At 74.8% G+C, this 56,892-nt stretch carries 55 protein-coding genes (1 of these 55 cut by a window edge); 36 read left to right on the top strand and 19 right to left on the bottom strand.

Features of this window, described 5'->3' with window-relative positions; translation table 11 throughout:
* Nucleotides 1–112: 112 nt before the first annotated feature.
* The 8 genes from OG774_RS05005 (at nt 113) to prcA (ending at nt 9,361) form a co-directional block, all read left to right on the top strand.
* Nucleotides 113–1,105 carry a tRNA (adenine-N1)-methyltransferase gene (locus tag OG774_RS05005; protein WP_328307265.1) on the top strand — a complete coding sequence of 331 codons (993 nt, stop codon included), beginning with the start codon at nt 113–115 and terminating at the stop codon, nt 1,103–1,105.
* 183 nt (nt 1,106–1,288) lie between these two features.
* Nucleotides 1,289–3,091 (top strand): proteasome ATPase, encoded by a 1,803-nt coding sequence (arc, locus tag OG774_RS05000; RefSeq protein ID WP_328307264.1) that lies wholly within the window; start codon nt 1,289–1,291, stop codon nt 3,089–3,091.
* 41 nt (nt 3,092–3,132) lie between these two features.
* On the top strand, nt 3,133–4,404 hold the full coding sequence (locus OG774_RS04995; RefSeq protein WP_328307262.1) for an esterase/lipase family protein: 1,272 nt from the start codon (nt 3,133–3,135) through the stop codon (nt 4,402–4,404).
* Complete coding sequence (locus OG774_RS04990; RefSeq protein WP_328307261.1) at nt 4,401–5,711, top strand: multidrug effflux MFS transporter; 1,311 nt, start codon at nt 4,401–4,403, stop codon at nt 5,709–5,711. The genes OG774_RS04995 and OG774_RS04990 overlap by 4 nt, the downstream gene beginning before the upstream one ends.
* Nucleotides 5,712–5,721: 10 nt before the next feature.
* Nucleotides 5,722–7,239: a depupylase/deamidase Dop gene (gene dop / locus OG774_RS04985; RefSeq protein WP_328307260.1), complete on the top strand. Its 1,518-nt coding sequence runs from the start codon at nt 5,722–5,724 to the stop codon at nt 7,237–7,239.
* Between the two features lie 73 nt (nt 7,240–7,312).
* Complete coding sequence (locus OG774_RS04980) at nt 7,313–7,507, top strand: ubiquitin-like protein Pup (RefSeq protein ID WP_274194800.1); 195 nt, start codon at nt 7,313–7,315, stop codon at nt 7,505–7,507.
* Between the two features lie 146 nt (nt 7,508–7,653).
* The gene (prcB, locus tag OG774_RS04975; protein WP_328307256.1) at nt 7,654–8,490 is read left to right on the top strand and encodes a proteasome subunit beta; all 837 of its coding nucleotides are present in this window, start codon (nt 7,654–7,656) and stop codon (nt 8,488–8,490) included.
* A gap of 73 nt (nt 8,491–8,563) precedes the next feature.
* Nucleotides 8,564–9,361, top strand: coding sequence for a proteasome subunit alpha (prcA, locus tag OG774_RS04970; protein WP_328307254.1), 798 nt, complete (start codon nt 8,564–8,566; stop codon nt 9,359–9,361).
* Nucleotides 9,362–9,366: 5 nt separating this feature from the next.
* Here the strand turns inward: prcA and OG774_RS04965 are convergent, their stop codons facing one another.
* Both OG774_RS04965 and OG774_RS04960 read right to left on the bottom strand, forming a co-directional pair.
* Complete coding sequence (locus OG774_RS04965) at nt 9,367–10,857, bottom strand: bifunctional phosphatase PAP2/diacylglycerol kinase family protein (protein ID WP_328307252.1); 1,491 nt, start codon at nt 10,855–10,857, stop codon at nt 9,367–9,369.
* Nucleotides 10,858–10,895: 38 nt separating this feature from the next.
* Entirely contained in the window at nt 10,896–12,443 is a 1,548-nt protein-coding gene (locus OG774_RS04960; RefSeq protein ID WP_442873994.1) for a bifunctional phosphatase PAP2/diacylglycerol kinase family protein, read from the bottom strand.
* Between the two features lie 136 nt (nt 12,444–12,579).
* Between OG774_RS04960 and pafA the strand changes: the two genes are divergently transcribed.
* From pafA to OG774_RS04910, 10 genes are all read left to right on the top strand, one after another.
* Nucleotides 12,580–13,938: a Pup--protein ligase gene (gene pafA / locus OG774_RS04955; protein WP_274194795.1), complete on the top strand. Its 1,359-nt coding sequence runs from the start codon at nt 12,580–12,582 to the stop codon at nt 13,936–13,938.
* 104 nt (nt 13,939–14,042) lie between these two features.
* Nucleotides 14,043–15,815: a serine/threonine-protein kinase gene (locus OG774_RS04950; RefSeq protein WP_328307246.1), complete on the top strand. Its 1,773-nt coding sequence runs from the start codon at nt 14,043–14,045 to the stop codon at nt 15,813–15,815.
* A 60-nt stretch (nt 15,816–15,875) separates the two neighbouring features.
* The gene (locus tag OG774_RS04945; RefSeq protein ID WP_328307244.1) at nt 15,876–16,871 is read left to right on the top strand and encodes a helix-turn-helix transcriptional regulator; all 996 of its coding nucleotides are present in this window, start codon (nt 15,876–15,878) and stop codon (nt 16,869–16,871) included.
* Nucleotides 16,868–17,851, top strand: a complete 984-nt coding sequence (locus OG774_RS04940) for a helix-turn-helix transcriptional regulator (RefSeq protein WP_328307242.1) — start codon at nt 16,868–16,870, stop codon at nt 17,849–17,851. The genes OG774_RS04945 and OG774_RS04940 overlap by 4 nt, the downstream gene beginning before the upstream one ends.
* Before the next feature lie 120 nt (nt 17,852–17,971).
* Nucleotides 17,972–18,205: a hypothetical protein gene (locus OG774_RS04935; RefSeq protein WP_328307240.1), complete on the top strand. Its 234-nt coding sequence runs from the start codon at nt 17,972–17,974 to the stop codon at nt 18,203–18,205.
* Nucleotides 18,202–18,480 (top strand): Sec-independent protein translocase subunit TatA, encoded by a 279-nt coding sequence (tatA, locus tag OG774_RS04930; RefSeq protein ID WP_274194790.1) that lies wholly within the window; start codon nt 18,202–18,204, stop codon nt 18,478–18,480. Before OG774_RS04935 ends, tatA begins: the two co-directional genes overlap by 4 nt.
* A 94-nt stretch (nt 18,481–18,574) precedes the next feature.
* The gene (gene tatC, locus OG774_RS04925) at nt 18,575–19,528 is read left to right on the top strand and encodes a twin-arginine translocase subunit TatC (RefSeq protein WP_328307238.1); all 954 of its coding nucleotides are present in this window, start codon (nt 18,575–18,577) and stop codon (nt 19,526–19,528) included.
* 38 nt (nt 19,529–19,566) lie between these two features.
* On the top strand, nt 19,567–22,401 hold the full coding sequence (locus OG774_RS04920) for a DEAD/DEAH box helicase (protein ID WP_328307236.1): 2,835 nt from the start codon (nt 19,567–19,569) through the stop codon (nt 22,399–22,401).
* A gap of 4 nt (nt 22,402–22,405) precedes the next feature.
* A complete protein-coding gene (locus OG774_RS04915; RefSeq protein ID WP_328307234.1) occupies nt 22,406–23,410 on the top strand; it encodes a DUF4333 domain-containing protein in 1,005 nt (334 codons plus the stop codon).
* Entirely contained in the window at nt 23,410–23,823 is a 414-nt protein-coding gene (locus tag OG774_RS04910; RefSeq protein ID WP_328307232.1) for an MmcQ/YjbR family DNA-binding protein, read from the top strand. The genes OG774_RS04915 and OG774_RS04910 overlap by 1 nt, the downstream gene beginning before the upstream one ends.
* Nucleotides 23,824–23,829: 6 nt before the next feature.
* Here OG774_RS04910 and OG774_RS04905 read toward each other — a convergent pair whose 3' ends face one another.
* Both OG774_RS04905 and OG774_RS04900 read right to left on the bottom strand, forming a co-directional pair.
* A complete protein-coding gene (locus OG774_RS04905; protein ID WP_328307230.1) occupies nt 23,830–24,801 on the bottom strand; it encodes a 5'-3' exonuclease in 972 nt (323 codons plus the stop codon).
* Nucleotides 24,802–24,896: 95 nt separating this feature from the next.
* Nucleotides 24,897–26,870: a DUF2339 domain-containing protein gene (locus OG774_RS04900; protein WP_328307228.1), complete on the bottom strand. Its 1,974-nt coding sequence runs from the start codon at nt 26,868–26,870 to the stop codon at nt 24,897–24,899.
* Between the two features lie 135 nt (nt 26,871–27,005).
* Here OG774_RS04900 and OG774_RS04895 point away from each other — a divergent pair, with 135 nt between their 5' ends.
* The 4 genes from OG774_RS04895 to OG774_RS04880 all read left to right on the top strand — a co-directional run bounded on the left by OG774_RS04895 (nt 27,006) and on the right by OG774_RS04880 (nt 30,756).
* A complete protein-coding gene (locus OG774_RS04895; protein WP_133828686.1) occupies nt 27,006–27,212 on the top strand; it encodes a hypothetical protein in 207 nt (68 codons plus the stop codon).
* Nucleotides 27,213–27,284: 72 nt separating this feature from the next.
* Nucleotides 27,285–28,409: a M24 family metallopeptidase gene (locus OG774_RS04890; RefSeq protein ID WP_328307226.1), complete on the top strand. Its 1,125-nt coding sequence runs from the start codon at nt 27,285–27,287 to the stop codon at nt 28,407–28,409.
* On the top strand, nt 28,403–29,980 hold the full coding sequence (gene lnt, locus OG774_RS04885; RefSeq protein ID WP_328307223.1) for an apolipoprotein N-acyltransferase: 1,578 nt from the start codon (nt 28,403–28,405) through the stop codon (nt 29,978–29,980). Before OG774_RS04890 ends, lnt begins: the two co-directional genes overlap by 7 nt.
* Nucleotides 29,977–30,756, top strand: a complete 780-nt coding sequence (locus OG774_RS04880; RefSeq protein ID WP_328307221.1) for a polyprenol monophosphomannose synthase — start codon at nt 29,977–29,979, stop codon at nt 30,754–30,756. The genes lnt and OG774_RS04880 overlap by 4 nt, the downstream gene beginning before the upstream one ends.
* 120 nt (nt 30,757–30,876) lie before the next feature.
* Here OG774_RS04880 and OG774_RS04875 read toward each other — a convergent pair whose 3' ends face one another.
* Together OG774_RS04875 and OG774_RS04870 are read right to left on the bottom strand one after the other, a co-directional pair.
* Entirely contained in the window at nt 30,877–31,221 is a 345-nt protein-coding gene (locus tag OG774_RS04875) for an RNA polymerase-binding protein RbpA (protein WP_274190467.1), read from the bottom strand.
* A 223-nt stretch (nt 31,222–31,444) separates the two neighbouring features.
* Complete coding sequence (locus OG774_RS04870) at nt 31,445–32,248, bottom strand: glycerophosphodiester phosphodiesterase family protein (RefSeq protein WP_442873944.1); 804 nt, start codon at nt 32,246–32,248, stop codon at nt 31,445–31,447.
* Between the two features lie 185 nt (nt 32,249–32,433).
* Here OG774_RS04870 and OG774_RS04865 point away from each other — a divergent pair, with 185 nt between their 5' ends.
* Entirely contained in the window at nt 32,434–33,297 is an 864-nt protein-coding gene (locus tag OG774_RS04865; protein ID WP_328307217.1) for a hypothetical protein, read from the top strand.
* A gap of 99 nt (nt 33,298–33,396) precedes the next feature.
* Here the strand turns inward: OG774_RS04865 and ligD are convergent, their stop codons facing one another.
* From ligD to OG774_RS04850, 3 genes are read right to left on the bottom strand one after another with little or no spacing between them, the layout of a single operon-like run.
* Entirely contained in the window at nt 33,397–34,830 is a 1,434-nt protein-coding gene (ligD, locus tag OG774_RS04860) for a non-homologous end-joining DNA ligase (RefSeq protein WP_328307215.1), read from the bottom strand.
* Nucleotides 34,831–34,839: 9 nt separating this feature from the next.
* Nucleotides 34,840–35,961 carry an extracellular catalytic domain type 1 short-chain-length polyhydroxyalkanoate depolymerase gene (locus OG774_RS04855; protein ID WP_328307213.1) on the bottom strand — a complete coding sequence of 374 codons (1,122 nt, stop codon included), beginning with the start codon at nt 35,959–35,961 and terminating at the stop codon, nt 34,840–34,842.
* Between the two features lie 20 nt (nt 35,962–35,981).
* Nucleotides 35,982–36,380, bottom strand: coding sequence for a CopG family transcriptional regulator (locus OG774_RS04850; RefSeq protein ID WP_274190472.1), 399 nt, complete (start codon nt 36,378–36,380; stop codon nt 35,982–35,984).
* 114 nt (nt 36,381–36,494) lie between these two features.
* Here OG774_RS04850 and OG774_RS04845 point away from each other — a divergent pair, with 114 nt between their 5' ends.
* The 5 genes from OG774_RS04845 (at nt 36,495) to OG774_RS04825 (ending at nt 42,194) form a co-directional block, all read left to right on the top strand.
* Nucleotides 36,495–37,931 (top strand): thioredoxin family protein, encoded by a 1,437-nt coding sequence (locus OG774_RS04845; protein WP_328307208.1) that lies wholly within the window; start codon nt 36,495–36,497, stop codon nt 37,929–37,931.
* Nucleotides 37,932–37,936: 5 nt separating this feature from the next.
* Nucleotides 37,937–38,464 (top strand): UGSC family (seleno)protein, encoded by a 528-nt coding sequence (locus OG774_RS04840; RefSeq protein WP_328310785.1) that lies wholly within the window; start codon nt 37,937–37,939, stop codon nt 38,462–38,464.
* A 98-nt stretch (nt 38,465–38,562) separates the two neighbouring features.
* The gene (locus tag OG774_RS04835; protein WP_328307206.1) at nt 38,563–39,459 is read left to right on the top strand and encodes a YihY/virulence factor BrkB family protein; all 897 of its coding nucleotides are present in this window, start codon (nt 38,563–38,565) and stop codon (nt 39,457–39,459) included.
* 127 nt (nt 39,460–39,586) lie between these two features.
* Nucleotides 39,587–40,945 carry an FAD-binding oxidoreductase gene (locus OG774_RS04830; protein WP_328307204.1) on the top strand — a complete coding sequence of 453 codons (1,359 nt, stop codon included), beginning with the start codon at nt 39,587–39,589 and terminating at the stop codon, nt 40,943–40,945.
* Between the two features lie 10 nt (nt 40,946–40,955).
* Nucleotides 40,956–42,194, top strand: coding sequence for a cyclopropane-fatty-acyl-phospholipid synthase family protein (locus tag OG774_RS04825; protein WP_328307202.1), 1,239 nt, complete (start codon nt 40,956–40,958; stop codon nt 42,192–42,194).
* On the opposite strand, the gene OG774_RS04820 is transcribed toward OG774_RS04825, so the two are convergent.
* Together OG774_RS04820 and OG774_RS04815 are read right to left on the bottom strand one after the other, a co-directional pair.
* Nucleotides 42,142–42,795, bottom strand: a complete 654-nt coding sequence (locus OG774_RS04820) for a sigma-70 family RNA polymerase sigma factor (protein ID WP_328307200.1) — start codon at nt 42,793–42,795, stop codon at nt 42,142–42,144. The two genes, OG774_RS04825 and OG774_RS04820, sit on opposite strands and share 53 nt — an antisense overlap.
* 271 nt (nt 42,796–43,066) lie before the next feature.
* On the bottom strand, nt 43,067–43,729 hold the full coding sequence (locus OG774_RS04815) for a TetR/AcrR family transcriptional regulator (protein WP_328307198.1): 663 nt from the start codon (nt 43,727–43,729) through the stop codon (nt 43,067–43,069).
* 95 nt (nt 43,730–43,824) lie between these two features.
* On the opposite strand from OG774_RS04815, the gene OG774_RS04810 reads away from it, so the two are divergent.
* The 3 genes from OG774_RS04810 (at nt 43,825) to OG774_RS04800 (ending at nt 47,545) form a co-directional block, all read left to right on the top strand.
* Nucleotides 43,825–44,745, top strand: a complete 921-nt coding sequence (locus OG774_RS04810; protein ID WP_328307196.1) for an SDR family oxidoreductase — start codon at nt 43,825–43,827, stop codon at nt 44,743–44,745.
* Nucleotides 44,742–45,269, top strand: coding sequence for a hypothetical protein (locus OG774_RS04805; RefSeq protein WP_328307194.1), 528 nt, complete (start codon nt 44,742–44,744; stop codon nt 45,267–45,269). Before OG774_RS04810 ends, OG774_RS04805 begins: the two co-directional genes overlap by 4 nt.
* Before the next feature lie 113 nt (nt 45,270–45,382).
* Nucleotides 45,383–47,545, top strand: coding sequence for a protein kinase domain-containing protein (locus OG774_RS04800; protein WP_328307192.1), 2,163 nt, complete (start codon nt 45,383–45,385; stop codon nt 47,543–47,545).
* Nucleotides 47,546–47,551: 6 nt separating this feature from the next.
* Here OG774_RS04800 and OG774_RS04795 read toward each other — a convergent pair whose 3' ends face one another.
* The 3 genes from OG774_RS04795 to OG774_RS04785 form a co-directional block, all read right to left on the bottom strand.
* The gene (locus tag OG774_RS04795; protein WP_328307190.1) at nt 47,552–47,737 is read right to left on the bottom strand and encodes a hypothetical protein; all 186 of its coding nucleotides are present in this window, start codon (nt 47,735–47,737) and stop codon (nt 47,552–47,554) included.
* Between the two features lie 105 nt (nt 47,738–47,842).
* Entirely contained in the window at nt 47,843–48,253 is a 411-nt protein-coding gene (locus OG774_RS04790) for a hypothetical protein (RefSeq protein WP_328307187.1), read from the bottom strand.
* A 107-nt stretch (nt 48,254–48,360) separates the two neighbouring features.
* Nucleotides 48,361–49,125 (bottom strand): 5-formyltetrahydrofolate cyclo-ligase, encoded by a 765-nt coding sequence (locus OG774_RS04785; protein WP_328307185.1) that lies wholly within the window; start codon nt 49,123–49,125, stop codon nt 48,361–48,363.
* A gap of 61 nt (nt 49,126–49,186) precedes the next feature.
* On the opposite strand from OG774_RS04785, the gene OG774_RS04780 reads away from it, so the two are divergent.
* Nucleotides 49,187–49,786: an ArsR/SmtB family transcription factor gene (locus OG774_RS04780; protein WP_328307183.1), complete on the top strand. Its 600-nt coding sequence runs from the start codon at nt 49,187–49,189 to the stop codon at nt 49,784–49,786.
* Nucleotides 49,783–50,583 (top strand): SRPBCC family protein, encoded by an 801-nt coding sequence (locus tag OG774_RS04775; protein WP_328307181.1) that lies wholly within the window; start codon nt 49,783–49,785, stop codon nt 50,581–50,583. Before OG774_RS04780 ends, OG774_RS04775 begins: the two co-directional genes overlap by 4 nt.
* Before the next feature lie 127 nt (nt 50,584–50,710).
* On the opposite strand, the gene OG774_RS04770 is transcribed toward OG774_RS04775, so the two are convergent.
* The 3 genes from OG774_RS04770 to OG774_RS04760 all read right to left on the bottom strand — a co-directional run bounded on the left by OG774_RS04770 (nt 50,711) and on the right by OG774_RS04760 (nt 53,752).
* Complete coding sequence (locus OG774_RS04770; RefSeq protein ID WP_328307179.1) at nt 50,711–52,078, bottom strand: pyridoxal phosphate-dependent decarboxylase family protein; 1,368 nt, start codon at nt 52,076–52,078, stop codon at nt 50,711–50,713.
* A 17-nt stretch (nt 52,079–52,095) separates the two neighbouring features.
* Nucleotides 52,096–52,800 (bottom strand): DUF998 domain-containing protein, encoded by a 705-nt coding sequence (locus OG774_RS04765; RefSeq protein ID WP_328307177.1) that lies wholly within the window; start codon nt 52,798–52,800, stop codon nt 52,096–52,098.
* Between the two features lie 61 nt (nt 52,801–52,861).
* Complete coding sequence (locus OG774_RS04760) at nt 52,862–53,752, bottom strand: hypothetical protein (RefSeq protein WP_328307175.1); 891 nt, start codon at nt 53,750–53,752, stop codon at nt 52,862–52,864.
* Between the two features lie 89 nt (nt 53,753–53,841).
* On the opposite strand from OG774_RS04760, the gene OG774_RS04755 reads away from it, so the two are divergent.
* Entirely contained in the window at nt 53,842–54,444 is a 603-nt protein-coding gene (locus OG774_RS04755; protein WP_328307173.1) for a methyltransferase domain-containing protein, read from the top strand.
* A 134-nt stretch (nt 54,445–54,578) separates the two neighbouring features.
* On the opposite strand, the gene OG774_RS04750 is transcribed toward OG774_RS04755, so the two are convergent.
* Nucleotides 54,579–55,385, bottom strand: a complete 807-nt coding sequence (locus OG774_RS04750) for an MmyB family transcriptional regulator (protein ID WP_328307171.1) — start codon at nt 55,383–55,385, stop codon at nt 54,579–54,581.
* Between the two features lie 118 nt (nt 55,386–55,503).
* Between OG774_RS04750 and OG774_RS04745 the strand changes: the two genes are divergently transcribed.
* Nucleotides 55,504–55,890: a hypothetical protein gene (locus OG774_RS04745; RefSeq protein ID WP_328307169.1), complete on the top strand. Its 387-nt coding sequence runs from the start codon at nt 55,504–55,506 to the stop codon at nt 55,888–55,890.
* On the opposite strand, the gene OG774_RS04740 is transcribed toward OG774_RS04745, so the two are convergent.
* Nucleotides 55,826–56,620: a YqjF family protein gene (locus OG774_RS04740; protein WP_328307167.1), complete on the bottom strand. Its 795-nt coding sequence runs from the start codon at nt 56,618–56,620 to the stop codon at nt 55,826–55,828. The two genes, OG774_RS04745 and OG774_RS04740, sit on opposite strands and share 65 nt — an antisense overlap.
* Before the next feature lie 126 nt (nt 56,621–56,746).
* Between OG774_RS04740 and OG774_RS04735 the strand changes: the two genes are divergently transcribed.
* A protein-coding gene (locus tag OG774_RS04735) for a DUF427 domain-containing protein (protein WP_328307165.1) crosses the window boundary here: on the top strand, nt 56,747–56,892 show its start. Its footprint extends 643 nt past the window's final position; 146 of the gene's 789 nt are visible here — the first part of the coding sequence; its start codon is at nt 56,747–56,749; its stop codon lies beyond the right edge, outside the window.

Genomic DNA, 56,892 nt, shown 5'->3' with positions numbered 1-56,892 from the left:
GACGCGCATTCGCCCGCCACGAGGGGCACGTTGCGCATGATCGACGGACGCGGCGACCTGCCGAACGTGCCCCTCGCGGCGCCGCACCCCGCGGTCCCTAGGGTGGGTCGTCGTGCAGAGCGACGGAACGGTCACCGACGAGACGCCGGTCGAGACCGTCGCGCCCGAGGACGGCGACGCCACGGACACCGACGCCACGGACACCGGGCCCGAGGACAGCGACACCGGGGACACCGGGGACACCCCGCCCGTCGACACCCCCGACGAGCGCGGCCCCGTCCGCAGCGGCCCGTTCCGTCCCGGCGACCGGGTGCAGCTCACGGACCCGAAGGGCCGGCACTTCAGCCTGGTGCTCGAGCGCGGGCAGAGCTACCACACGCACCGCGGGGCGATCGCGCACGACAAGCTGATCGGCGCCCCCGAGGGCAGCGTGGTGCTCTCGGCGGCGAACACGCCCTACCTCGCCCTGCGTCCCCTGCTGCCCGACTACGTGCTCGCCATGCCCCGCGGCGCCCAGGTGATCTACCCGAAGGACGCGGCGCAGATCCTCATGTGGGGCGACGTCTTCCCGGGCGCGCGGGTGCTCGAGGCCGGCGCCGGATCGGGTGCGCTGACGTGCAGCCTGCTGCGCGCCGTGGGGCCGGCGGGGCACGTGCGCTCCTACGAGGTGCGCGCCGACCACGCCGAGCACGCGGTCGCGAACGTCGAGCGCTTCTACGGCGAGCGCCCGGAGAACTGGGACCTGCGCGTCGGCGACCTCGCCGACCACGACCCCGAGGAGACGGCCGACCGGATCGTCCTCGACATGGCGGCGCCCTGGGAGTGCCTCGACGTCGTGCGCGCGACGCTCGTGCCCGGCGGGGTGCTGGTCGGCTACGTCGCGACGACGACGCAGCTCTCGTCGCTCACCGAGGCGCTGCGCGAGCAGGCCTGCTGGACCGAGCCGCAGGCGTGGGAGGCCATGGTCCGGCCGTGGCACGCGGTGGGACTCGCCGTCCGTCCGGAGCACCGGATGATCGCGCACACGGCCTTCATCGTGACCGCGCGACGCTTGGCGGACGGCGTCACGCCCCCTCGCGTGCAGCGGCGACCCAGTCGGGGCTGACCGTCCCCGACCAGGTCGGATGTCGACCGAGGGTGAGCGAGGGGTGCTGTTCCGTGGTGGTCAACTCACCCACCGTGACAGCGCGCAAGGGGGTGGCGTGAGAAGTCCGTCACCGGGACGCTACTCCACGGACACCTCGATTCGCGGGTACGGTTGCGTCACGGAGTAGCGGAGGAGGGCGCCGTGACGACTGACGACGACCCCAGGGGCCGATCCGACCAGGGCCGGGACCGCGGTGAACGTGGCTCGGCGGACATGGCAGCACAGGTGCGCTTCCTCGAGGACGAGGTCGCGCTGTTGCGGCGCAAGCTGACCGAATCCCCTCGGCACGCGCGCATCCTCGAGCAGCGACTGGGGGAGGCGCAGCAGCGCGTCTCCCAGCTGACCGAGCGCAACGACAAGCTCACGGAGACGCTGAAGGAGGCGCGCGCGCAGCTCGTCTCCCTCCGCGAGGAGGTCGACCGGCTCGCGCAGCCGCCGTCGAGCTACGGCGTCTTCCTGGTCGCCCACGAGGACTCGACCGTGGACGTGTTCACCTCCGGCCGCCGCATGCGGGTTGCGGTGTCGCCGGCGGTGGAGACCGCCGAGCTGACCCGCGGGCAGTCCCTGCGGCTCAACGAGGCGCTCACCGTCGTGGAGGCCGGCGAGTACGAGCGCATCGGCGAGGTGTGCGCGCTGCGGGAGATCCTCACCGACGAGGACGGCAGCCGGACGCGGGCGCTGATCATCGGGCACGCCGACGAGGAGCGGGTCATCCACCTGGCCGACTCGCTGCTCGGGGCGGACGGGCCGGAGCTCAAGCCGGGCGATTCGCTGATGGTCGACTCCAAGGTCGGCTACGCGTACGAGAAGGTGCCGAAGGCCGAGGTCGAGGAGCTCGTCCTCGAGGAGGTCCCCGACGTCGCCTACACCGACATCGGCGGTCTCTCGCGGCAGATCGACTCCATCCGCGACGCGGTGGAGCTGCCGTTCCTGCACGCGGACCTGTTCCGGACCTACCAGCTGCGCCCGCCCAAGGGCGTGCTGCTCTACGGCCCGCCCGGCTGCGGGAAGACGCTCATCGCGAAGGCGGTGGCGAACTCCCTGGCCAAGAAGGTCGCCGAGACCCGCGGTGAGGACAGCCGCGACGTCAAGGCGCACTTCCTGAACATCAAGGGCCCGGAGCTGCTCAACAAGTTCGTCGGCGAGACCGAGCGGCACATCCGGATGATCTTCCAGCGGGCGCGCGAGAAGGCGTCCGAGGGCACGCCGGTCATCGTGTTCTTCGACGAGATGGACTCGATCTTCCGTACCCGTGGTTCGGGCGTCAGCTCGGACGTCGAGACGACGATCGTGCCCCAGCTCCTCTCGGAGATCGACGGCGTGGAGGGGCTCGAGAACGTCATCGTCATCGGCGCCTCCAACCGTGAGGACATGATCGACCCCGCGATCCTGCGGCCGGGCCGTCTCGACGTGAAGATCAAGATCGAGCGTCCCGACGCGGAGTCGGCGATGGACATCTTCGGCAAGTACCTCATCGACGGGCTCCCGGTCCACGAGGAGGACATCGCCGAGTTCGGCGGCAACCGCGCGGCGTGCCTCGAGGGCATGATCGAGCGGGTCGTCGAGCGGATGTACGCCGAGACCGACGACAACCGCTTCCTCGAGGTCACCTACGCCAACGGGGACAAGGAGGTCCTGTACTTCAAGGACTTCAACTCCGGCGCGGTGATCGAGAACATCGTGGGGCGGGCGAAGAAGGCCGCGATCAAGTCGCACCTGGAGTCGCAGCAGTCCGGTCTGCGCGTGCAGCACCTGCTGGACGCGGTGGTGGACGAGTTCGCCGAGTCGGAGGACCTGCCCAACACGACCAACCCCGACGACTGGGCCCGGATCTCGGGCAAGAAGGGCGAGCGGATCGTCTACATCCGCACGCTCGTCACCGGCAAGGGCGCGGCGCAGGGCAAGGAGATCGACACGGCCTCGAACACCGGCCAGTACCTGTGACACGAGAAGCTGTGTACGCCCAGTACCGGTAATCTCGGGTCATGACCGACGAGCACACCCGGCCGTCCCGCACCCCGGAGCGCACCCCCTCGAGGGATCGCAACGAGGTCCGCGGGGCGGCCGTCGTCGCGTCGGAGGCGATCGACATCGTGTCGCGCCCCGTCCAGGGCACGCACGAGGCCGTCGCGGGCACCGTCTTCGGCGCGCTGCGCAGGGTCGGGCTCGGCCCGGCGTCGCGGCCCGTGCAGGTGGTGCACGACGGCATCAGCTCGGGCGTCTACGCCGCGGTGCGCGGCATCTCCCACCTCGCCGGGCGCGGCATCGGTGTCGCCGCGGGCCTGGCCCGTCCCGGGGAGTGGCGTCCCATCACCGGCAACCCCACGGGCGCCGTGATCACCGGGGCGATCAACGGGCTGGTCGGCGACCACATGGTGGCCCTCGACAACGACCTCGCCGTGCCGATGGCGCTCTACACCTCGACGCTCGAGGACGAGCACGACGCGTTGCCCGGTGACCCCGAGGAGCTCCGCGCGGCCGTCGCCGACCACCCGGAGCGCGACCTCGGCCGCCTCGTGCTGTTCGTCCACGGCCTCGGCGAGACCGAGCACGCCTGGCGCCTCTACGGCGAGGCGAGCGCGGGCGAGGGCTACGCCGAGCGGGTGGCGTCGGCGACCGGCGCGACGCCCCTGCTGCTGCGCTACAACTCCGGCCTGCGGATCGCCGACAACGGGGCCGCGCTGTCCCTGTTGCTCACCGACCTCTGGAACCGGTGGCCCGCCGAGGTCCGCCGGCTCGACCTCGTCGGGCACTCGATGGGCGGGCTCCTGCTGCGCCACGCCTGCCACCACGCCGTCGAGACCGGTCAGCCGTGGGTCACCACGGTCCGGCGCATGATCTACCTCGGCTCGCCGCACCGCGGGGCGCCGCTGGCCCACCGCGTCGACCAGCTCGCGTCTGGTCTCTCGCGCTGGTCGCGCTCGGCCACCTGGGGCCAGTTCCTCGACCGGCGCTCCGCCGGCATCCGCGACCTCGTGGCCGGGGTGTCCGACGCCGAGGTGCCGCTGCTCGCGCACGCCTCGCACCACGCCGTGGCCGCGTGCGTCACCAGCTCCGAGCGCCACCCGCTGGCCAATGCCCTGGGCGACCTGCTGGTGCCCGTCGACTCCGCGGGCGGCGCGATCGCCGACGTCCAGCCGCTGACGTCGTCGCACCACTTCCACCTGCTCAACGACCCGGACGTCCACGACCACCTGTTGCGATGGCTCACGGCGGAGGACCCCGCGGTCGGTCCCACCGAGGACGAGCCCGCGTGACCGGGCCCGCCCCGTCGGAGGACCCGACGGCAGGGGCGGGGGAGGACCGGAACGGCAGCCCGACCGTCAGCAGGCGCGCGCACCGCGCCCGGCTGGTGGTGCTCGGTGCGCTGACCGCCGCCGCCCCGCTGTCGCTGGACACCTACCTGCCGGCCCTTCCCGCGCTCACCGCGGACCTGGCCACGACGCCGTCGGTCACCCAGCTCTCGCTGACCGCCTGCCTGGTCGGGCTGGCGCTGGGCCAGCTGGTCGCGGGCCCCCTGTCCGACGTGCTGGGACGGCGGCGTCCGATGCTGATCGGGTCCGCGGGGTTCGCGGTCGCCTCGGTGCTGTGCGCGGTGGCGCCGAGCGTGGAGGTCCTGATCGCGCTGCGCCTGGCGCAGGGCCTGCTCGGGGCGGTGGGGATCGTCGTGGCGCGCGCGGTGGTCCGCGACACCAGCGACGCGACGTCGTCGGCACGCTCGTTCGCCACGCTGATGCTCGTCTCCGGGGTGGCGCCGATCGTCGCGCCGGTGCTCGGCGGCCAGCTGCTGCGCGTGACGAGCTGGCGCGGGGTGTTCGTCGTGCTGGCGGTCTACGGGGCCCTGGCGGGCGTCGCGGTACTGCTGCTGGTGCGCGAGTCGCTGCCCCGGTCCCGGCGTCGCGCGGGGAGCGCGGCGGCCACCGCAGCCTCGTTCCGCGTGCTGCTCTCCGACCGGCGGGTCCTGGCCTGCGTCCTGGCCGCCGGCCTGCTGTTCGCGGCCATGTTCGCCTACATCTCGGGCTCGACCTTCGCGCTGCAGGAGCTCTACGGGCTCTCGCCGCAGGGGTTCTCGGGGGTGTTCGCGGCCAACTCGGTGGCCATCGTCGCGTCGGTGCAGGTGGCAGGGCGTCTCGCGGGCTCGGGGCGGGTGCGCCCGGAGCGGCTGCTCGTCGTCGGGCTGGGCGTCGCGCTCACCGGCACCGGCGTGCTGCTGGCGTCGGCGCTGCTCGACGTGGGCCTCGCCGGCATCCTCGCGGGCCTGGTCGTGACCGTCATCGGCGTCGGGTTCGTCCTGCCGAACGCCACGACGCTCACCCTGGCCGACCACCCCGAGCACGCCGGGAGCGCCTCGGCGCTGCTCGGCACCGCCCAGTTCCTGGTCGGGGCGGGCACGGCCCCGCTCGTCGGTATCGCCGGCGGCCGCTCCGCGGTGCCCATGGCGGCGACGATGGCGGGGGCGGTCGTGGCGGGTGCGGTGGTGTTCGCGGTCCTGTGGCGGGGCCCGGAGCGGGGCCCAGAACGGGGCCCCGGGTCGGAGCAGGCCGCGCGCCCGTCGCACCCGTAGGGTCGAGAGCATGACCGCGCGGCGCATCATGGGCACCGAGATCGAGTACGGCATCTCCGTCCCCGGCGACCCGGCGGCGAACCCGGTGATCACCTCGACCCAGATCGTGCTGGCCTACGCCGCGGCGGCCGACGTGCCCCGCGCGCGCCGCGCCCGCTGGGACTACGAGGTCGAGTCGCCGCTGCGTGACGCCCGCGGGTTCGACCTCGGGCCGAGCGCGGGCCCGCCGCCGGACACCGGCGACCTCGACGACCTCGGCGCCGCCAACGTCATCCTGACCAACGGCGCCCGGCTCTACGTCGACCACGCGCACCCGGAGTTCTCCGCCCCCGAGGTGACCACCCCGCGCGACGCCGTCATCTGGGACAAGGCGGGCGAGCGGGTCATGGAGGACGCCGCCGAGCGCGCCGCCACCGTCCCGGGCACCCCGCGCATCCAGCTCTACAAGAACAACATCGACGGCAAGGGCGCGAGCTACGGCTCGCACGAGAACTACCTCTGCGCCCGCCAGACCCCGTTCCCGACGATCATCACCGGCCTGACGCCGTTCTTCGCGTCGCGGCAGGTCGTCTGCGGCGCCGGCCGCGTCGGGCTCGGGGCGTCGGGCGACGAGGCGGGCTTCCAGCTCTCCCAGCGCGCCGACTACATCGAGGTCGAGGTCGGGCTGGAGACCACGCTCAAGCGCGGCATCATCAACACCCGCGACGAGCCCCACGCCGACGCCGACAAGTACCGCAGGCTGCACGTCATCATCGGCGACGCGACGCTGGCCGAGTACTCGACGTTCCTCAAGTGCGGCACCGCGGCGCTCGTGCTCTCGATGATCGAGGGCGGGGTCCGCTTCGACGACCTGCGCCTGCTCGAGCCGGTGCGCTCGGTGCACCGCATCAGCCACGACCCGACGCTGAAGACCGTCGTCGAGCTCTCCGACGGGCGCAAGATGACCGCGCTCGACATCCAGCACGCCTACCTCGAGCGCGCCTGGAAGCACGAGGAGACCACGCAGGACGGCGAGATCGACCCGATGACCCGCGAGGTGCTCGACATCTGGCAGCAGGTCCTCGACGACCTCGGCACCGATCCGCTGCGCTGCGCCGACCGCCTCGACTGGGTGGCCAAGCTCGACCTGCTGCAGAGCTACCAACAGCGCGACAACCTGCCGTGGGACTCGCCGAAGCTGCACCTCATCGACCTGCAGTACGCCGACGTCCGTCAGGCCAAGGGCCTCTACAACCGCCTGGTCTCCCGCGGTTCGATCAAGCGGCTGGTCGACGAGGAGGCCGTCCGCGCCGCGGTCACGTCCCCGCCGGAGGACACGCGGGCCTACTTCCGCGGCCGCTGCCTCGAGCGCTACCCCGGCGAGGTGGCCGCGGCGTCGTGGGACTCGGTCATCTTCGACCTCGGACGCGAGTCCCTGGTGCGGATCCCGACCCTGGAGCCCCTGCGCGGCACGCGCGGGCACGTCGGCGAGCTCATCGACAACTCCGCGGACGCCAGCGCGCTGGTGGAGGCGCTGACACGGGGGTGATCCGCGGTACGGGCGGATGTCGCTCTCGATGGGTAGGGTTCGACCTGCAGTACCGAGGACCCGGGAGGCAGCCATGGCGCAGGAACAGACCCAGCGGCAGGGCGGGGGCGACGACGGCGACGGCGGCGAGGACTCGACCGCCGCCGGCCAGGAACGCCGCGAGAAGCTCGGCGAGGACGTCGACACGATCCTCGACGAGATCGACGACGTGCTCGAGGAGAACGCCGAGGACTTCGTCCGCGCGTACGTCCAGAAGGGCGGCCAGTAACCTCCCGGCGGAGCCTCGCAGCCCGCGCCGGAGACATCGAGAACCCCGCCGCCCCCGCGGCCCGGTACGCCGGGTCTCGGGGGCGGTGTTCCATCACCCGACAGACCCGCCCAGCCCACACGACCTGCCTAGGAGCGCCCCCACCGATGGAGCCCTCGTCGGCCCTGCACCCGGCCTACTTCCAGGCCGGGACGGCCTCGTTCGTCGATTTCCTGCGCGAGGTCCGGCCCGACCTCCTGCCGGGGGCGAACGCCCGGCCCGTGACGGCCGAGCAGGCGGGGCACGTCGCCGCTGCGCACGGCACGACGATCGTCGCCGCGGTCTACGACGGCGGCGTCGCGATCGCCGGCGACCGTCGCGCCACGATGGGCAACCTCATCTCCTCGCGGGACATGCAGAAGGTCTACGTCACCGACGACTACTCGGCGGCGGGCATCGCGGGCACGGCCGGGCTGGCCGTCGAGGCGGTCCGGCTGTTCGCGGTCGAGCTGCAGCACTACGAGAAGCTCGAGGGCGTCCAGCTCACCTTCGACGGCAAGGCGAACAAGCTCGCCGGCATGGTGCGGGGCAACCTCGGCGCCGCGATGCAGGGTCTGTCGTTCGTGCCGCTGTTCGTGGGCTACGACCTCGACGCGGCCGACCCGGCCCGCGCCGGGCGGATCGTGTCCTACGACGTCGTCGGCAGCCGCAACGAGGAGACCGACTACGCCGGCGTCGGCTCGGGGTCGCTGTTCGCGAAGTCGTCGCTGAAGAAGCGCCACGACCCGTCCGCGTCGGCCGCCGACTGCGTGCGCACCCTCGTCGAGGCGCTCTACGACGCCGCCGACGACGACAGCGCCACCGGCGGCCCGGACACCATCCGCGCGATCTACCCGATCGTGGTCACCATCGATGCCGAGGGCGCCACGATGCTGCCGCAGGAGGAGACGGCCGCGGTCGCCGAGGCCGTCGTCGCCGGCCGCCGCGAGAAGCCCGGCGGCTGAGCCGCACCCTCCGGACAGCACCCCCTCCCGCCCGACCCCACCCGACCGCCCGACCCCAGGAGCGCTCCCCGCCATGACGATGCCGTTCTACGCGTCGGTCGACCAGCTGATGCGCGACCGTTCGGAGCTCGCGCGCAAGGGCATCGCGCGCGGGCGCAGCGTCGTCGTGCTGACCTTCGCCGGCGGCGTGCTGTTCGTGGCGGAGAACCGCTCGAACTCCCTGCGCAAGGTCTCGGAGATCTACGACTCGCTCGGGTTCGCCGCGGTCGGGCGCTACAACGAGTTCGAGAACCTGCGCACCGCCGGCATCCGCTTCGCCGACGTCCGCGGCTACTCCTACGACCGCCGCGACGTCTCCGGCCGCTCGCTGGCCAACGCCTACGCCCAGATCCTCGGGGCGAGCTTCATCGAGCAGCAGAAGCCGTTCGAGGTGGAGCTGTGCGTGGCCGAGGTCGGCGCGACGCCGGAGCGCGACCAGATGTTCCGCATCACCTACGACGGATCGATCTCCGACGAGCCCCGCTTCGTGGTCATGGGCGGCACCACCGAGCCCATCAGCGCGGCGCTGCGCTCGTCGTACGAGCCGGATCTCGAGATGCGCGACGCCCTGCGCATCGCCCTCGAGGCGCTGCAGTCCCAGAACGGGACCTCGTCGACCGCCTCGGCCGAGCCCCTCGGCGTCGACGCGCTCGAGGTCGCCGTCCTCGACCGCGCCCGCCGTCCCCGCCGCACGTTCCGCCGGGTGACCGGCGCCGCCCTCGCAGCACTGCTGCCCGGCGACGAGACCCCGGCCGCCGAGGAGACCCCCGCCGAGGACACCGGCGCGGGCGACGAGGTCTCCGGCGCCGGCGGCGCCGACCCGCAGGCCTGAGCGCCCTACGGTCGCGGGATCTCCTCCCGCGACCGGTACACCGGCACCGGCTTGGGCGCGATCCGGAAGACGAAGCGCTCGCTGTCGGGCTGCACCTCGCCGTCGGTGGCCAGCCCGACCGGCGGGCCCACCACGCGCACCGACAGCCGCGTCCTCGTGTTCGCCACGTAGACGCGGCTGCGGGCGAGGGTGCCGGCGAGGACCGAGATCATGAACCGGGTGCGGGAGAACGGCACGTCGGCCCGCAGGTAGCGGACGTCGAGCACCCGCGCGTCGAGCCGCGGGCGGGACAGCGGGGCCATGCCGCGCGGCTGGTAGCCGCCGTTGCCGACGAAGAGGAGCCAGAGGCTCTGCCGCCGGCCGTCGATCTCGACGACGAGCGGGGTCGCCTCGGCGAGCACCCGCACGAGGGCCATGGCCGCCGACGGCCACTTGCCCCACTGCTCCTCCCAGTCCTCGCGCAGCTTGACCATGTCGGGGTAGCCGCCGAGGCTCGCCGTGTTGACGAACGCGACGGTGCGCTCCTCGCCCTCGGCGGGGGTGATGTCGACGAGCCCGACGTCGACGAGCACCGCGTCGCCGTCGCGGGCGGCGGCCAGCGCCGAGGGCGAGTCGTCGATGCCGACGTCGCGGGCGAAGTGGTTGAGCGTGCCCTCGGGCAGGACGACCAGGGGCACGTGGCGGCGCTGGGCCAGCCCGGCCAGGGCCGCCACCGAGCCGTCGCCGCCCGCGACCCCGATCGCGCGGGTGGCGCCGCCGTCGACCATCGGGCGGTCGAGGGCGGCCTCCACCTCGACGACGAAGTCCTCGCCCGCCGTCGGGATGACGACCTGGGCCTTCGGGAGCACCGCGTGGATCTCGGCGTGCACCTCGGCGACCGGGTCCTCCTCGTCCTCGTCCCCGCCGACCCCGACCACGGGCGCCACGATCTGGCCGAGGGTCTCGAGCGGGCCCGGGGTGCCGGCGGACCGGTTGGCGACGATGACGAGCCCCGCGCCGTCGCCCAGGGCCGGGGCACCGCCCGCGGGACGGGCGCGGGCCGGGGCGTGGCGCACCACGGGCCACCAGCGTCGTGTCAGCGTCGCGATGCCGGCGCCGAGCACCGCGCCGGCGGCCACGTCGGCGAAGGTCCGCTCGCCGAGGGACACCCGGGCGGACGACACCCCGATCGCGAGCGGTGCCAGCGCCGCCCCGAGCACCGGCGACTCCATGGCCGCGCCGGTGACGAACGCCGTCGAGGACGCGGCGTGGGCCGACGGGAAGCGCCGCGACCACGGGCGGGAGCGGGGGAGCAGGGGCTTGGCCAGCGCGTGGGCGACGGTCGAGGTGGCGGCGGCGGCCAGGATCCCGCGGACACCGGCGCGCCGCAGCGGCCCGCGCCCGGAGGCCACGAGGCCACCGGCCACGGCCGCCCAGACGAGGCCGCGGTCGGCGGTGCGGTCGAGGCGCCGGAGCCAGGAGGACCAGGCGGGGGAGTCGGAGCGGGGAGCGGCCACGACCGGGAGTACGGCTGGGGTCACGGGATGCTTTCGGGTCAGCGGGCGGTGGCGCGGTGCGGCCACAGCGCCTCGTCGCGGCGGTAGATCGGCACGGGGTGGTCGGCCACCCGGTAGCGCAGGCGTTGTCCCTTGCCGACGACCTCGCCGTCGGCGGCGACCTCGACCGGTCCGTCCAGCAGCTCGATGTCCAGCGACCGCATGGCGCTCTCCTGGTAGATCCGGTTGTGGCCGAGCACGCCGGTGGCCAGCGCCACGAAGGCGCGGGCACGGGCGAAGCGCCGGTCGGCACGCAGGTAGCGGACCTCCAGCACACCGGTGTCGAGGCGGGGCCGGTACGACGGCACCATCCCGGTCGGCACGTAGGGCCCGTTGCCGACGAACAGCATCCACACCGACCGCTCCACGCCGTTGAGGCGGACGCGGATGGGCCGGCTGCGCTTGAGGGTCACCAGCAGAGCGGCCACCGCCGACGGCCATTTGCGCCACCGCGGCTGCCACTTCTCGCGGAGCCGGACCATCTCGGGGTAGCCGCCGAAGGCCGAGGTGTTGACGAAGACGACGCGCTGGGGCTCCTGGCGGCCCTCGGCGTCGGCGTGGATGCGCAGCTCACCGAGGTCGACGGCGACGGCCTCGCCCGCCCCGGTCGCGTCGATGGCCTCCTGGGTGTCGTAGACGCCGACGTCGCGCCCGAAGTGGTTGAGGGTCCCGGCGGGTACGACGGCCAGGGGCAGGTCGAGGTCCTCGGCCACCCGCGCCGCGGCGGCCACGGAGCCGTCGCCGCCGGCGATGCCCAGCGCCCGCACCCCGGGCCGGCGGGCGGCGTGGGTGAGGGCCTCGCCCAGGTCGGCGTGCTCCTCGAGCCGCAGCACCCGGGCGCGCGGCAGGGCACTCACGAGCTCGTCGTACGGGTCGACGCCGGCCTTGCCCGAGCGGCTGTTCACCATCATGACGAGGCCCTCGCCGTCGGGGAGGCTCGGCGCGCCGGCCACGGGGCGGGCGGCGGCCTCGTCGATGTCGCGCACCGGCAGCCAGCGCCGTGTGGCCAGCGCCACGCCCGCCCCGAGCGCCACGCCGGTGGCGACGTCGCTGGTCCAGTGCACGCCGACGTGGACCCGGGAGTACGCCACCGTCAGGGCCAGCGGCACGACCCACGACGCGGCCTTCGGGCTCTCCATCGCCACGGCGGTGGCGAACGCGGCGGCGGAGGCGGCGTGGCCGGAGGGGAACGACGACGACGTGGGCGGGAAGTCCAGCGAGCGGTACTCCGGCAACAGCTCCGCCGCGGGCCGGCGGCGGGGGACCAGGGGCTTGAGCACGCCGTTGGCCAGCAGGCTCGCCCCCGTGATGGCCAGCGTGCCGCGCAGGGCGCCACGGCGGGTGTGGCGCGTGCCGGCGGCGAGCACGGCGGCGACGCCGAACCAGAGCTTGCTGTGGTTGGCCGACCTGCTCAGCGCGGCCAGCGCAGGGTCTGCGGCCGTGTAGGGCAGCGCACCGATGGCGGTGGTGATCCGGCAGTCCTGCTCGTTGACGTCCGCGAGGCGTCGCCGGCTGCCGCGCGCGCCCTGGCGTACCCGTCGTCCCACGCCGTGGGAGAAGTCCGATGCCAGTCCACGTCCCGGGAGTGCCACGGGGCCGACCGTAGTGATCCGGTCGGGGAGACCCGGGACCCGGCCGCTCGAGGAGCATCACAGGGCCCCTCGAACGCTTAGGGTGGTGCGCATGCAGCGGAGGATTTACGGGGTCGAGACCGAGTTCGGTGTCACCTGCACCTTCCACGGCCAGCGGCGACTCTCGCCCGACGAGGTGGCCCGCTACCTGTTCCGCCGGGTCGTGTCGTGGGGGCGGTCGTCCAACGTCTTCCTGCGCAACGGCTCGCGCCTGTACCTCGACGTCGGCTCGCACCCGGAGTACGCCACCGCGGAGTGCGACTCCCTCACCCAGCTGGTCGCCCACGACAAGGCGGGGGAGCGGATCCTCGAGGACCTGCTGCTCGACGCCGAGCGGCGCCTGGCCGACGAGGGCATCGGCGGCGACATCTTCCTGTTCAAGAACAACACCGACTCCGCCGGCAACTCCTACGGCTGCCACGAGAACTACCTCGTCGGCCGTTCGGGGGAGTTCTCCCGCATCGCCGACGTGCTGCTGCCCTTCCTCGTGACCCGCCAGCTCATCGCCGGCGCCGGGAAGGTCCTGCAGACGCCGCGGGGTGCGGTGTTCTGTCTCTCCCAGCGCGCGGAGCACATCTGGGAGGGCGTGTCGTCGGCGACGACGCGCTCGCGCCCGATCATCAACACCCGCGACGAGCCGCACGCCGACGCCGAGCGCTACCGCCGCCTGCACGTCATCGTCGGCGACTCGAACATGAGCGAGGTCACCACGCTGCTCAAGGTGGGCACCACCCACCTCGTGCTCGAGATGATCGAGCAGGGCGTGCAGTTCCGGGACTTCACCCTCGACAACCCGATCCGCGCCATCCGCGAGATCAGCCACGACCTCTCGGGACGCCGCCCGGTGCGCCTGGCCGGCGGCCGGGAGGCCAGCGCGCTCGACATCCAGCGCGAGTACCACGCCCGCGCCGTCGAGCACGTGGCCCGCCGCGGCTCGGACCCGGTCACCGAGCGCGTGCTCGAGCTCTGGGGCCGGACGCTGGACGCCGTCGAGCGCCAGGACCTCTCCCTGATCGACCGTGAGATCGACTGGGCCATCAAGCACCGCCTGGTGCAGCGCTACCGCTCCAAGCACGACCTCGGGCTGTCGAGCCCCCGGGTGGCCCAGCTCGACCTCGCCTACCACGACATCCGTCGTGGCCGCGGCATCTTCGACCTGCTCCAGCGCAAGGACATGGTCGACCGCGTCACCGACGACGGCGAGATCGAGGCGGCCAAGGACACCCCGCCGCAGAGCACCCGCGCGAAGCTGCGCGGCGACTTCATCGCGGCCGCCCAGGCCGCCGGGAGAGATTTCACCGTGGATTGGGTCCACCTCAAACTGAACGACCAGGCCCAGCGAACCGTCCTCTGCAAGGACCCCTTCCGCGCCGTGGACGAACGCGTCGACCGACTGATCGCGACCCTGTAACCGCGCTCACGTCGGCAGCGTGCGGCGGGGCGCACGAGGTAACCCAGCACGCACCGCCCCAGCACGCACTGCCCGACGACGCCCGAGGACGGCACGAGAACTCGATGCAGCACCAGCCCCGCACCTCCCGCCTGCACCGCCCGGTGGCGGCGCCGAGCACGATGCACGACGCCGCACCGGTGCCGGTCGACGCGTCCGTGGCCGGCACGGTGCTCGGCGGCCGGTACCGGATCGGCGAGTGCATCGGCGCCGGCGCGATGGGTGTCGTCTGGACGGCCTGGGACCGGCGTCTGCGGCGCACCGTCGCCGTCAAGCAGCTCGCGGACGGCGGCCACCGCGACGCCACCGAGGAGCGCGTCGCCCGGGCCCGCGCGATGCGCGAGGGCCGGATCGCGGCGCGCGTCGTGCACCCGCGCGCCATCGCGGTGTTCGACGTCGTCGTGGATGACGCAGGCCCGTGGCTGGTCATGGAGTACCTGCCGTCGCGCTCGCTCGCGGCGCTGATCGCCGAGCACGGGCCGCTCGAGCCCGCCGAGGCCGCCTGGGTGGGCGCGCAGGTGGCCGACGCGTTGGGCGCCGTCCACGAGGCGGGCATCGTCCACGGCGACATCAAGCCCGGCAACGTCCTCATCACCGACGACGGCGTCGCGAAGATCACCGACTTCGGCGTCTCGCGGGCCACGTGGGACACCACGGCCACCGGCGGCGGCACCGTCGCGGGCACCCCGGGCTACTTCGCCCCGGAGGTCGCCCGTGGCGGCGACCCCACGCCGGCCTCCGACGTCTTCTCCCTCGGCGCCACGCTCTACGCCGCGGTCGAGAACGAGTTGGTGTGCGGGCACCACGACAACACCCTCGCCGTGCTCCACGCCATGGCGGAGGGCAAGCTCCGACCGGCCACCCGCGCCGGCGTGCTCGGACGCCCCCTCGCCGCGATGTTGCGCCTCGACCCTGCCCACCGGCCCGGCATCGGCGCCGTCGAGCGGGCCCTGCGCAGCCGCGGGACGGCCCCGTTCGTCCCGGCCCCGCGCGAGGCCGCGGTGCCCGCCCCGCGGGTGACCGGCACCGCCGAGGTCCCGGTGCCGGCTCCGTCGGACGAGGAGCCGGGGGAGGACGCGCCCGCCGAGGGCGCGCCCGCCGTCGCGCCGACCCCGTCCGTGACCGGCCCGTCGGAGGCCGTCGCCGCCGGCCCCGCCGCGCGTCCGGCCGACGTGCGCCCCACCGATCTGCGCCCCACCGATCTGCGTCCCATCGAGGTGCGGCCCGCCGACGTGCGCCCACGGCGCACCTCGCGCGGCGGCTCCGACCGCAGCCGTCCCTCGCGCTTCGGCTCCCGCCGGGTCGCCGTCGCGGCCGCGGCCTCGGGCGCCGTCCTGGCCGTCGGCGTCGGGGTGGCGGTGGCCGTCGGGACCGGCGACCGGACGCCCCCGCCCGTCGCCGCGCCCGCAGAGCCCGCCCTGTCCTCCGAGGCGCCCGCCGACCCGCTCGGCGGCGGCTCCCCGGCGTCCCCGACCCCCACCCCGCGGGTCGCGGAGCCGCTCTCGCCGGCGGATCCGGCGGCGCCCGGAGACCCCGGGACCGTGGTCGTGGACTACTACTCGTCGCTGCCCGGCGACATCGACGGCGCCTGGGGGGTGCTCTCGGACCGCGCCCGTGACGAGTCGGGCGGCTACGACGAGTACCGCAGCTTCTGGACCGGGATCCGCGAGGTCCGGGCGACGAACGTGGCGGTGCGGCGCGACACGGTCACCGCCGACATCGAGTTCACCACCGCGAGCGGGCGCACCAGCCGCGAGAGCTACCGCTTCGAGGTCGACCGCGACGACGACGGCCAGGTGCGGATCGAGCGGGCGCAGCGCAGCTCGGACTCGATCTGATCCGACTCGCCGGGGCACCGGCGTTCGAACACCTGCGCGAGGGGCCGTAGGCTGCCCGGGGTGACGACCAGCCCGTCCGCACGCGCCGAACGCCTGGTCAACCTCGTGCTCTGCCTGCTCTCGACGCGCCAGTTCCTCAGCGCGGAGCGCATCCGGGCCACGGTGCCGGGCTACGCCGACGTCGCGTCCGACGAGGCGTTCTTCCGGATGTTCGAGCGGGACAAGGCCGAGCTGCGCGAGCTCGGGGTGCCGCTGGAGACGGGGCGGTCCTCGATGGCCGAGCCCGTCGACGGCTACCGGATCGCCCGCCGCGACTACGAGCTGCCCGACATCGACCTGGCCCCCGACGAGGCGACGGCGGTCGCGCTGGCCGCGCGGCTGTGGGACTCGCCGGCGCTGGCGGGGGCCGCGCGCACGGCGCTGCAGAAGCTGCGGGCGGCGGGGATCGCGGTCGACCCGGACGCCGCGTCGGCGGTGCAGCCCCGGCTGCGCGCCACCGAGCCGGCGTTCGCGCCGCTGCTGGCCGCGAGCCGCGCGGGCCGCGTCGTCACCTTCACCCACCGGTCGAACCCCTCCGCCGACGCCCGGACACGCACGGTCGAGCCGTGGGGCGTCGTGTCCTGGCGCGGCCGCTGGTACCTCGTCGGCCACGACCGCGACCGCGACGACGTCCGCTGCTTCCGGCTCTCGCGCATCGGCGACGACGTCCGGGCCATCGGGCCGCGCGGGGCGGTGACGCCGCCCCCGGACGTCGACCTCGTCGCGCTCGTCGCCGCTTCCGCGGGTCCGCCGCCGCCCACCGGCCTGGCCCGCATCCGCCTCACCCCGGGACGCGCGGAGGGCCTGCGGCGCGGCGCCCGGCCCGATCCCGGCGGCGACCCGGACGTCGTGGAGATCGACCTCTCCCGCGTCGACACCGCCGCCCGCTGGGTCGCCGGCCACGGCCCCGACGCCGTCGTCCTCGAGCCCCCCGAGCTGCGGGACGCCGTGGTGGCGCTGCTGCGGGGGTCGCTGGACCGTGCCCCCGAGGCCGCCGACGCCGGGAGCCCGCGGTGACCGCCGGGGTGGCCGAGCGGCTGCCGCGCCTGCTCACGCTCGTGCCCTACCTGCTCGCCCGGCCCGGGATCGCCGTGGCCGAGGCGGCCGCGGACTTCGGCGTCGCCGAGGCCCAGCTGCGGCGCGATCTCGAGCTGCTCTGGATGTGCGGGCTCCCGGGGTACGGGCCGGGCGACCTGGTCGACCTCTCGTTCGAGGGCGACACCGTGACCGTCACGTTCGACGCCGGCATGCGCCGTCCGCTGCGCCTGTCCGGCGACGAGGCCGCGACGCTGGCCGTGGCGCTGCGGGCGCTGGCCGACGCGCCCGGGGTGGTGGACGCCGACGCGGTGCAGCGGGCGCTCGCGAAGATCGAGGACGCTGCCGGCCGGGTCGGCACGAGGACCGAGCTCCCCGCCGAGCCCGAGGGCGTCGCCGTCGGCCTCGGCCGCGCCCCGGGCCGGGCGGAGGACGCGGTGCGGCGCGGGGTCGAGACGGGCCGCGCGCTGCGTCTGACCTACTACTCGGCGTCCCGCGACGCCGTCGGCCGCCGCGTCGTCGACCCGATGCGCCTGCTGCTCGTCGACGCCTCGGTGTACCTGGAGGCGTGGTGCCGCCGCGCCGAGGGCGTGCGGCTCTTCCGGCTGGACCGCGTCGACGACGCGGAGGTCCTCGACGAACCCTCCGCCCCGCCGCCCGGGGCCCGCGGCCGCGAGGGGTCGGGGGACGACCTGCTGCGCCCCGACGACGGCGCCCACGTCGCCGCCCTCGTGCTGCGCCCTGCCGCCCGCTGGGTGGCCGAGTACTACCCGGTCGAGGACCTGCACGCCGACGACGACGGCTCGGCGCGGGTGACCATGCGCTACGGCGACCGCGACTGGATGGTCCGCCTGCTGCTCGGCCTGGGCGACGCCGTCGAGGTCCTGGCCCCGCCGGACCTGGTCGAGGCCCGCCGCGCCCGGGCCCGGGAGGCCCTGGCGGCGTACGGCGAGGGCGCCTGACGGTGATCAGGAGGGCGCCGGGCACCGGAACGGCGACGATGAGGTGCCCCCGTGCACTGCTGATCTCCGTGCCGACGGGCGTTCACCGCAGGGTCACGACGCCGGGTTAGGGTCGGCGCCGTGCCGTACCTGTGGAGCATCGTCGCGGTGGTCGCCGCGGTGGTCGTGCTCGGCCTGGTCGTCGTCGCCGCGCTCAAGCCGGTCAAGCGGTTCGCCCTCGTCGCGGGCGTCGCCCGGGAGCAGCTCGGCCGGGAGGCCGGGATGCTCACGGCGCGTACCGCCGCGCTGCGGGTCCGGCTCGAGCAGCGGCGCAGGCGTAGCATCAGCAGCACCGTGGAAGGAGCCACACCGTGAGCGAATGGGTCATCATCGCGATCGTGGGCGTGGTGCTGCTCTTCAGCGCCAAGAAGCTGCCCGACATGGCACGCGGCCTCGGGCAGTCCATGCGCATCTTCAAGGCCGAGACCCGCGGGCTGAAGGAGGACGAGCAGGCCGCCAAGCCCGGCGAGGCCTCCGGCACGCCGCAGGCTCCGGGTCGCGCGCTGGACGAGGGCTCGTCGGGCACGAACGGCGTCGCGCCCTCGTCGCCGGACGCCACCCCGACCACGCGGCCCGGCTCCACCTCCTGAACCCTCGATGACTGCGTCCTCCGGGTCGCGTGCCCGGTGGTGGCGCGGTCTGCGCCGGCCCGGGTCACGCCGTCGTGCCAATCCCGACGGCACGATGACGCTCGTCGAGCACATCTACGAGCTGCGACGACGCCTCGCGGTCGCGCTGCTGGCCGTCGCGATCGGCACGGCGCTCGGGTTCTTCTGGTACACCGCCTACCCGTTCGGGCTGCCGTCGCTGGGGCAGATCCTCACCGAGCCGTACTGCGCGCTGCCGCCGGAGAACCGCGTGCAGCTCGGGGGCGGCCAGGAGTGCCGCCTCGTCGCGTTCGGGGTGTTCGAGCAGTTCACCCTGCGGCTCAAGGTCGCGGCCACCGCCGGGGTCCTGATGTCGAGCCCGATCTGGTTCGCCCAGCTCTGGGGCTTCATCACGCCGGGCTTGTACGCGAAGGAGAAGCGCTTCGCGTACACGTTCGTGAGCCTCGCGGTGGTGCTGTTCAGCGCCGGCGCGGTGCTCGCGTACTTCGTCGTCACCCAGGCCCTGCAGTTCCTGTTCACCGTCGGCGGCGACATCCAGACCACCGTGCTGCGGGGCTCCGACTACTTCAGCCTGCTCCTCGCCCTGTTGATCATCTTCGGGGTGAGCTTCGAGCTGCCGCTGCTGGTGGTGATGCTCAACCGCGTCGGGATCGTCTCCTACGCCCAGCTCTCGAGCTGGCGGCGAGGGCTGGTCTTCGGGCTGTTCGTGTTCGCCGCGCTCGCGACGCCGGGGCAGGACCCGATCTCGATGCTCGCCCTGGGTGTCTCGCTGGTGCTGCTGCTCGAGCTCGCCATCCAGGTCGCGCGGGTGCACGACAAGCGCGAGGCCCGACGACGACTGGAGCAGGGCTGGAGCCAGATCCCGGACTGGAAGGGCCTCGACCCCGATCAGCCCTCACCGCTGGACGACCGCCTGGGCTCGTCGACGCCCGCGCCCGCGCCGGCCCCGCGCATCGAGCCGCTCCCCCCGGCGTCTCCGGCCCCCGATCGGGGCAGCGACGGCTCGACCGACCGGTGGGACGCCACCTGATCCGGCGGCGCCCCGTCCGGGTGTGACACTGTGGAGACGTGGCCACTCGCTCTCCTGCCGAGGCCTACGAGCAGGCTCGCACCCGCTCCTCGCACCCCCAGCTCTCGCGGTTCGCCGCCGAGCTGTCGTTCGAGCTCGACGACTTCCAGCGGCAGTCCTGCCTGGCCCTCGAGCAGGGTCACGGCGTCCTGGTCTGCGCGCCGACGGGCGCGGGCAAGACGGTCGTGGGCGAGTTCGCGGTGCACCTCGCCCTGGCCCGCGGCCAGAAGTGCTTCTACACGACGCCGATCAAGGCACTGTCGAACCAGAAGTACACCGACCTGGTCGAGCGCCACGGCGCCGACGCGGTCGGGCTGCTGACCGGCGACGCGGCGATCAACGGCTCGGCCCCGGTGGTGGTCATGACCACCGAGGTGCTGCGCAACATGCTCTACGCGGAGTCGCCGGCGCTCGAGGGTCTCGCCTACGTCGTCATGGACGAGGTGCACTACCTCGCCGACCGCTTCCGCGGCGCGGTGTGGGAGGAGGTCATCCTCCATCTGCCCCAGCACGTGCAGATCGCGTCGCTGTCGGCGACGGTGAGCAACGCCGAGGAGTTCGGCGACTGGCTCGTCACCGTCCGCGGCGACACCACCGTCGTCGTCGACGAGACCCGTCCGGTGCCGCTGTGGCAGCACATGGTGGTCGGGCACCGGATGTTCGACCTGTTCGCCGAGGAACGGCGCGGCGGCACGACGGCGCTCAAGGTCGACCCGACGCTCGTGCGCGCCGTCGCCGAGGTCGACCGCGGGCCCTCGATCCGGGGCGGGCGCGCGCGGTCCGGGCCTCCCGGCCGTGGCGGACGCCCGGGTGACCGGCGCGGCGGGCCGGCACGTTCGGGGCCGCCGGGACGCGGCGGGGGATCGGGCTTCCGGCCGCCGTCGCGCGTGGACGTGATCGAGCGCCTCGACGCCGCCGGGCTCCTGCCCGCGATCACCTTCATCTTCAGCCGGGCCGGGTGCGACGCCGCGGTGACGCAGTGCGTGCGCTCCGGGCTGCGGCTGACGGGCCCGGACGACGCGGCCGTCATCCGCGAGGTCGTCGAGCGCAAGACCGCGGGCCTGCCCGAGGCCGACCTCGACGTCCTGGGCTACTGGGAGTGGCGCGAGGGCCTCGAGCGCGGCGTCGCGGCCCACCACGCGGGCATGCTGCCGGCGTTCAAGGAGACCGTCGAGGAGCTGTTCGTCCGTGGCCTCGTGCGGGCGGTGTTCGCCACCGAGACGCTCGCGCTGGGCATCAACATGCCCGCGCGGACCGTCGTGCTCGAGAAGCTCGTGAAGTACAACGGCGAGGCCCACGTCGAGCTGACGCCGGGGGAGTACACGCAGCTCACCGGCCGGGCGGGCCGGCGCGGCATCGACGTCGAGGGCCACGCGGTGGTGCTCTGGGTGCCCGGCGTCGACCCCGAACAGGTCGCCGGCCTCGCCTCGACCCGCACGTACCCGCTGCGCTCGTCGTTCCGCCCCGGCTACAACATGGCGGTCAACCTCGTCGACCGCGTCGGGGTCGAGAGCGCCCGCGAGCTGCTCGAGCAGTCGTTCGCGCAGTTCCAGGCCGACCGCAGCGTCGTCGGGCTGGCCAAGCGCCTCGAGCGCAACCGCGAGGCCCTCGCCGGCTACGCCGAGGCCGCCGGCGGGCACTCCGGCGACGAGGACGACTTCCGGTCCTTCGCCGAGTACATGGACCTGCGCCGCCGGGTGACCGAGCGCGAGAAGCTCCTGTCGCGCCAGGGCCGGTCGGCGCAGAAGGCCGAGGCCGCGGCGTCGCTCGAGGCGCTCAAGCCGGGCGACGTCATCGCCGTCCCAGGTGGGAAGCGCGCCGGGCTGGCCGTCGTGCTCGACCCCGGCATCGACCGCAGCCCCCGCGACCAGGAGCCGCGCCCGCTCGTCCTCACCGAGGACCGGTGGGCCGGGCGACTCTCGCTCGCCGACTTCCCCGAGCCCGTCGCGGCGCTCGGCACGATGAAGCTGCCGCGCAGGATGGACCACCGCGTCCCGCGGCTGCGGCGCGATCTCGCCAACGCGCTGCGCGAGACGGGGATCGAGCCGCCGACCCGCTCGGGGTCGGCCCGCCGCCGTCGGGGCGCCGAGAACGAGGACCCCGAGCTCGCGTCGCTGCGCCGCGCGCTGCGCGCCCACCCGTGTCACGGGCTGGCCGACCGGGACGATCGCTCGCGGTGGTTCGAGCGCTACCAGCGCCTCGAGCGCGAGACCGAGCAGCTCCAGGACCGCGTGCGCTCGACGACGCACTCGCTCGCCCGCACGTTCGACCGCATCCGCGGGCTGCTCGGCGAGCGCGGCTACCTCGACGACGAGGACGTCACCGAGAACGGGCGTCGGCTCTCGCGGCTGTGGGGGGAGTCCGACCTCCTCGTCGCCGAGTGCCTGCGCCACGGCGTGTGGCGCGGGCTCGGGCCGGCGGAGATCGCGGCGGTGGCGTCGTCGCTGGTCTACGACAGCCGCCGCGACGACGGCGGCGTGCCCCGCGTGCCCGAGGACGCCACGTCGGCGGTCGAGCAGACGGTGGCCCTGTGGCACGACCTCGTTGCCGACGAGCGGCGCCACCGCCTCGACCGCACCCGCGAGCCCGACCTCGGCTTCGCGTGGCCGGTGCACCGGTGGGTGCGCGGCGACTCGCTCGCGGTCGTGCTCGCCGGGGCCACCTCGCACGGCACCGAGCTGTCCGCGGGAGACTTCGTGCGCTGGTGCCGGCAGGTCGTCGACCTGCTCGACCAGATCCGCGCCGTCGCCGGCAACGAGGACACCGTGGGCCGGGCCGCGGGCGACGCGGTGCGCGCCATCCGGCGCGGTGTCGTCGCCGTGGGGGAGGGCTAGGGCCGTGAGCACGCCGCCGGAGGAGCCGAGCGCCCGGCCGGAGTCGCCCTGGGCGCCGCCCGCGGCGGGGGGCACGGAGGGCTCGCAGGCGGAGCGTTCCGCGGACGACCCGAAGCCGAACGGTGCAGGGCCGGACGCTCCGGCTCCCGAGAGTGCGGCCACCCGCGACGACACCCCGCCCGAGGGGCTGCCCGGGCAGACGGGGCCGGCGACCGCCGGCGAGCCGAGCCCGTGGGCGCCGCCCGGCGGCCCGGCGCCACAGCAGCAGGCCGGCCGGCAGCCCGGCCCGACCGAGCAGCCCTGGGCCCCGCCGTCCGGCCAGCCCACGGGGTACGGCCAGCCGAGCTACGGGCAGCAGCCGGGGTACGGCCAGCCGAGCTACGGGCAGCAGTCGGGGTACGGCCAGGCCGGCTACGGCCAGCCCGGCCAGCAGACCGCCGCCTGGGGTCCGCCGGGCCCGGGGCCGCAGGAGGGCTACGGGCGGCAGGGCTACGGACAGCAGGCCTACGGACAGCACCAGGGCCACGGCCCCCAGCCCGGCTACGGCCCGACCGGCTACGTCCAGCAGCCCGCACCCGGCCCCGGGCCGAACCCGACGTCGGTGTGGGCGGCACCCGGCACCGGGACGGGGTGGGGCCGGCCGGGCCCTGGCTGGGGCGGCCCGTACCCGCCGCAGCCCCGCAAGCCCTTCCCCTGGAAGGCGGTGGGCCTGGTCGTCGCGGCGCTCATCGTGATCGCGCTGATCGTGCTGGGGCTCCTGGCGTTCTTCGTCGGGCCACGGTTCGCGCGGGTCGACGTGCTCGACGCGGACTCGGTGACACAGGGCGTCACGCGGGTGGTCACCGAGGACTGGCGCCGCCAGATCACCGGCGTCACCTGCCCGTCGGACCAGGAGGTGCGGCCCGGGGCGACGTTCACCTGCTCGGCGACCGTCGACGGCCGGCCCGCCCAGGTGCCCGTCTCGATCATCGACGCGAGCGGCACCTACTCGGTCGGGCAACCACGCTGATGGCGACGCTCGACGACGTCCGCCGTCTCGCACTGGCCCTGCCGCGCACCGACGAGACCGTGTCCTGGGGCTCGGCGAGCTGGCAGGTGTCCAAGAAGGGCTTCGTCTGGGAGCGCCCGCTGCGCCGCTCCGACGAGGCCGCCCTGGAGGCCGCGGGCGTGCCGCTGCCCGAGGGCGACGTGCTCGGCGTGCGGGTGGCCGATCTCGGCGTCAAGGAGGCGCTGATCGCCGACGACCCCGACGTCTACTTCACGACGCCGCACTTCGACGGGTTCCCCGCGGTGCTGGTGCGCCTGGAGCGGATCGGGGTCGACGAGCTGCGCGAGCTGGTGCAGGACGCCTGGGTCGACCGCGCGCCGAAGACCGTCGCGAAGGCCTGGCTCGCCGAGCAGGACCGCGGCCAGGACGGCTGACCGGCCCTACTCGCCCCGCAGCGCCGAGACGAGCCGGTCGACCGAGCCGGTGAGGTTCCAGCGCTCGGCGAGGGCCGCGAGCGCGTCCGGGTCCGCGGGCTCGTGGGGGAGGGTGCGCCGCTCGCCGGTCCAGTCGATCGGGGCGTCGGGGGCGACGCGGACGACCTCGGGCGCGACGACGAGGTACTCGCCCGCCCGCGCCATCTTCGCGCGCACGGCGGAGGACATGCGGGTGTCGGAGCGGTCGAGCACCGCGGAGATCATCTCGTCCCACGACCCGAACTTGGAGATCACCTGCGCCGCGGTCTTCTCCCCGATGCCGGCCACACCGGGGAGTCCGTCCGAGGGGTCGCCACGCAGCATCGCCATCTCGGCGTAGCCGTCCCCGGCGCGGGCGACGGGCACGCCGTAGCGTGCGGCGACGTCCTCCGGTCCGTAGAGCTCGTACTTCGACACCCCGCGGGCGATGTAGACGATGCGGGTCGGGGCGGGCTCGTCGCGGACGAGCTGCAGCAGGTCCCGGTCGCCGCTCACCACCTCGATGGCGTCGGTGGTCTCGGTGGCGCACAGGGTGCCGATGACGTCGTCGGCCTCGTAGCCCTCGGCCCCCGCGGTGGGGATCCCGGCGGCGGCGAGCGCCTGCAGGATGATCTCGACCTGCGGCCCGAGCTCGGGCGGCGCGGCCTCGGCGTCGGGGGCGCCGCCGACGGGGGAGGACGGGTCGCCCATCGTGGGGTCGACCCGGTGGGCCTTGTAGGACGGGATCGCCCGCACGCGGAACGCCGGGCGCCAGTCGCGGTCGAGGCACGCGATCACGGCACCGGGGCGGCGCTCGCGGACCAGGCGGGCGACCATGTCGCAGAACCCGCGGGCCGCGTTCACCGGCGTGCCGTCCGGCGCGGTCAGGGTGGCCGGGACCCCGTAGAAGGCCCGGAACCACAGGCTGGCCGAGTCGAGCAGCATCACCGGCGCGTCCATGAGCGGCAGCTTCCCACTTGTGGCGACGCGCTCGTGCGCGCCTGCCCGTGTCCCGACACGGACGGGCGCGCGCGAGCCCGGGAGGACGCAGCCGGTCACGCCTCCGGCCGGCGACCGCCGCCCGCCGGGGGGCCGACCTCCGACGAGCCGGCCGGACCGGGCCCGGCGGACGCGCCGTCCGCACCGGACGCTCCCGGTGCGGCGGCGACGGCCTTGGCGTAGCGCGACCCGGCCGCGAGCAGGACGAGGCCGGCGCCGAGGAACGCCGCGACGCGGGCGAGGCCGTCGAGGGCGGTGAGGTCGAAGGTCACGAGCTTCACCACCGCGGCGATCACCAGCACGCCGCCGAGCACCCGCGAGAGCGAGTCCTTCAGGCCCCGCGCGAGCAGGACCAGCGCGATCGCGGTCCACGACACCGTCACCAGGACGTGTCCGACGAGGAACGCGTCGCGGGTCGGCGAGACCAGCAGCGCGGTGGTCACGACCGCACCGGCCGCCCCGTAGAGCGCGACGACGCCGAGCAGGCCGGCGGCCGTCGCGGCCCGGCCGCGGTCGCGCAGCCACCCGAGCCGCCCCAGGGCGACCAGGCCGACCAGGGCGACGGCGGAGAGCAGGAGGTAGACGACGAGGGCGGCGGCGAGCTCGCCGACCGCACCCGCCGTCACGGCGCCGCCCGGCAGGGTGACGACGAACGGGCGGGCCGGGAAGCTCGCGACGAGCTCCATCGGCGCGTCCAGCCCGAGCGCGACCAGACCCCCGACGGCGCCCAGCACGGCGGCGGCGAGCAGCGGGCCGGCCCGGCGGGTCACCGCCGCGGCGACACCGAGCACGAGGGCCTCGGCGAGCAGGGGCAGCGACAGCGGGCCGGAGCCCATGGCGAGGACGGTCGCGACCAGCAGCGCGCCGGTGGCGCCGGCCCCGGCGACGAGCGCGAGCGCGCGGTGTCCGGCCTCCGGCGTCCCGGCGGTGGCGCGGTCGAGCGCGACCACGGCGAGCAGCAGGGCGACCGCGACCCCGCCGGCGACGAGGGTGCCCGGGACGCGGGCCAGGCCGATGCTGACGAGCAGGACGGGCAGCACCGGGGCCCCGAGCACGGCGGTGGCCGTCACCCGGCCGGACGCGCCGAGCAGGATGGCCGAGACGCCGCCCGCGACGAGGACCGCGAGCACCGCGACGGTGGTGGCGAGGTGGGTGTCGGGGGCGCCGGCGAGCAGCCTGATCGCGGCGCCGAGGGCCGCGACGGTCGAGATGACGGCGGCGGTCGTCGCGACGGCCGGCCAGGTGCGACGGCGCGCGACGAGCACGGCGGCGACCTGGGCGCCGAGCACGAGGGCGACGAGCGTGGGCGTCGGTCCGCCGACGACCAGGGGAGCGGCCAGCCCGGCGGCGATGAGCACGCCGAGGGCGAGGCCCTGGTGGCGCCAGTGGTCGGCCAGCACCAGCCCGCCGGCGGTGACCGCCAGGGCGAACGGGGCGCCGAGTGCGAGGGGGAGGAGCCCGAAGAGGGCGACGGCGGCGGCGACCGTGAGGAAGAGCGTCGCCACGCCGGTCGCGGCGAGGGCGACCGCGGCGGTCGGCACCGCCGGGGCCGGGGCCGGGTCGTCGGCGCCGCCGGCCCGACGCCGCACGCGAACCCCGATCCCGACCAGGGCCAGGCCGAGCACGGCACCGCCGATCACCCGCGCCTCGGGTCCGAACCAGCCGCGCCCGGCGGCGAGGACGAGCAGCAGCACGACACCGAGCACCGTCGTCGCCGCGCCGGTGACCGCGAGCAGCTTGGCCGGCGACCAGGCGGCGCGGGGGGCACGGGGCGGGCGGGGCACGCGCGGGGGACGAGCCGGCGGCGAGGGAGGCCCCCAGCCCGGGGGCGGTGGGGCCCACGCGACCGGCGGGCCCCAGGGTCCGGGCGGCGGGGGAGCCGGCAGGGGTGCCGGCGCCGGGGCGGTCGGCCGCGGGGCGCTCTGCAGCGTCAGGAGGGTCGTGCGGATGCGGTCCACCTCGCGGGCCACGCCCGCGAGGTCGTCACCGAGGCGGGCGACGAGCGCGTCCTGCGGCACCGGGGTGTTCATGGCACGGAGCCTGGCCTGCCGCGACCGGCCCGCCCAGGGGAGGACTACTCAGTCCGGAGGATGAGTATCGCGTGACTCCCGCGACGAGCGGGCACAGGCCGGTTGCCAGTCCCACACACCGGAGGGAGACCCACCATGGGTGACATCGCGTCCAAGCTCGACAAGGAATACGAGACCAAGTCCGCGCAGGAGATCGCCGACGCACCGGTCGCCGCCCTGCAGGGCGTGAGCGAGAGCGACGCCGAGAAGCTCAAGGAGGCGTTCAACATCAAGACCGTGCGCGACCTGGGCACGAACAAGTACTTCCTCTGGGCGCAGGCGTTCGCGAAGCTCGCCGAGTGATCCCGCGGGTGCGCCCCGGGCCTGACCCGGGGCGCACCCCGCACGGCCCCGCCTGTCCTAGGCTCGGCGACCATGAGCAGCACCCTCGCGTCCGACCGCGTGACGGCCCGGCTCGAGCGCGCCCGGGCCGCCGCCCGGCAGGCCGGGGTCGACGCCCTGGTGATCACGCCCGGGCCCGATCTCCAGTACCTCACGGGCGTCGTCAAGCACTCCCACGAACGGCTCTCGGCCCTGCTGCTGCCCGTCGACGGCGACGCCGCGTTCGTCGTCCCGACGCTGGAGCGCCCCGGCCTCGACGGCACCGCCGTCGACGCGATGGAGACGCTGACCTGGACCGATGGCGTCGACCCGCACGCCCTGGCCGCCTCCCGGCTCGCCACATCCCGTATGGGCGGCGCCCGACGCGTCGCGGTGGTCGCCGACATGCCCGCCCTGCACGTCCTCGGCCTGCGTGACGCCTTGCCGGCGGCCTCGCTCGAGCTGGCGACCCCGGTGCTGCGCGAGCTGCGCATGCGCAAGGACGACGTGGAGGTCGACGCGCTGCGCCGGGCCGGCGCGGCCATCGACGCCGTGCACGCCCGCGTCCCGGGCTGGCTCGTGGCCGGACGCACCGAGGCCGAGGTCGGCGCCGACATCACCGCGGCGATCCTCGAGGAGGGCCACACCGAGGCGGCGTTCGTCATCGTGGGCTCCGGGCCGAACGGCGCGAGCCCGCACCACGAGGTGTCCGACCGGGTGATCCGGGCGGGCGACGTCGTCGTCGTCGACATCGGCGGGCCGCTGCCGGAGGGCTACAACTCCGACTCCACGCGCACCTACGTGGTGGGGGAGCCCGGCGACGAGGTCCGCGACGTCTACGCGGTGCTCCAGCGCGCCCAGGCGGCGGCGGTCGCCGCGGCGCGCCCCGGCGTCACCGCCGAGAGCGTCGACGAGGCCGCCCGCGCGATCATCCGGGACGCCGGGCACGGCGAGTACTTCGTGCACCGCACCGGGCACGGCATCGGCCTCGAGGTGCACGAGGAGCCCTACATCGTGGCCGGCAACGACCTCGTCCTCGAGCCGGGCATGGCCTTCAGCATCGAGCCGGGAATCTACTTCCCGGGGCGCTGGGGTGCCCGCATCGAGGACATCGTCGTGGTCACCGACGACGGCTGCGAGCCGGTGAACCGGCAGCCCCACGACCTGCTCTCGTGCTGACGGCCCACCCCGAGCCCGCCCGGACGACACCCGCACGCTCCGCGCGGAGCGCCGTCTGGCTGCGTCTGCTCGGCGCGGTCGTGGCGGGGCTCCTGCTCTACGTCGCGTTCCCGCCGTTCGGCGCCTGGTGGGCCGCGCCGCTGGGCCTCGCCCTGGTCGTCGCCGTCGTCGACGGGTGCCGGGTGCGGAGCGCGTTCGGGCTCGGGGCACTCGTCGGCGTCGCCTACCAGCTGCCGCTGCTGAACTGGACCGGCGAGTACGTCGGCGCGGTCTGGCTGCTCCTGCTCGTCGCCCTCGTGGTGGTGGTCGCCGTCCCGGTGGCGCTGTTCCCGCTGGTGACGCGTCTGCCCGGCGCGCCGGTGTGGGTGGCGTGCGTCTGGGTGGCGGGCGAGGCCCTCATCGAGCGGTGGCCCTTCGACGGCTTCCCCTGGGCGAAGGTCGCGTTCGGCCAGCCCGGCGGGCTGTTCGCCCCGCTGGCCTCGCTGGGCGGCGCGCCCCTGGTGAGCTTCGCCGTGGCGCTGTCCGGGGCCGGCCTGTGGGCCCTCGTGCGCGCACTGCGCCCCCCGCGGCGTCCCCGCGCGGCGGCGGGCGCCCTGGTCGCCGTCCTGCTCGGGCCCCTCGTAGGCCTCGCGACGCTGCCGTCGGTGCGCGCCGACACCCCGGGCCCCGCGATCACGGTGGCAGCCGTGCAGGGCAACGTCCCGCGCGCGGGCCTCGACTTCAACGCCCAGCGCCGGGCCGTGCTCGACAACCACGTCGCGCAGACCCGCCGCCTCGCCGACGACGTCCGCGCGGGCCGGACCCCGCGGCCCGACCTGGTGATCTGGCCCGAGAACGCCTCGGACATCGACCCGATCCGCAACGCCGACGCCGCCCGGGAGATCCGGGCCGTGACCGACGAGATCGGGGTGCCGGTGGTGGTCGGCGCCGTGCTGTCCGGCACCCGCGGCCCGGACGGCACGCTGGTCCAGGGGCCACGCAACGCCTCGATCGTCTGGGTGCCGGGTCAGGGCCCGGGCGCGACGTACGTGAAGCGCCACATCCTCCCGTTCGGCGAGTACATCCCGCTGCGCGGCGTCGCCGAGCTCGTCTCGCCGCTGGTCGACCGCGTCACCGACTTCGAGCCCGGCACCGGGACGGGCGTGCTGCCCGCAGGCCCGGCCCGGCTCGGCGTCGTGACCTGCTACGAGGTCGTGTTCGACGACTCCGTGCGCGACGCCGTCCGCGGCGGGGCCGACCTGCTCACGGTGCCCACGAACAACGCGACCTTCGGGTACAGCGACATGACCTACCAGCAGCAGGGGATGTCGCGGCTGCGTGCGATCGAGCACGACCGCGCCGTCGTCATCGCCGCCACGAGCGGGCAGAGCGCGATCGTGGCGCCCGACGGGACGCTCGTCGCGCGCACCGGGCCGCTGTTCACGCCAGGGCTGCTCGTCGAGACGGTGCCGCTGCGGACGACGACGACGCTCGCCACGCGGCTGGGGCCCGGCCCGGAGTGGGGGCTGGTCGCGCTGGGCCTCGCCGCGGTGGCCGTGGGGCTGGTGCGGAGCCGGCGGGACGCCGCGTGACCGGACCGCGTCCGGACGGGGCCGACGTGCTGGTCACCGTCCCCACCTACAACGAGCGCGAGAGCCTCCCCGGCCTCGTCAGGCGGCTGCTCGACACCCTGCCCGCGCTGCGGATCCTCGTCGTCGACGACGGCAGCCCCGACGGCACCGGGGCGCTCGCGGAGTCGATCGCCGCGACCGACGCCCGCGTCCGGGTGCACCACCACGCGCCGCGGGCCGGTCTCGGCGCCGCCTACGTGGACGCGTTCGGCGCCGTGCTGGACGGCGGGTGCGCCGGCTTCGCCGAGGGCGTCGGCTGGATCGTGCAGATGGACGCCGACGGCTCGCACGCCCCGGAGGAGCTGCCCCGTCTGCTGGCGGCGGCCCGGGACGCCGACGTCGTCCTGGGCTCCCGCTACGTGCCCGGCGGCGGCACGGAGGGCTGGGCGTGGCACCGGCGCCTGCTCTCCCGCGCGGGCAACGTCTACTCGCGCCGGGCGCTGCGGCTCTCGCTGCACGACGTCACCGGCGGCTACCGCTGCTTCCGGCGCGGTGCGCTCGCCGAGGTGGGCATGGCGACGGTCGCCTCGGAGGGCTACTGCTTCCAGGTCGACGTCGCGTTCCGCGTGCAGCGGGCGGGGATGCGGGTGCGCGAGGTCCCGATCACGTTCGTCGAGCGCGCCCACGGCGAGTCGAAGATGAGCGGCGCCGTCGTCCGCGAGGCGCTGTGGCGGATCACGTCCTGGGCCGTGCGCGACCGGGCTCGACGCCGGCGGGCGCGGCCCCGCCGACCGTGATCTTCGGTGATCCACGGAAGAACACGGACACTCAGTGTCTGCGACGGCACGCCGCTGACACTTGAGGACACACGAAAGGCCGCCCCGGCGGCGCCGGGACGGCCTTGCGATGTGAGCTCCTCAGGCGCTCTCGGAGCGACGCTCCTTGAGCAGGCCGAGACGCTCGTCGAGCAGCTCCTCGAGCTCGGGCACCGAACGGCGCTCGAGCAGCATGTCCCAGTGGGTACGCGGGGGCTTCGACTTCTTCTGCTCGGGCTCGGTGCCGTCGATCCGCTTGCCCTCGTCGCCGTGGAGGCGGCACTCCCAGGTCACGGGCGCCTCGGCGTCGTCCGAGAACGGCACCTCGAAGTCGTGGCCCTTGGGGCAGCGGTACGCGAAGGAACGGCGGGGGGCGAGGTCGTGGTCGCGGTCGGTCTCGTAGCTGACAGCGCCGAGACGGCTGCCACGGAGGACGCGGTCGGCCATGATGGTGTCCTTTCCTCGACTGCGAGTGCACCCGAGGACGCACGGCCTCCGGGCACGCGTGGGTCAACGCCGCACCAACGCGGTTCGTTCCCGCGATGCCCGCCGTTCACCCCGTGCGTGACCCGACTCACGGGTGCACACCGGCCACGGAGTACCCCGACCGGCGCACCTCCACACGGTATCGGGTCGTGCGCGATGAATTGCGTGCCATCCGGATCTCCGGTCAGGCCGGCGTGGTCCACGCCCCCCGGGTGACGAGCACGTCGCGCAGCAGATCGGGCCGGTCGGTCATGAGCCCGTCGACGCCGAGGTCGAGCAGGCGGTGCATCTCGGAGGTCCGGTCGACCGTCCAGACGTGCACCTCGATCCCGAGCGCGTGCGCCGCGGCGACCATGGCGGGGTCGATCACCGTCAGGGCACCGAACCGCACCGGCAGCTGCGCGAGGTCGCCGTGTACCCGGAGCACGCGGTCCAACGGGCGCCGGAGCATCCACGGCGTCACGGCCCGACCCCGCAGGCGCAGCGCCGAGCGGCTCGCGAGCCCGGTGACGACGCGATCGCCGAACCGCGCGCGGACGGCCTGCAGTCGGCTCTCGTCCATGCTGGCGACGGCCACCCGCTCGGCCACCTCGTCGCGTTCGAGCAGACGGAGCATCGGCGCGACGGTGCCCGGCGCCTTGAGGTCGACGTTGAAGCGCGTGTCCGGCAGCGCCTCGAGCACCTCCTCGAGCCGCGGCAGCGGCTCGCGCCCACGCAGCCGCACGCCGGCGAGGTCGGCCCACGGCATCGTGCTCAGCACCCCGGGATGGCCGGCGATGCGGCGCAGGGTCGCGTCGTGGTGCACGACGAGGACGCCGTCCACGGTGGCGTGGACGTCGGTCTCGACGTGGGTGTAGCCCTCCTCGGCGGCCCGCCGGAAGGCGGCCAGCGAGTTCTCCAGGCCCTCGAGCTCGCCGATGTGCCAGCCGCGGTGCGCGAAGGCGCGCGGTGTCCGTCCGGCCAGGTACGGGTGCTGCGCCGGGGTCACGCTCGCGGAGTCTGCCCGCTGGACGGCCATCCCGCGCACCACACCCGATCCGGGGCTCGTTCCCCGGATGGGTGCTGCGCAGCGCCGTGACCCGTGACACGTTTCGGTGGGGGCACGGGCCACCGTGGAGGCGTTCGTACACATGCAGTAGTCTCGGCGATCACGCTGGGCTGAGGGGAGCGCAGATGCCGAAGGGGTCGGGGGGTGAGCCCTCCTGGTGGTCGTCCGGGTCCGTCCCCGACGACCTCCCGAGCTGGGCCCGCCGTGGCCTCGACGAGGCCCCCGAGGAGCTCGCGCCCTCGCCGCCGCCCCCGCGGTCCCGGCACCGCCGGCGCGGCGCTGCTGCCCCGGTCGCTGCCGGTGGCTCGCACCGTCTCCGGGGCTGGGGACTGGCCGCCGCCTCGGTCGCCGCGGCCGCCGCCGTGGTCCCGCTGGCCGTCTCGACGCTGGCGAACAACGGCGGGAACACCGCCCTGCCGCGCGTCGGCACCTTCCCGGTCGTCGCCCCGGGCACGCTCCCGGACGGCGCCGTGCCCCCCGGCACGGGCACCCGCGGCCCGCAGCCGGGCTCGCCGGCCGACGCCTCGGTGCTCCCGCCGCTGCAGGACCCGAGCGTGGCGCTCGCCGAGCCCCCGCGCACCGTCACCGTCGCGCCGCGGGTGCTGGCCCGCGACGCCGAGGACGAGACCACGACGCCGTCGACGCGCCGCACCACGACGACCTCCGCGGCCGAGGACGACGACGAGACCACGGCCGGCGGCAGCACCGGCGAGACCCAGACGCCCCGTGACACCGACGATGACGAGGGTTCGGGCGGCGGCTCCGGCGGCGGCTCAGACTCCGACGGGGGCTCGGGCGGCGGCTCCGGCTCCGGCTCTGGCTCCGGCGGGGGCGGCGGCTCGGGTGGCTCCGAGGGCGGCGGCGGGTCCGGCAGCGGCGGCGGGTCCGGCTCGGGCTCCCGCGGTGGCGGGATCGTCGGCGGGCTCGGGGACACCGTCGGCGGTGTGGTGAACGGCGTCGGCCGCGTCACCAACCGCGTGCTCGGCTGAGAGGCCCACTGGGAGCTCTCCATCTCGATCTCCCGATAGTGCTGTGGGAGTTCCAGCACTGACGGCACTCCCGAGAGATCGAGATGGAGAGGTCGCGACTCAGCTCGCCGACGGCTTCTCCGGCAGGTCGGGGCGCTCGACACCCTCGCCGAGCGCCCCGGCGTAGAGGTCGCCCTCGGCCTCGACGCGGGCCAGCACGTCCGCGGGGGAGAAGGTCAGCTCCCGGACCTCGGTCGCCGCGGTCACCTCGTCCCACGTCAGCGGCGTCGACACCGTCGGCGCGCCGTTCGCCGCGCGGGCACGCATCGAGTACGGCGCGACGGTGGTCTTCGCCGTGTTGTTCTGGCTCCAGTCGACGAAGATCTTCCCGCGCCGCCGGTCTTTGGCCATGATCGCGGTGACCGAGCGCGGGGTCTCGCGGGCCAGGAGCTCGGCCACGTTCTTCGCGTAGGCGGACGTGCGCCCCGGGTCGCCGACCCGCACCGCGGCGCTGACCTGCATGCCCTTGCTACCGCTGGTCTTCGGGCAGGGCGTGAGCCCGTCGGCGACGAGGACGTCGCGCAAGCGCTCGGCCAGGCGCGCGCAGTCGACCACCGTGGTGCCCTCACCGGGGTCGAGGTCGAACACCAGCTCGTCGGGCGGCTGGACGACGTCGTCGTCGTCGACCCGCCACTGCGGCACGTGCAGCTCGAGCACCGCGAGGTTGGCGAGGTAGACCAGCGTCGCGACCTCCTCGACCACCACGAAGTTGGCCGTCGTCGTGCCCCGGCTGCTGCCGGGGGTGGGGACCTCGACGCTGCGCAGCCACTCCGGCGCCTTGGCTCCCGCGTTCTTCTCGTAGAACGACGGGGCGGAGATGCCGTCGGGGAACCGCCGCAGCGTCAGGGGCCGGCCGGCGAGGTGGGGGAGGATCGTGTCGGCGACCCGGGCGTAGTAGTCGATCACCGACGCCTTGGGGACGTCGGGGTAGAGCTCCTTGTCGAGGTTGGACAGGCGCAGCGACCGGCCGCCCACCGCGACCCGCGGGGACTGCGCCGCCTTGTTCCGCGCCGGCGCCGGGGCGTCGGACTTCCGGCGCTGGACGAGCCAGTCCTTCTCGTCGTGGTCGCTCCTGCCGTCCCGGTCCGGCTTGAAGAAGACGAACCGGCCCTCCAGCCGCTCGCCGTGCAGCGTCACCGCGACCTCGGTGTCCGACCACTTCTCGACCTCGTAGCGCCCGGAGTCCCAGATCGTCATGGCCCCGCCGCCGTACTCGCCGGCGGGGATCTCGCCGTGGAACTCCAGGTACTCCAGCGGGTGGTCCTCGGTGTGCACCGCGAGCCGGGGCGCTCCGGGCTTGTCGGGCAGCCCCCGGGGCACCGCCCAGCACACGAGCACGCCGTCGCGCTCGAAGCGCACGTCGTAGTGCAGGCGGCGCGCGTGGTGCTCCTGCACGACGAAGCGCTCCCCGGCGGGGGTGTCCCCGACCTCCCCGAACGGCTCCGGCGTGCGCGCCGGATCCCGCTTCGCGTTGTACTCGGAGAGGTCGGGCATGCCGGATATCTACCCGACCTCGCGGTCCTGGTGCACCCCGGTCCCGGTGAACCCGAAGAACGCGAACATCGCCGCGGCGGTGTCGGGCCCCGTGGGGTCGGCGTACTTCTCCCCGGCGCGGCCCCCGGACCAGTCGTGGCCCATGCCGTGCACCGTCCACGACTCCGCGAGCACCCGTCCGCCCGGCTCCGACCAGCGCTCCCGCGTCCAGCCGCGCCCGCCCTCGGTGCGCCCGGTCTCGCGGACGTGCTCGGTGGTGCCCTTCGCGACGAGCGCCGCCCGCACCACGGCCTCGCCGTTGCCGACCGCGACGGTGCGGTCGGCGTCGCCGTGCACGACGATCAGCGGGACCGGTCCGGCGTCCGTCACCGTCCGGGGCGGGCTGGACATCGCCGCGAACGCCGAGCCCACGTCGCGTGCCGCGCCGTGGGGGAGCCCCGAGTGCACGCCGGCCCCGCAGAACAGGTCCGGGTAGGTCGCCGCCATCACCGCGGCCATCGCCGCGCCCGCGGAGAACCCGGCGACGGCGACGCGCGCCGGGTCGACGCCGTGCTGCGCGGTCACCTCACGGGTCACGGCGGCGATCATCGCGGGCTCACCGGCGTCGCGGGCCTGGTCGCCGGGGCGGAACCAGTTCCAGTAGCCCATCGCGTTCGCCGACCGCGACTGCTCGGGGTAGGCGACGACGACACCGGCCCGTTCGGCCGCCTCGTCCATCCCGGTGCAGGCGGCGAACGCGTCGGCGTCCTGGGTGCCGCCGTGCAGCATCACCAGCAGCGGGGCGCCGGTGCGGGCACCGGTGGGGACGTAGAGGCGGTAGGCCAGCCCGCCGGCCGAGCCGCGGGTGACGGTGCCCGGTGCGCGGTCGGACGTCCGGGCGCCGGCGGGTCGTTGTCCCGGCATCGAGAAACCGCCCGGCATCGAGAAACCACCCGGCATCGAGCTCGTCGGCATCGTGAAGGCCGGCATCGAGCCCTCGCTCATCGGCAGGCCGCCGCCGAGGCGCTCCTGCAGGGCGGACGTCGCCTCCATGAGCCGGCCCGAGCGCATCAGGCGCGCGGCCTCGCTCGTCCCGTTCACGGCCGTCCCGGCGCGCAGGGTGTCGCGGATCAGCTTGGCGGTACGGAACACGGTGCCTCCAGGGACAGCGGTCAGACGATGCGGGACCCGAGCGCCGACTTGACGGCCCGGCTCGCGCGGAACGCCCCGAGCACCTCGACCGAGGCAATCGTGGCCAGCGCGAGCTCGGGCGTGACGTCGTCGGCCACGGTGGCGAGCCCCAGCACCCGGATGTGCACCTGCTCGCCCCGGTCACGCATCGCCTCCAGCTCACGGCGGGAGAAGTGCTGCGTACCGAGCACGAGGGTGCGGCGCGCGACCGTGTGCTCGATCGCGGGGGCGCTCGCCGTGAGCTGGTTGCGCACGGCGGTGCGGATGAAGTCGGTGCGGTTGGTGAAGTGTCCTTCCTGCACCAGGAGGTCGATCCGGCCGAGGTCGACCGGCCCGAGGTTCACGGTGATCTTCTCGGTACGGTCCGGCTCACCGGCCATCATGCCCTCCCTGCGCCATCCATATGGATGGTGCACGGAGGGCGCCGCGCACGCAAGTCCGAGGCGCGCGGGATTCTCGACACGACCGCGCCCGGTCTGGGTAGCGTGCCGTCCGTGCCCTCGACGGTGTCCGCCCCGGTCCCCGAGGACGGGCTCGTCGTGGTGGTCAAGCAGGACTGCCCGACCTGCCAGTTGGTCGCGCCGGTGCTCGGGGCCCTCGACGCCACCGTCTACAGCCAGGACGACCCGGCGTTCCCGGGCGGCGTCGCGGTCGTCGACGACACCGCCCTCGACGCGAGCCTGGCGCTGGGCATCGACGTGGTGCCGACGCTGCTGCGCCGCCGGGCCGGCGCGGAGACCGACCGCGCCGAGGGCTGGGACCGGGCGCGCTGGCGGGAGCTGTCCGGCGTCGCCGACCTCGGCGCGGACCTCACCGACTGGAAGCCGGGCTGCGGCTCCCGCACCCACGACCCGGCGGTGGCCGAGGAGCTGCTGGTGCGCACCCGCGGGCACGAGCTGCACGCCCGCCACGTCGAGCTCGCCGGGCTCGAGGACGAGGCCGAGGCCCTCTACGACCGCGGCTGGACCGACGGGCTCCCGGTGGTGGCGCCGACGCCGGCGCGGGTGCTGCGGATGCTGGCCGGGACGTCGCGCGCACCCGACGAGGTCGTCGCCACCGTGCCCCCGAACCTCGTGCCCGCGACCGTCGAGAAGGTCGCCATCAACGCCGTCCTCGCCGGATGCCGCCCCGAGTACCTCCCCGTGGTGCTCGCCGCCGTCGAGGCCGCCTGCGCCGAGGAGTTCAACGCCCACGGCCTGTTGGCCACCACCTGGGGTGCCGCGCCGGCGGTCCTGGTCCACGGACCGGTCGCGCGCCGGATCGGGGTCAACACCGGGGGCAACGCGCTGGGGCAGGGCACCCGGGCGAACTCGACGATCGGGCGCGCGCTGCAGCTGGTGGTCCGCAACGTCGGCGGCGGGCGTCCCGGCGAGGTCGACCGCGCGACCCTGGGCCAGCCCGGCAAGGTCGGGCTCTGCTTCGCCGAGGACGAGGACGGCTCGCCGTGGGAGCCGCTCTCGGTCTCGCGCGGGGTGCCGGCGGGGGCCTCGGCGGTGACGGTGTTCGCCGCGGAGGGCGCCCAGGGCGTCGTCGACCAGATCTCGCGGACGCCGGGGTCGCTGGCGCGCTCGCTCGCCCGCGGGCTGCGCGGCGTCGGGCATCCCAAGATCGCGCCCGGGTTCGACGCGGTGCTCGTGGTCGTCCCCGAGCACGCCGCGGTCTTCGCCGAGGCCGGCTGGGACCGGGCCCGCCTGCACGCCGAGCTCGACGAGCTGCTCCTGCTGGCGCCCGAGGAGATCGCGCGCGGCGCCGACGGCATCGACGAGGGCATGCCGGCCCCGTCGCGGCCGCGTCCGAAGTTCCGTCCCAGCGGGCTGATGATCGCCGTCGCCGGCGGGGGAGCGGGGAAGTTCTCCGCCGTCCTCGGCGGCTGGGTCGGCGGCCCCGGCGGCAGCACGCCCGTCACCCGCGTCATCGAGGAGGACCCGTGAGCTCTCTGATCGTCCTGGACCCCACCGACGAGGCACGCCCCGCCGCGCGCACCGTCGGGCCGCGTCCCGACGACCTCGCCGGGCGCACCGTCGGGCTGCTCGACATCTCGAAGCCCCGCGGCGAGGTCTTCCTCGACCGCCTGGAGACCCTGCTCGCCGAGCGGGGCGCGGCGGTCCGGCGCTACGCCAAGCCGACCTTCACCCGGCCCGCGCCCGCCGACCTGCGCGCCGAGATCGCCGCCGAGTGCGACGTCGTGATCGAGGCCCTCGCCGATTGAGGCTCGTGCACGTCGTGCAGTGTGCACGACCTCGCCGCCCTCGAGGCCGACGGCGTGACGGCCACGTTCGTCGCGTCGACGGAGTTCGTCTCCGCCACCGACGCCCAGGCGCGCGCCCTCGGCTTCGCGAGCGTGCCCGCGGTCTACGTCGCCCACCCCATCCAGGACCGCACCGACGCCGAGATGGCCGCGCTCGCCGACGGGGCGCTCCCGCGGGTGCTCGCGGCGGTCACCGGGGACACCGTCAGCGGCTGATCCGCGGGCGGACCGGACCCCGGTGCCGGGTCCCGGGGCGGGCGTGGTTGCCTGACCCGATGGCACCGGTGGGGTGGCGGCCACGGGTCCGTCGGCCGATGACCGGCCGGATGGCGCCGTCGTGGCGGCGTCTGCGCGAGAGCCGACGGCTCTACCGCGCCCGGCACGGTGACCACCTCGCCGCGGCGGTCACGTTCTTCACCGTGCTCGCCCTGGTACCGCTGCTGATGCTGGCGGTGTCCGCGGTCGGGTTCGTGCTGTCCTCGAGCCAGAGCGTGTTCGCCCAGGTGGAGAGCGTCCTCGCGGTGGCGCTGCCCCAGCCGGTGAGCGTGGAGGTCGTCGACGTCGTCCACGTCGTCGTGGCCGAGCGCGGGACCCTCGGCGTGCTCGCTCTGGCGGCCGCGGCGATCTCCGGGTGGAGCTGGATCAGCCACCTCCGCGACGCCGTGACCGCTCTGCTGGGACGGCCGTGCCCGGAGCACCGGCTGCGCCACGCGGTCTCCGACGTCGGCGCGCTGCTGGGCATCGGCGTCGCGCTGGCCGTTTCGTTCGCGCTGGCGTCGCTGACCGGCGTCCTGGGGAGGCGGCTGCTCGACCTCCTGGGCCTGACCAGCACCGTCGGCGCCCGGGCGCTGCTGGCGGTCGGGTCGATCGCGATCGGGCTCGCCGCGAACTGGCTGGTCGTCGCGTGGTGCCTGGCCCACCTGCCACGGCCGACGCGTGCCCTGCGCCCCCTGCTGCCGGCGGCGGCGCTCGCCGCGGTGGGACTCGTCGTCCTGCAGCAGATCGGTGGCCTGTACTTCCGCCTGATCGGCACCTCACCCGCGGTGGCGGCGCTGGGCGCCCTGATCGGCTTCCTGCTGATCGTCTACCTGGTGGTCCGCTGGTTGTTCCTCGTCACGGTGTGGACCGACACCCGCGCGCCGGACGCCGTCTCGGATCGCAGCGAGGCCGGTCGCACCGGGATCGAGCTCGTCGCCGACCTGGTCGGCTGAACCCGCTCCACGCACCGTCCTGACGCGCCACCATCCCTCAGGTGGCGTACGGAACATCGGATTTCCGGTGCTCTCCGCCTCACGCCGGGCATACGCTGCTCCGCGAGATCCGGGAGGAGGCACCCAGATGACCGTCGGCGCGGACGCCGGAATCGCGCATCGTGAGGCCGTGGACGCCGTGCGGCGGGGGCTCGCGGAGCTCCCCCCGGACGCCCCGGTGCGGCTGCGCAAGAAGACGTCGAACCTGTTCCGCTTCCGGGACGGCGGCGGCGGGCTCGCCGTCGACGGGCTGGACCGCGTGCTGTCGGTCGACCCGGAGGCCCGCACCGCCGACGTGGCCGGGATGACGACGTACGAGGACCTCGTCGCCACCACCCTCCCGCACGGGCTGATGCCGCTCGTGGTCCCGCAGCTCAAGACCATCACCCTCGGCGGCGCCGTCGTCGGGCTCGGCATCGAGTCGACGTCGTTCCGCGACGGCCTGCCGCACGAGTCGGTGATCGAGGCCGACGTCCTCACCGGCACCGGCGAGATCCTCTCGACCGTCGACCACTCCGATCTCCTCGCCGGCCTCCCGAACTCCTACGGCACGCTCGGGTACGCGCTGCGCCTGCGCATCGAGCTCGCCCCGGTCCACCCGTTCGTGCGGCTGCGCCACATCCGGTTCGACACCGCCGAGGAGACCGCGAGCGCGCTCGCCGAGATCACCGCGACCGGGCGGTGGGCGGGGGAGCGGGTGGACTTCTGTGACGGCACCGTGTTCTCCCCGCAGGAGCACTACCTCTCGCTCGGCGAGATGGTGGACACCGCGCCGTACCTGTCGGACTACACCGGCCAGGGCATCTACTACCGGTCGATCCAGGACCGCGACTCGGACTTCCTGACGATCCACGACTACCTGTGGCGCTGGGACACCGACTGGTTCTGGTGCTCGCGGGCCCTGGGCGTGCAGAACCCGGCGGTGCGCCGCCTGTGGCCGTCGCGCTACCGCCGCTCCGACGTCTACCGCCGGCTCGTCGCCCTGGACCGTCGCCTCGGCCTGTCCCAGGCGCTCGCCCGCCGCAACGGGGCGGCCGGCGTCGAACCGATCATCCAGGACGTCGAGGTACCGGTGGACCGGCTCCCGGGTTTCCTCGAGTTCTTCCACCGGGAAATCGGCATCAGCCCGGTGTGGTTGTGCCCGTTGAAACAGCGTGACGGGCGTGCGTGGCCGCTGTACCCCTTGGACCCGGCCACCACCTACGTCAACGTCGGCTTCTGGTCGGACGCCGAACTCGCCCCGGGCCAGGCGCCCGACCACCACAACCGGCGCATCGAGGAGGTCCTCATGGATCTCGACGGACACAAGTCGCTGTACTCCACGTCCAGCTACCGGCGGGAGGAGTTCGACGCGCTCTACGGGGGAGCGACGTACCGCGAGCTCAAGGCGCGGTACGACCCGGACGGTCGCCTCCCCGACCTCTACACCAAGACCGTGACGGGCTAGGAGGACAGACGTGCAGGTCGCCGAATTGTTCCGACCGGTGCTGGGGGACGAGGCCCCCGTCGCCATCCGTGCCTACGACGGCAGCGCCTCGACGCCGTCGGCCGCCGAGCCGGTGGCCACCGTCGACGTCCGCAGCGAGACCGCGCTCGCGTACCTCGCCGCCTCGCCGAACAGCCTGGGCCTGGCCCGGGCCTACGTCTCCGGCCACCTCGACGTCGAGGGCAGCCTGTACCAGGCGCTGACCGCGATGAGCGAGCTGACGGTCTCCGACGTCACGCCGTCGACGCTGCTGAAGATGGCGGCGCGCATGGCGCCGCTGCGCTTCCGCCACCGCGTCGCGCCCCCTCCCGAGGAGCACCGCCAGCGCGGCCGGCGGCACTCCAAGGACCGCGACTCGACCGCGATCGAGCACCACTACGACGTCTCCAACCGCTTCTACGAGCTCGTGCTCGGCCCCTCCATGGCCTACACCTGCGCCGTCTACCCGTCGGAGACCGCGACCCTCGAGGATGCGCAGTTCGCCAAGCACGCGCTCGTCGCCGAGAAGCTCGCGCTCGAGCCCGGGATGCGACTGCTCGACGTCGGCTGCGGCTGGGGCCAGATGGCGATGCACGCCGCGGAGCACCACGGCGTGCAGGCGCTCGGCGTGACCCTCTCGCGCGACCAGGCGACCTGGGCGCAGAAGGAGGTGGCGCGCCGGGGGCTCGGTGACCTCGTCGAAATTCGGCACTCCGACTACCGCGACGTCACCGAGGGCGACTTCGACGCGGTCAGCTCGATCGGGCTCACCGAGCACATCGGACGCCGCAACATCTCGTCGTACTTCCAGTTCCTCTACGCGAAGCTCCGGCCGGGCGGGCGCCTGCTCAACCACTGCATCACCCGGCCCGATCACCACCACCGCGCCGCGGCCGACCCGTTCATCGACCGCTACGTGTTCCCGGACGGCGAGCTGCTGCCGATCGGTTGGCTGATCTCGCGGATGAACGCGGCCGGCTTCGAGATCCGCCACGAGGAGAACCTGCGGGAGCACTACTCCCGGACGCTCGCCGGGTGGTCGGCGAACCTCGAGGAGCACTGGGACGCCTGCGTCGAGGAGGCCGGCGAGGGACGCGCCCGGGTGTGGAGGCTCTACATGCCCGCGTGCCAGGTGGGGTTCGACGTGAACAACATCCAGCTGCACCAGGTGCTGGGGGTCAAGCTCGGCCCCGACGCCCGCTCCGGCTTCCCGCTGCGTCCCGCGTACTGAAGATCCCGCGCGGCGGTGTGTCGTCCGGCCCGCCCCGGTCCTCGGGGTCGTTGAGCACACCGCGCAGCTTGGCGACGGCGCGGTGCTGGGCGACCCGCACCGCGCCGGGCGTCGAGCCGACGGCCAGGGCGGTCTCCTCGGCGGAGAGGCCGACGACCACGCGCAGCACCAGGATCTCGCGCTGCTTGGGCGGCAGCTGCGCGAGCAGGGCGCGCATCTCGGCGCTCGCCGAGGCCTCGAGCGCGTGCTGCTCGGGGCCTGCGGCGTCGGTGAAGCCCTCGGGCACGTCGTCGGTGGGCTCGGAGCGGTCGCGGCCCGCGTGACGGTGGGCGTCGACCACCTTGTGCGCGGCGATGCCGTAGACGAAGGCCAGGAACGGCTTGCCCTGGTCGGTGTAGGTCGGCAGCGACTTGAGGACGGCCAGGCAGACCTCCTGGGCGACGTCGTCCGCGGCGACCCCGGAGCGTTCGGTGCCCAGCCGGGACCGGCAGTAGCGCACGACCAGGGGGCGCAGGATCACCAGCAGCTGGTTGAGCGCGGCCTTGTCGCCGGCCACCACCGCGGCGACCAGCCGGTTGATCTCGTCGGACTCCTCGGTCACGAGCTACCCCGCCGCCCGTTCCGCGGTGCCCCCACCGCCGCGCGTCCCACACGTCCCCCCACGTCAACTGAGCGTGACCGGCGATCACTCCACGGAGATACGGAGTCCGTCGCGCGATCCGGTCGTGTCCTCACCGTGCTGGATGCGTCGCGGGCTGTGAAGGAGGCGCGCGGTCGGCGGCGCCACGAACCGGTCAGCGGCCGATCGGTCGTGTGCGATGCGTCGTGTGCGCGCCGTCACCGGTCGTTTGGCTCCGACGAGCGGATCTCGATCACGAGGTGGCACCGCGTCGGTCGGGCGCCAGCACGGCCTCGCACATGGCCTCGCCGACCCAGTCCTCGTACTGCTCGCCGGTCCAGCCGCGCGCCCCGGTGAGGAGGTGCCAGACCTCGGCGCTGTTGAGCGTCCACAGGCGGTCGCGGGCGACGTCCTCGTCGAGACCGGGGGAGAGGGCCCCGAGCTCGACCACGCGCCCGACGACCATGCCGGTGCCGATGAGGCGCTCCTGGTCGGTGGTCGCCCGCAGGGCCACGAGGTCCGGGTCGCCGGAGAGGGCACCCGCGCCGATCTGCAGCGCCAGCGGCCCGAGGCGCTCCAGCAGCGAGCGCCCGAGCCGCGCGTAGCCCCGCAGGAACGCGGCCGGGTCGGGATCGGCGTACAGCGCCCGCACCTCGGGCCGCTCGGCCAGCGGGACGTCCTGCGTGTCGCCGGCGAGGACGAGGTCGTAGCCCTCCTTGAGCAGCGCGGCCTTCGTCCCGAACCCGTTGTAGACCGTCTGCGCCGAGACCCCTGCCGCCTTCGCCACCGAGGCCACCGACGTCGTGGCGTACCCCTGCGCCACGAACTGCTCGACGGCGGTCAGGGCGATCTGCTGACGCGTCAGTGCGGCCCGGCGCTCGCGCCCGGAGGCGTCGTACCGACGTCGTGCCGACATTTCGTTTGACTCCTGCCCAAATCGAGTTAGTGTCACTCTATCCAAATCAGCGGCCCACGGCGAGACCGGGGGCCGAGACCCTCGGAGTCCCGGTCATGACCACCGACCCGTCCTCCCGTCCTCCGACCGCCGTCGTCGGTGCCACCGGCACCGTCGGTGGGCTGGTCCTGGACGAGCTGCTCGCACGGGGCGTGCCCGTGCGAGCCCTCGTCCGTCGCCCGGTCGACAGGCTCGACCGTCCCGGCGTCGACCAGGTCGTCGCCGATCTCGGCGACCCCGGGGCCCTGCGCACCGCCCTGGACGGCACGGCGTCCGCCCTGTACGTCTCGCCGCACGCCGTGGACGAGGAGCGGTTCGCCGAGAACCTGCTCGCCTCGGCCGAGCAGACCGGCACGCGCATCGTGTTCGCCGGTGTGCACATCTCCCGGCGCACCCTCGCCGGACGCCTGCAGGGTCTGGCCTTCTCGTGGATGCTGCCCAGCTACCGCGGGAAGCTGCGCATCGGCCGCCGTGTGGAGGAGAGTCGCACCCGCGCCGTCGTCCTCGCGCCGAGCAACTTCTTCCAGAACGACGAGGTCTTCCTCCCGGAGATCGGCGCGGGCCTGTTCCCGATGCCGATGCGCGGGGTCAACCGCGTCGACGTGCGCGACCTCGCCGAGCTCGCCGCCCGCGAGCTCGTCACACCGCGCCTGGACCCCGGCACGTACCCGGTCGCCGGCCCGGCGACCCTCTCCGGCGCCGACTGCGCCGCGGCGTGGAGCCGGGCGCTGGGCCGGGACGTGGCCTACGTCGGTGACGACGACGTCGCGTGGCGGGTCGCCTTCGCGCAGCGCCTGCACGGACGCAAGCACGACGACTGGGTCGCAACGGGGGAGCTGCTCGGCGCCCGCGTCGTCCGCATGGACCGCGAGGCCGACGCCACGGCGGCGCTGCTCGGGCGCCCGCCGCGGGCCTACGAGGCCTACGTGCAGGAGCAGGCGGCCGTCCTGGCCACGTCCGCGGGAGACTCGCGATGAGCCTCCGGCAATCCATCCGTACCCGGACGATCGACCGGGGGAGCGCCCGGTCCGACTGGCGCCGTCCCCACCTCGTGGCCCTCACGGCCCTGACGGCGTACTCGACGGGCGTCGGCTGGCAGGCCCAGGCGGTGTCCTATCCGCTGTTCCGGGCCGTGCCGCCCGAGGACTTCCTCGCGTACCACGCGCAGTACGACGAGGCGATCCCGCTCGTCGTCATCGTGCCCGGGTTCCTGTCGTTCCTCGCGTGCACGGCGTTCCCGTGGACGCGGCCGGCCGACGTGCCGCGCGGGCTGGCGGGCGTCGTCGCGGGCAGCGGGCTCGTGTCGCTGGTGTCGACGGTCGCGTGGGCGATCCCGAGGCACGACCGGCTCGACCGGATCGGCCAGGACGAGGCGACGATCGCGAGCCTCCTCGACGCGAACCTCGTGCGGTCCCTGGCGCTGTCGGCGGGCGCGGTGGCCCTGATGGTGGCGACGACCCGGAGCGGCCGGCCCTCCCGCACCACCGGCTCGATCCGATAATCGACATTATGTCACTTTGACAGGAGGGAGCCGTTGCGGCGAACCATCCCCTCGTGCCCGGTTGATCGTTACGATCCAGCCCATTCCGCCGGGCGTCGAGGGGGCGATCACGGGTGGACGGCAGCGAGTTCGGGCGGTACCGCCTCGAGCGTCTCATCGGCTCCGGCGGGATGGGTGACGTCTACCAGGCGGTCGACACGGAACGGGACCGTGTCGTCGCCCTCAAGCTGCTCCCCCCGCTGTTCAGCGGCAGCGCCGAGTTCCAGGAGCGCTTCCGCCGCGAGTCCCGCGTGGCCGCCCGGCTCCGCGACCCGCACATCATCCCGATCCACGACTTCGGGGAGATCGACTCCCGCCTCTACATCGACATGCGGCTGGTCGACAGCGGCCGCACCGTCGCGACGCTGCTGCGCGACGAAGGCGCCCTGCCCCCGGAGCGCGCGGTCCACCTGGTGGGCCAGATCGCGGAGGCGCTCGACGCCGCGCACGGTGACGGGCTGATCCACCGGGACGTCAAGCCGTCCAACGTGCTCATCACCGACCGCGACTTCGTCTACGTCATGGACTTCGGCATCGCGCACTCCGTGGGCCAGACGGCGTTCGGCCTGACGATGTCGGGCTCGACCGTCGGCACGATCGACTACATGGCCCCGGAGCGGTTCACCAACGGGCCGATCGACACGGGGGTGGACGTCTACGCCCTCGGGTGCCTGCTCTACCAGTGCCTCACCGGCCGGACGCCCTTCGAGGGCTCCGAGCCCCCGGCGCTCATGTACGCGCACGTGCACGTCGATCCCCCGCGCCCGAGCGCCGCCGTGCCGGGTCTCCCCGACGCGCTCGACGAGGTCGTCGTGACCGCGATGGCCAAGGACCCGGCGGACCGCTACGCCACCACCGGCGAGCTCGGCGACGCGGCGCGCGCGGCGCTGGGCGGCACGCCGACCACACCCCCGCGAGCCGTCCCCACCACCGAGCGGGCCACCATCGTCACGCCGCGGAGCACCCGCCCCGACGTGGAGGCCGACGACGATCCGCCGACCGGCCCGGCGGCTGACCCACCGGCTGACCCACCGGCTGATCCACCCACCGCGCACCAGTCCCCGGCGCCTGCGCCGGCCCCTCTCCCGGTGTCCGACGGACCGACCGGCGACGGCCCGCCCGCCGACACCCGCACCGCCGCCGGCGACACCCGCTCCAGCGTCAGGGCGTGGGCCGCCCGCCCGGGCTCCCAGGCGATCGTCGTCCTCGCGGGGTCCGCCGTCGTCGTCCTGGCGCTGCTCGCCGTCCTGCTCGTGGCGATCCGGGGCGAGGACGATCCCGCGACCGGTGCCGTCGGCGCCCCGGCCGGCGCCGCCGTGGCGTCGGCGAGCAGCGGGACGGCGCAGGTCATCGGCTCGGTCCCGACACCGGCCACGCCGGGATCGCTGACGGTGGCGCCGGGCGGCCGCGTCGCCTACGTCGCCAACCGCGACCCCCGGGTGGTCACGGTGGTCGATCTGGCCGCGGGGGCGGCGATCGACACCATCCCGGTGCCCGCCGCTCCCCCGCGCTTCATCGCCTTCTCCGGCGACGGCGCCCGCGCCTACATCAGCGCCTACACCGACGACGACGCGGTCAACGTGGTGCAGGTGGTGGACACCGCCACCCGCGACATCGTCGCCGTCGTCCCGGTCGACCGCCGGCCCTACGCCCTCGCCGCTGCGCCGGACGGCCGCACGGTGTGGGTGCCGAGCCACGACGACGCCACGATCGACCTCCTCGACACTGCGACCAACACGATCACCGGGCGCCTCCCGGTGGCCGCCAACCCGCACTGGGTCGCGTTCAGCGCCGACCGCGCCTACATCGCCAACCACGAGTCGAACCTCATCACCGTCATGGACGCAGGCACCGGCGCGACGCTCGCGACGGTCCCCGTCGGCATCAGTCCGCACGCGCTCGCCCCCTCCCCCGACGGAGCGCGGGTCGCGGTCGCGAACTACGACGACGGCAGCGTGTCGATCGTCGACACGGCCACCGACCAGGTGGTCGCCACGCCGGTGGTGGGCGCGGGTCCGCAGTACGTCAGCTACGCCGCCGACGGCCGCCACCTGTACACCGCGAACGTCCAGGACGGCACGGTGTCGGTGGTCGACACCGCGACGTCGCGTACCACCGCGACCGTCCCGGTCTGCAGCTCGCCGACGAGCGTCGTCATGGCCCCGCCGGCCAACTCGAGCGCCCGCGTGACCTGCCTCGACGAGGCCCGCCTCGCCGTGCTCGGGATCGGCGGCTGAGCCGGGTCAGCCGGGTCGGTGCAGGCCCTCGAGCAGCCGGGCGGGCGACAAGCGCGCCGGGAACGGGAGTGCGAGCTCGACGGTCTCGTCGCCGACGGCCTCGGCCACGGTCCGGTACCGGCCGTCGTCGCCGAGCTCGAGCACCTCGAGTGCGCCCGGGCCGTCCGGGTCGAGCAGCCAGGATGAGGACACTCGTCGTCGGGCATCGCGTGCAGGTCGGCCACGGCGGAGGCCGCCGTCGACGCGAGCTCGGTCGTGGAAGCCATCGTCCCGCTCCTCCCCCGTCCCCACCAGCGCCTACCGAAGTCGACGGATCCCCGCGGTCGTGCTGCTGAACACCCCGAGGGAGCCGAGGCCGGCGCCGGTCGCGGCGTCGACGAGCGCCTCGGCCCACTCCTCGTCGGCCGCTCCCACCCGGACCGGACCGAGACGTTCGAGGACGAACACGCACGAGCCCGGCCCGGCGCCGGTGGCGAGCTGGTCGACGAGGCCCGACAGGACCTCGCGGAGCCCGTCGACGAGACGGCGGTCGGGCCGCAGGGGCGAGTCCTCGAGGGGCATCACCACCGGTGTCTGGCGGCGGTCACCGTCGACGAGCAGGAGCCAGACGCAGCGGTCCTGGGTGGCTCGACCGATCAGCGCGTCAACGCGCTGGTGCACGTCGGCGTCGGTGAGAAGGGGTCCGGCGAGCTCGGGTGAGAGTGTCATGCGCCCACGATGGAGGTCGGCCCCGGGCCTCCGTGGCCGTTTCGCAGACCTCGGGCCCCGACGCGGGAGCTCTGACGGCACTCTCGAGAGATCGAACGGGCGAGCCCTCAGGACGGGCGTAAGCGCCGCAGCAGCGGGATCGCCGCGATTTTCTCCTCGGTGAGCTCGTCCCACACGATGCGGCCGGGGTGGCGCACCTCCCGGGTGCAGGTGACGACGCGGTCGGGCGTGACGAGCAGGTCGAGGCGCACGTCGTGGTCGGTCACGGGGATCTCCCCCGTCGCGACGACCTGCTGCTCGTGCACCGTCGTCACCACGGGCGTGTCCGGCGCGACGAGCCCGGCCTCGCCGGCGACGGCGAACTCGAGGTCGGAGAACCCGCCACCCTTGCCCAGGCGTGCGCCGTCCTCGGCGACGGCCACGCAGCCGGTGACGACGAGGTCGACCGGCTCGAGGTCCTCGACGGCCACCGTGCGCCCCGACCGCGAGGCGCCTTTGATCGACGACGCCTTGCGCGGGGTGTCGTCGAGGTCGTCGGGGTCGAGCAGGAAGAACGGCGCCTCCTCGGCGAGGCGCGGCACCGCCATGTAGACGGTCTTGCCGTCCTCGAGCGCGCGCTGGCGCACGGGCCACTGCGCGGAGTCCGGGTTGCACTTCAGCGTGCGGGCCTGCTTCCAGACGTCGGTCTCCCGCAGTCGCTCCGCGGCCACCTCGGCGCCGACGAAGTTCGGGATGCGGCCGTGCGCCCCCGGGAACCGCGCGATCTTCTCGTCGCGCAGGGCGTCCCACACGCGCCGGCGGACGGCGTGCTTCGCCTCCACGATCTCCGCCGGGCCCCCGGCGTCCGCGTCGTGTCGTCGGGTCCGTGCCACGGCGACACCGTACGGCGCGAGCCATATTGACAACTTCTTTTGTCAATGTTGTCCTGGGTCCGTGCTCGACGTGGACGTGATCGACGAACCCGCCGCCGCCGCCGCGGCCCTCGACCCGCTGCGCGCGCGCCTGCTGGCCGCGCTCGCCGAGCCCGGCTCGGCCTCGACCCTGGCCGGACAGGTCGGCCTGACCCGCCAGAAGGTCAACTACCACCTGCGCACGCTGGAGGCCCACGGCCTGGTCCGCGAGGTGGGGCAGCGTCCGCGGCGCGGGCTCACCGAGCGGATGGTCGAGGCGACCGCGGCGTCGTACCTGATCTCCCCGGCCGCCCTCGGAGCGGCGGCCACCGACCCCGCCAAGGTCTCCGACCGCCTCTCCGCCCGCTACCTGCTCGCCCTCGCGGGCCGGATCGTCCGCGAGGTCGGCGACCTCGCCCGGCGGGCCGACCGCGAGGACAAGCGCCTCGCGACCCTCGCCCTCGACACCGAGATCGCGTTCGCCTCGCCCGCCGAGCGATCGGCCTTCGCCGACGAGCTCGGCACCGCGGTGCGCGACCTCGCCGCGCGCTACCACGACCCGGCCGGGCGACCCCACCGACTCGTCGTCGGCGTCCACCCGACCCCGGCCCCCACCCCCGAATCCGAGGAGGACCCCTCGTGACCGACCAGGACCCCCGCACCGTCGACCTCGAGGTCACCGTGCCGGGCACCCCCGAGCAGGTCTGGGACGCGATCGCCACCGGACCCGGCATCAGCTCCTGGCTGCACCCGACCCGCGTCGACGAGCACGTCGGCGGCGCCTTCGGCTTCGACATGGGCGGGTCCGTCGAGGCGGCCGAGCAGGCGCCGCAGGGCGTCGTCACCGCCTACGACGCCCCGCACCGCTTCGCCACGGAGGCGCCCTGGTCCGCCGGCGGGCAGTCGACGACGCTCGCCACCGAGTGGCTGGTCACCGCCCGCGACGAGGGCACCTGCGTGGTCCGGATGGTCATGAGCGGCTTCGGGCCCGGCGACGACTGGGACGACGAGATCGACGCGCTGCGCGAGGGCATGGGCGTCGCCCTGGAGACCCTGCGCCTCTACCTCGCGCACTTCGCGGGGCGGCGCCCGGCCGTCGTCGACGCCGGCACGACGGTCGCCGGCCCCCCGCGCGCCGCGTTCGACACCCTGCTCCGGGTCGTCGGCCTGGACGGGGCGGACGTCGGCGACCGCATCGTCCTCGCCGGCACGCCCTCGCTCGCGGGGACGGTCGAGGTCCTCTCCCCCGGCGAGCACCGCTGCGACGTCGTCCTGCTCGTGGACTCCCCCGGCCCGGGCGTCGCCGACCTCGCGACCTACGGCGCCGACACCCGCGTCGGCGTCCACCTGACGGTGTTCGACGCGCCGGGCACCGACGCCGCCCGGGTCGCCGACCGCGAGCAGCCCCGCTGGACCGCCTGGACAGAGACGCTCCGATGACCACCACACCCACCCGCGCGCGGCTCGCGCTCGCGGTCCCGGCCACGTCCCGGTCGTCGGCGCCCCGGTTGTCGGCGCCCCTGTCGTCGGTGCTGCTGACGAGACCCCGGAGCCCGCCCCGGCGTGATCAGCCCGTGGCGCGGTCGATCGCCGCCGTGATCGCCGTGACCGACCGGCTGATGTCCTCGGGCGTCGTCGACCAGTTCGACACCGAGAAGCGCACGGCCGGGCGGTCGGCCCAGACGGTGGTGCCGACCCAGCACGTGCCGTCGCGCGCGACCGCCCGGGAGAGCTCGGCGGGGTCGACGCCGCGGGGGCGGAACAGCACCTGGTTGAGCTCGACCTCGGCGAGGACCTCGACGCCGGGATGGCGTCCCAGCTCCTCGGCGGCCTGCCGGGCGAGGGCGCAGCACCGCTCGACGAGGTCGGCCACGCCGCGGCGCCCGAGGCTGCGCACCGCCGCGTACACCGGGAGCGCGCGGTCGCGCCGTGAGCTCTCCGGGGTCCGGCCGGACGGGTCCTGCGCGTCCACCGCCAGGTAGGCGGCGGAGAGGCTCAGCGCCCGGGTGAGCGCCGCCGGATCGCGGACGATCGCCAGCCCCGAGTCGTAGGGGACGTTGAGCCACTTGTGGGCGTCGACCGCCCACGAGTCGGCGCGCTCGACGCCGGTGACGAGGTGACGTCGCGACGGCGCGGCCGCGGCCCAGAGCCCGAACGCGCCGTCGACGTGCAGCCAGGCCTGCTCGCGGGCGTGCACGAGGTCGGCGATGGCGTCGAGCGGGTCGCACGCCCCGGTGTCGACCTGCCCCGCCTGGGCGCAGACGAGCACCGGGCCGTCGAGGGAGGCGAGGAGGTCGCGCAGCAGGTCGGGGCGCATCCGGCCCTGGTCGTCGGCCGGGACCCGGACCGCGCGCTCCGACCCGAACCCCAGCAGCCGCAGGGCCTGCAGCACCGTGGAGTGGACCTTGCCGCCGACCAGCACGGTCGGCGCCGGCGCCCCGGCCAGCCCGTCGGCGCCGACGTCCCACCCCTGCGCGTCGAGCAGGGCGTGGCGGGCCGCGGCGAGGCACGACACGTTCGCCATCTGGGCGCCGGTGACGAACCCGATCGCCGCGTCGGACGGGAGCCCGAGCAGGTCGAGTACCCACCGCGTCGTCACCGCCTCCACCGCGGCCGCGGCGGGCGACATCACCGCGGCGGCGGCGTTCTGGTCGGTCGCCGAGACCATCCAGTCCGCGCCGAGCGCCGCGGGCAGCGCGCCGCCGGTGACGAACCCGAAGTACCGCGGGCCCCCGGTGGCCACGAGGCCGGGCTCGAGGGCGGCGGCGAGCTCGTCGAGCACCTGCGTGGCCGGCAGCCCCTCGGGCGGCAGGGGTCCGTCGAGGCGGGCGCGCATCGCGCCGGCGTCGACCGGGAGCCCGACCGGACGCCCCGGCAGCGAGGCCAGCCACTCCCTCGCGAACCGTTGGGCCCGGTCGAGGCTGTCGTCCCACACCTCGCGGGACGGTACGGCTACTCGGGCCGCGCGACCACGGACCGCCGGGCGTGCGCCAGGGCCCAGAGCCCGAGCAGGGCGATGACCAGCACCTCGGCCAGGGCGAGCCCCCGCTCGAGCAGGCCCAGCGGCACCGCGCGCCACCAGGGCACCCCGGTGATTCCGCGCAGGCCGATGGCCCCGACGATCGGCAGGAACGACGCCAGCGCGAGCCAGGATCCCCACCGCACGCCGGTCCGGAAGGGCCGGGCGGCCGGGTCGCCGCGGCGGCGCCGGGCGAGCAGCAGGGCGCCGAGGGGCAGGGCGATGAACGCCACGAGGCTCGCGTACCGGTGGATGTAGCCCGAGACGCTCGGCCCGATCGACCAGTTCGTCTTCTCGAACGCGACGACGAGCAGCAGGCCGACGCACCACGCGCCGATCAGCACCGACGGCAGGGAGCGGGCGGTCGTCAGGCGCGCCGCGACCAGCGCCGCGAGCACGCCCGCCGAGCCGAGCGCGAGGACGACCACCGCGACGTCGAACAGCCATCCGCCCGACAGGAGCGCGTACTCGCTGATCGTCCGGCGCACGGGGTCGACCGCCGACGACGGGCCCACCAGGTGCATGGCCCCGATGACCAGGAGCGCCAGGACCACGGCGCCCACACCCAGTCGCGCCCCGGACCGCACCACCGTCTCCGCCTCGCGCGGCGGCGTCGTCAGGGTCGTCGGTGTCGTCACGACGGGTCCAACGTCGACGGCGCGTCCTGCGTTCCGACCAGTGTTCCCGCCAGCGTTCCCGTCAGGACCGGAGCCCGGCCCCGGTCGGGTCGAGCGGCCCGGCGGGGCCGAAGCCGTCGGCGAGCCCCACCCACCGCTCGCCCGAGAACAGGCCGGCCCGGTAGTGCAGGCCGTCCGCCGCGGCGTCGACGGCGAGCACGACGTCGTAGGTCCGCGGGTGGGCGACCTCGTCGACGTACTGGACCTCCCACGCGGTCGCCGCCAGCTCCTCGGGCGGCCCGCCGTCGGGGTCGCCGAGGCGCCCGGACTGCCAGGCCGCGACCGCGTCGGCGTACCAGGACAGGATCGCGACGTTGTTGACGTGCCGGTTGGTGTCGACGTCGCCGATGCGCGAGGTCAGCCGGTGCACGACCGGGTAGCGGGTGCGGTCGCGGCGGGCCTGCTCCGGGCGGGGGGCGGCGGCCCCGCCCGGCTCGTCGATCACCATCGTCGCGAGGTCGGCACGCAGCTCGTCCGGGAGCTCGCTCGGACCCGACCCCGTGGCCACCACGGTCACCGAGTCGGCCACGGCGACGCAGCGGTCGCCGGCGAACACCCCGTACCCGTAGGAGAACGACGACCCGCCGATGCGCCGGACGCCGAGCCCGATCCGGTACTCGGCCCCGCGCGGGACCGGCGCGAGGGCGCGGAGGCGCTGCGCGGCGAGCACGATCCGGAAGCGACCGCCGCCGTCCTGGACGAGTGCCCGGAAGCGCGGCAGCTCGGCCTGGACCCGCGCCTCCTCGAGCCAGCGGGTGAGCGCCACCGTCGTCACGCGCCGATCGCCACCGAGGTCGGAGTAGCGCGGGGTGACCGGGCGCAGGACCGGGAACGCCGCGAGGTCGGTGAGGCCCCCGCCGTCCCCGGCCGGCGACGGACCGGCGGGCGGGAGGACCAGTGCGGGCTCGGCCATGGCGACCATGCTCCCCACCGCGCGCGGGCCGGACGACGCGGCACCGCCCGGATCACATGTGACGACCGCCCCCGGGGCACCCGGGCGACGTGACCGACTACCCGCCCGGGTTCTTCGACCGCGCCGACACCGGCGACGACGCCCGCTTCTACGGCCCGCCGCGGCTGGTGCAGCACATCGACGACGAGGCGATCGCCGCCGTCGGCGCGTACTACGACGAGGTCGGCGTCGCCGGCGACGTCCTGGACCTCATGAGCTCGTGGGTCTCGCACCTGCGCACCCGCCCGCGGCACCTCACCGTGCTCGGGATGAACGCCGCCGAGCTCGAGGCCAACCCGATGGCGGACGCCCGGGTGGTGCGGGACCTCAACGCCGACCCGGCGCTGCCCTTCGACGACGCCGCCTTCGACACCGCGATCTGCACGGTCTCGGTCGACTACCTCGTCGCGCCGGTCGCGGTGTGCGCCGAGGTCGCACGCGTGCTCCGGCCCGGCGGGACGTTCGCGCTGACCTTCTCGAACCGCTGCTTCCCCACCAAGGCGGTCCGCGGCTGGCTCGCCGCCGACGACGAGGGGCGCGCGGCGATCGTCGCGTCCTACCTGCGCGACGCGGGCGGTTTCGACGAGCCTGTCGCCCAGCGCCGCCCGTCGCGCGGGGACCCGGTGATCGCGGTGCACGCGGCCCGGCGGTAGAGGGTGGCGAGCGCCGCCCGTGCGGCCCTCGCGAGGGGCACGTTCCGCATGATCCACAGGTCCACGTGCCTGCCGAACGTGCCCCTCGCGCCGCTCTGGCGGCACTCTCGAGAGATCGAACTGGAGAGCCCCAGTCAGCCCGCGGCCGCGGCGAGCCGCTCCAGCACCGCGCGGGACTCTGCGTCCGCGGGCACGAACGACTCCAGCGACAGCTCGTCGAGCGTGACGTCCCAGGCCGCGCCGAAGTGCGTGATCGTCGAGTAGAAGCGCAGCTCACCCTCGGGGTGGTCGAGGTGCAGCGGGAGCATGACGTGCGCCGCGCGGGCCGCCGGGCCGCCCTGCGGGGGCGGGGGCGCGAACTCCGCCAGCTCCTCGCGCAGCGCGACGAGGCGCGGGTCGCCGGTGAGGTCGGCGAGGCGTTCCAGGCGGTGCAGCAGGTGCCCGGCCCACTCGGAGAGGTTGCGCACGTGGGGCGCGAGGCCGTCGGGACGCAGGCTCAGGCGGTAGATGTTGATCGGCGGGGCGAGCACGGCGGGGTCGAGCACGGCGAGCAGGGCGCCGACGGCGCGGTTGGCCATCACCACGTCGCCGCACCGGTCGACGACGAGCGCCGGGAACGGTTCGTGGCCGGCGAGGAGGTGCTCCAGCGCCCCGCGCACCGCCTCGAGTCCCCGTGCGTCGAGCCGCGATTCCGCGTAGGTCGGGGCGAAGCCTGCGGCGAGGAGCAGGGTGTTGCGCTCGCGCAACGGGACCTCCAGGTGCTCGCACAGGTCGATCAGCAGCTCCCGGCTGGCCCGGGCCCGCCCGGTCTCGACGAAGCTCAGGTGGCGGGTCGAGACGCCCACGTCGAGGGCGAGGTCCATCTGGCTGCGGCGGCGCCGGGTGCGCCAGCCCCGCAGCAGGTCGCCGGGGCCGGGGCGGGCGTCGAGCGTGCTGGTCACGAGGTCGACCGTAGGACGGTCCCCGCACCCGAGACCATGACCTCCGAGGTCATCGACGCGGCTACCGGCGCCGCCGCAGGGTTCTCCCCGACGCAGTCAGCGACCGAAGGAGAACCCGATGACCACGACCACCGCCCTCGCCACCCGTCTCGACCTGCGCGCCGTCCTGCGCCTCGACGCCGTCGCCTCCGGCGCCCTCGGCCTCGCCGCCACCGCCGGGGCCGGCGTGCTCGACACCGCCCTCGGGCTCCCGAGCAGCCTGCTCCTCGGCGTCGGCGTGTTCCTCGTCGTCTACGCCGCGGGGCTGGTCGCCCTGGCGGGCCGGGCGGTGATCCCCCGCCCGGCGACCTGGGTCGTCGTGCTCGGCAACTCCGCCTGGGTGCTCGCGAGCCTCGGCCTCGTCGTCGGCGCGTGGGACCGCCTCACGGTGCTCGGCGCGATCATCGTGCTCGCCCAGGCCGCCGCCGTCGCGGTGTTCGCCGACCTCCAGTACGCGCGGCGGTGAGGATCGCCGGGCGCCGCCAGGGCCGCGGGAGACCGAAGCGCACGGACACCCCGGGCGAGGCGGCGACGTGGTCCGGCGGGCGCCCGGCGAGCCCCGGGAAGCCCGCCCGGGCCAGCAGCGTGTCGTCGAGCTCCAGCAGCTCGGCGCGGTGCAGCGGCCAGGGCTCGTGGACGTTCGGGACGTACCAGTCGACGCCGAGGTGACGCTCGTGCAGGCCCCAGCGGGCGGTGAGGAACTCCTCGAGCGGGCCGGACGCGACCGGCTCCCCCACCCGCAGCCGGACCCGGCTCGGGTGGGGCCGGCTCGTCTCGTAGACGCGGTCCGGGCCGTCGTCGATCCGCATCGTCGCCCACCGGTACGGCAGCCCGAAGGCGGCGCGGGCCCCGGCGACCACCGCCAGCCGGCTGGCGTCGAGGCTGCGGAAGACGATGCCGCGCACCCCGCGGTCGTCGACGGTGTAGAGCCGGACGTTGGTCTCGGGGAAGGTCCCCAGCCACGGGATCGACGGCCCGCGCAGCACCCCGGCACCGACCATCCGGAAGGGCACGAGCCCGACCCAGGTGACGCCCTCGTGGACGTCGGGGCGCACCCCGGGCGGGAGCAGCGGCGCCACCTCCGCCGGGTCGACCGCCCAGTGCAGGAACGCCACGTCGCACCAGCGCTGGGTCATCATCGTCGGCCCGGAGTAGCCCGGTGCCTCGCGCGTCACGGGCTCGACGGGTGGGGTCATGCCCCCGGTCATCCCCGGTGCGGAGGCCCGCCACGCACGATCCGTCCTGAGGAGAACCCGGGCCGGGAACATCGCCGACCATCGCGGGGGTTGCCTCTCGGAGAGAGTCGAGTCGAGGAGGTCGTCGTGGCGCTGACCATGTTCGGTGGGCCGCTGTCCCGCAAGGTGCCGGAGACGCGGACGTTCACCGTCGAGGGACCCGCCCACTCGCTGCTGCTCGAGCCGTTCACGCGGCGCGTGCGCGCGGAGGTGGACGGGGTGACGGTGCTCGA

Origin of the sequence: Actinomycetospora sp. NBC_00405 (genome assembly GCF_036044095.1) — a bacterium.
Lineage (GTDB): Bacteria > Actinomycetota > Actinomycetes > Mycobacteriales > Pseudonocardiaceae > Actinomycetospora > Actinomycetospora callitridis.
Note: the sequence above shows the minus strand (reverse complement) of the source record. Positions and strands in the feature narration are given on the sequence as shown.

Excerpts from the sequence above, each read along its gene's own strand:
- OG774_RS04900 (WP_328307228.1), bottom strand. The coding sequence starts at position 26,870 with ATGAACACCCCGGTGCCGCAGGACGCGCTCGTCGCCCGCCTCGGTGAC.
- prcA (WP_328307254.1), top strand. The coding sequence starts at position 8,564 with ATGACGATGCCGTTCTACGCGTCGGTCGACCAGCTGATGCGCGACCGT.
- OG774_RS04980 (WP_274194800.1), top strand. The coding sequence starts at position 7,313 with ATGGCGCAGGAACAGACCCAGCGGCAGGGCGGGGGCGACGACGGCGAC.
- OG774_RS04910 (WP_328307232.1), top strand. The coding sequence starts at position 23,410 with ATGGCGACGCTCGACGACGTCCGCCGTCTCGCACTGGCCCTGCCGCGC.
- tatC (WP_328307238.1), top strand. The coding sequence starts at position 18,575 with ATGACGCTCGTCGAGCACATCTACGAGCTGCGACGACGCCTCGCGGTC.
- OG774_RS04810 (WP_328307196.1), top strand. The coding sequence starts at position 43,825 with ATGACCACCGACCCGTCCTCCCGTCCTCCGACCGCCGTCGTCGGTGCC.
- prcB (WP_328307256.1), top strand. The coding sequence starts at position 7,654 with ATGGAGCCCTCGTCGGCCCTGCACCCGGCCTACTTCCAGGCCGGGACG.
- OG774_RS04760 (WP_328307175.1), bottom strand. The coding sequence starts at position 53,752 with ATGGCCGAGCCCGCACTGGTCCTCCCGCCCGCCGGTCCGTCGCCGGCC.
- OG774_RS04815 (WP_328307198.1), bottom strand. The coding sequence starts at position 43,729 with ATGTCGGCACGACGTCGGTACGACGCCTCCGGGCGCGAGCGCCGGGCC.
- OG774_RS04830 (WP_328307204.1), top strand. The coding sequence starts at position 39,587 with ATGACCGTCGGCGCGGACGCCGGAATCGCGCATCGTGAGGCCGTGGAC.
- OG774_RS04745 (WP_328307169.1), top strand. The coding sequence starts at position 55,504 with ATGACCACGACCACCGCCCTCGCCACCCGTCTCGACCTGCGCGCCGTC.
- pafA (WP_274194795.1), top strand. The coding sequence starts at position 12,580 with ATGCAGCGGAGGATTTACGGGGTCGAGACCGAGTTCGGTGTCACCTGC.
- OG774_RS04950 (WP_328307246.1), top strand. The coding sequence starts at position 14,043 with ATGCAGCACCAGCCCCGCACCTCCCGCCTGCACCGCCCGGTGGCGGCG.
- OG774_RS04890 (WP_328307226.1), top strand. The coding sequence starts at position 27,285 with ATGAGCAGCACCCTCGCGTCCGACCGCGTGACGGCCCGGCTCGAGCGC.
- OG774_RS04850 (WP_274190472.1), bottom strand. The coding sequence starts at position 36,380 with ATGGCCGGTGAGCCGGACCGTACCGAGAAGATCACCGTGAACCTCGGG.
- OG774_RS04740 (WP_328307167.1), bottom strand. The coding sequence starts at position 56,620 with ATGACCCCACCCGTCGAGCCCGTGACGCGCGAGGCACCGGGCTACTCC.
- OG774_RS04865 (WP_328307217.1), top strand. The coding sequence starts at position 32,434 with ATGCCGAAGGGGTCGGGGGGTGAGCCCTCCTGGTGGTCGTCCGGGTCC.
- ligD (WP_328307215.1), bottom strand. The coding sequence starts at position 34,830 with ATGCCCGACCTCTCCGAGTACAACGCGAAGCGGGATCCGGCGCGCACG.
- OG774_RS04895 (WP_133828686.1), top strand. The coding sequence starts at position 27,006 with ATGGGTGACATCGCGTCCAAGCTCGACAAGGAATACGAGACCAAGTCC.
- OG774_RS04835 (WP_328307206.1), top strand. The coding sequence starts at position 38,563 with ATGACCGGCCGGATGGCGCCGTCGTGGCGGCGTCTGCGCGAGAGCCGA.
- dop (WP_328307260.1), top strand. The coding sequence starts at position 5,722 with ATGACCGCGCGGCGCATCATGGGCACCGAGATCGAGTACGGCATCTCC.
- OG774_RS04995 (WP_328307262.1), top strand. The coding sequence starts at position 3,133 with ATGACCGACGAGCACACCCGGCCGTCCCGCACCCCGGAGCGCACCCCC.
- OG774_RS04790 (WP_328307187.1), bottom strand. The coding sequence starts at position 48,253 with ATGACACTCTCACCCGAGCTCGCCGGACCCCTTCTCACCGACGCCGAC.
- OG774_RS04875 (WP_274190467.1), bottom strand. The coding sequence starts at position 31,221 with ATGGCCGACCGCGTCCTCCGTGGCAGCCGTCTCGGCGCTGTCAGCTAC.
- OG774_RS04905 (WP_328307230.1), bottom strand. The coding sequence starts at position 24,801 with ATGGACGCGCCGGTGATGCTGCTCGACTCGGCCAGCCTGTGGTTCCGG.
- OG774_RS04805 (WP_328307194.1), top strand. The coding sequence starts at position 44,742 with ATGAGCCTCCGGCAATCCATCCGTACCCGGACGATCGACCGGGGGAGC.